The 57163-nt window shown below is 65.9% G+C and carries 49 protein-coding genes and 2 pseudogenes (1 of these 51 cut by a window edge); 36 read left to right on the forward strand and 15 right to left on the reverse strand.

Annotated elements, in window-relative coordinates; genetic code table 11:
* Positions 1-243, forward strand: a 243-nt coding sequence (locus F595_RS0111235) for an integrase core domain-containing protein (protein WP_022956973.1), incomplete at its 5' end; no start/stop codon positions are given.
* A gap of 46 nt (positions 244-289) precedes the next feature.
* Here F595_RS0111235 and F595_RS0111240 read toward each other — a convergent pair.
* On the reverse strand, positions 290-721 hold the full coding sequence (locus F595_RS0111240; RefSeq protein ID WP_022956974.1) for an MAPEG family protein: 432 nt from the start codon (positions 719-721) through the stop codon (positions 290-292).
* 90 nt (positions 722-811) lie between these two features.
* Entirely contained in the window at positions 812-1594 is a 783-nt protein-coding gene (locus F595_RS13900) for a PaaX family transcriptional regulator C-terminal domain-containing protein (protein WP_022956975.1), read from the reverse strand.
* A 69-nt stretch (positions 1595-1663) separates the two neighbouring features.
* Here F595_RS13900 and F595_RS13905 point away from each other — a divergent pair, with 69 nt between their 5' ends.
* From F595_RS13905 to F595_RS14305, 7 genes are all read left to right on the forward strand, one after another.
* Entirely contained in the window at positions 1664-2329 is a 666-nt protein-coding gene (locus F595_RS13905) for an enoyl-CoA hydratase/isomerase family protein (RefSeq protein ID WP_022956976.1), read from the forward strand.
* Between the two features lie 21 nt (positions 2330-2350).
* Entirely contained in the window at positions 2351-2767 is a 417-nt protein-coding gene (locus F595_RS0111255) for a YkvA family protein (RefSeq protein WP_084683044.1), read from the forward strand.
* Between the two features lie 31 nt (positions 2768-2798).
* Entirely contained in the window at positions 2799-4067 is a 1269-nt protein-coding gene (locus F595_RS0111260) for an FAD-dependent oxidoreductase (protein ID WP_022956977.1), read from the forward strand.
* A complete protein-coding gene (locus F595_RS0111265; protein WP_022956978.1) occupies positions 4064-4864 on the forward strand; it encodes a class I SAM-dependent methyltransferase in 801 nt (266 codons plus the stop codon). The genes F595_RS0111260 and F595_RS0111265 overlap by 4 nt, the downstream gene beginning before the upstream one ends.
* 80 nt (positions 4865-4944) lie before the next feature.
* The gene (locus F595_RS0111270; RefSeq protein ID WP_022956979.1) at positions 4945-5718 is read left to right on the forward strand and encodes a ferredoxin--NADP reductase; all 774 of its coding nucleotides are present in this window, start codon (positions 4945-4947) and stop codon (positions 5716-5718) included.
* Positions 5719-5753: 35 nt separating this feature from the next.
* Positions 5754-6167: a hypothetical protein gene (locus tag F595_RS0111275; RefSeq protein WP_022956980.1), complete on the forward strand. Its 414-nt coding sequence runs from the start codon at positions 5754-5756 to the stop codon at positions 6165-6167.
* Between the two features lie 71 nt (positions 6168-6238).
* Positions 6239-7849: a Na/Pi cotransporter family protein gene (locus F595_RS14305; RefSeq protein WP_022956981.1), complete on the forward strand. Its 1611-nt coding sequence runs from the start codon at positions 6239-6241 to the stop codon at positions 7847-7849.
* An 8-nt stretch (positions 7850-7857) separates the two neighbouring features.
* Here F595_RS14305 and F595_RS0111285 read toward each other — a convergent pair whose 3' ends face one another.
* Entirely contained in the window at positions 7858-8124 is a 267-nt protein-coding gene (locus tag F595_RS0111285) for a DUF2970 domain-containing protein (protein WP_022956982.1), read from the reverse strand.
* A 65-nt stretch (positions 8125-8189) separates the two neighbouring features.
* On the opposite strand from F595_RS0111285, the gene F595_RS13915 reads away from it, so the two are divergent.
* Positions 8190-8765, forward strand: coding sequence for a methylated-DNA--[protein]-cysteine S-methyltransferase (locus tag F595_RS13915; protein WP_022956983.1), 576 nt, complete (start codon positions 8190-8192; stop codon positions 8763-8765).
* A 51-nt stretch (positions 8766-8816) separates the two neighbouring features.
* On the opposite strand, the gene F595_RS0111295 is transcribed toward F595_RS13915, so the two are convergent.
* Positions 8817-9689 (reverse strand): metal-dependent hydrolase, encoded by an 873-nt coding sequence (locus tag F595_RS0111295; protein ID WP_022956984.1) that lies wholly within the window; start codon positions 9687-9689, stop codon positions 8817-8819.
* Positions 9690-9863: 174 nt separating this feature from the next.
* Here F595_RS0111295 and F595_RS13920 point away from each other — a divergent pair, with 174 nt between their 5' ends.
* On the forward strand, positions 9864-10883 hold the full coding sequence (locus F595_RS13920; protein WP_022956985.1) for an AraC family transcriptional regulator: 1020 nt from the start codon (positions 9864-9866) through the stop codon (positions 10881-10883).
* Positions 10884-10889: 6 nt separating this feature from the next.
* On the opposite strand, the gene F595_RS0111305 is transcribed toward F595_RS13920, so the two are convergent.
* A complete protein-coding gene (locus tag F595_RS0111305) occupies positions 10890-11714 on the reverse strand; it encodes a PPK2 family polyphosphate kinase (RefSeq protein WP_022956986.1) in 825 nt (274 codons plus the stop codon).
* A 153-nt stretch (positions 11715-11867) separates the two neighbouring features.
* Between F595_RS0111305 and F595_RS13925 the strand changes: the two genes are divergently transcribed.
* The 6 genes from F595_RS13925 to F595_RS14545 all read left to right on the forward strand — a co-directional run bounded on the left by F595_RS13925 (position 11868) and on the right by F595_RS14545 (position 25146).
* Complete coding sequence (locus F595_RS13925; protein ID WP_022956987.1) at positions 11868-12386, forward strand: YqiA/YcfP family alpha/beta fold hydrolase; 519 nt, start codon at positions 11868-11870, stop codon at positions 12384-12386.
* 52 nt (positions 12387-12438) lie between these two features.
* A complete protein-coding gene (gene recC / locus F595_RS0111315) occupies positions 12439-15942 on the forward strand; it encodes an exodeoxyribonuclease V subunit gamma (protein WP_022956988.1) in 3504 nt (1167 codons plus the stop codon).
* Positions 15935-19681 carry an exodeoxyribonuclease V subunit beta gene (recB, locus tag F595_RS0111320; RefSeq protein ID WP_022956989.1) on the forward strand — a complete coding sequence of 1249 codons (3747 nt, stop codon included), beginning with the start codon at positions 15935-15937 and terminating at the stop codon, positions 19679-19681. Before recC ends, recB begins: the two co-directional genes overlap by 8 nt.
* Complete coding sequence (recD, locus tag F595_RS13930; RefSeq protein WP_022956990.1) at positions 19678-21687, forward strand: exodeoxyribonuclease V subunit alpha; 2010 nt, start codon at positions 19678-19680, stop codon at positions 21685-21687. Before recB ends, recD begins: the two co-directional genes overlap by 4 nt.
* A 281-nt stretch (positions 21688-21968) precedes the next feature.
* Complete coding sequence (locus F595_RS0111330) at positions 21969-23570, forward strand: zinc metalloprotease (protein WP_022956991.1); 1602 nt, start codon at positions 21969-21971, stop codon at positions 23568-23570.
* Positions 23571-23763: 193 nt separating this feature from the next.
* Complete coding sequence (locus F595_RS14545) at positions 23764-25146, forward strand: WS/DGAT/MGAT family O-acyltransferase (protein WP_228126959.1); 1383 nt, start codon at positions 23764-23766, stop codon at positions 25144-25146.
* Positions 25147-25849: 703 nt separating this feature from the next.
* Here the strand turns inward: F595_RS14545 and F595_RS14895 are convergent.
* Positions 25850-26854: pseudogene (locus tag F595_RS14895) on the reverse strand (DEAD/DEAH box helicase); the annotation flags it as partial.
* A gap of 333 nt (positions 26855-27187) precedes the next feature.
* Here F595_RS14895 and F595_RS0111345 point away from each other — a divergent pair.
* A complete protein-coding gene (locus F595_RS0111345; protein WP_022956994.1) occupies positions 27188-27964 on the forward strand; it encodes an SDR family NAD(P)-dependent oxidoreductase in 777 nt (258 codons plus the stop codon).
* A gap of 25 nt (positions 27965-27989) precedes the next feature.
* Here F595_RS0111345 and F595_RS0111350 read toward each other — a convergent pair whose 3' ends face one another.
* Positions 27990-28901, reverse strand: a complete 912-nt coding sequence (locus tag F595_RS0111350) for a LysR family transcriptional regulator (RefSeq protein WP_022956995.1) — start codon at positions 28899-28901, stop codon at positions 27990-27992.
* A 118-nt stretch (positions 28902-29019) separates the two neighbouring features.
* On the opposite strand from F595_RS0111350, the gene F595_RS0111355 reads away from it, so the two are divergent.
* Positions 29020-29454, forward strand: coding sequence for a DoxX family protein (locus tag F595_RS0111355; protein ID WP_022956996.1), 435 nt, complete (start codon positions 29020-29022; stop codon positions 29452-29454).
* Positions 29455-29509: 55 nt separating this feature from the next.
* Positions 29510-30187 (forward strand): TetR/AcrR family transcriptional regulator, encoded by a 678-nt coding sequence (locus F595_RS13940; RefSeq protein ID WP_022956997.1) that lies wholly within the window; start codon positions 29510-29512, stop codon positions 30185-30187.
* A 52-nt stretch (positions 30188-30239) separates the two neighbouring features.
* Here F595_RS13940 and F595_RS15010 read toward each other — a convergent pair.
* The 3 genes and pseudogenes from F595_RS15010 to F595_RS0111370 form a co-directional block, all read right to left on the reverse strand.
* A pseudogene (locus F595_RS15010) lies at positions 30240-30386 on the reverse strand (GIY-YIG nuclease family protein); the annotation flags it as partial.
* 12 nt (positions 30387-30398) lie between these two features.
* On the reverse strand, positions 30399-30956 hold the full coding sequence (locus F595_RS0111365; protein ID WP_022956998.1) for a hypothetical protein: 558 nt from the start codon (positions 30954-30956) through the stop codon (positions 30399-30401).
* Between the two features lie 71 nt (positions 30957-31027).
* The gene (locus tag F595_RS0111370; RefSeq protein ID WP_022956999.1) at positions 31028-31777 is read right to left on the reverse strand and encodes an SDR family NAD(P)-dependent oxidoreductase; all 750 of its coding nucleotides are present in this window, start codon (positions 31775-31777) and stop codon (positions 31028-31030) included.
* A gap of 183 nt (positions 31778-31960) precedes the next feature.
* Between F595_RS0111370 and F595_RS13945 the strand changes: the two genes are divergently transcribed.
* Both F595_RS13945 and F595_RS14310 read left to right on the forward strand, forming a co-directional pair.
* Entirely contained in the window at positions 31961-32419 is a 459-nt protein-coding gene (locus tag F595_RS13945) for a hypothetical protein (RefSeq protein WP_040568669.1), read from the forward strand.
* Entirely contained in the window at positions 32416-32856 is a 441-nt protein-coding gene (locus F595_RS14310) for a DUF3429 domain-containing protein (protein WP_022957001.1), read from the forward strand. Before F595_RS13945 ends, F595_RS14310 begins: the two co-directional genes overlap by 4 nt.
* Before the next feature lie 11 nt (positions 32857-32867).
* On the opposite strand, the gene ybaL is transcribed toward F595_RS14310, so the two are convergent.
* Entirely contained in the window at positions 32868-34565 is a 1698-nt protein-coding gene (gene ybaL, locus F595_RS0111385; RefSeq protein ID WP_022957002.1) for a YbaL family putative K(+) efflux transporter, read from the reverse strand.
* A 143-nt stretch (positions 34566-34708) separates the two neighbouring features.
* On the opposite strand from ybaL, the gene F595_RS0111390 reads away from it, so the two are divergent.
* From F595_RS0111390 to F595_RS0111410, 5 genes are all read left to right on the forward strand, one after another.
* Positions 34709-35017: a high-potential iron-sulfur protein gene (locus F595_RS0111390; protein WP_022957003.1), complete on the forward strand. Its 309-nt coding sequence runs from the start codon at positions 34709-34711 to the stop codon at positions 35015-35017.
* A 201-nt stretch (positions 35018-35218) separates the two neighbouring features.
* Positions 35219-36823 (forward strand): GMC family oxidoreductase, encoded by a 1605-nt coding sequence (locus tag F595_RS0111395; RefSeq protein WP_022957004.1) that lies wholly within the window; start codon positions 35219-35221, stop codon positions 36821-36823.
* A 69-nt stretch (positions 36824-36892) separates the two neighbouring features.
* Complete coding sequence (locus F595_RS14315) at positions 36893-37453, forward strand: OmpA family protein (protein WP_022957005.1); 561 nt, start codon at positions 36893-36895, stop codon at positions 37451-37453.
* A gap of 2 nt (positions 37454-37455) precedes the next feature.
* Positions 37456-39414 carry an esterase/lipase family protein gene (locus F595_RS13960; protein WP_228126960.1) on the forward strand — a complete coding sequence of 653 codons (1959 nt, stop codon included), beginning with the start codon at positions 37456-37458 and terminating at the stop codon, positions 39412-39414.
* A complete protein-coding gene (locus F595_RS0111410; RefSeq protein WP_022957007.1) occupies positions 39411-40436 on the forward strand; it encodes an Lnb N-terminal periplasmic domain-containing protein in 1026 nt (341 codons plus the stop codon). Before F595_RS13960 ends, F595_RS0111410 begins: the two co-directional genes overlap by 4 nt.
* Before the next feature lie 61 nt (positions 40437-40497).
* Here the strand turns inward: F595_RS0111410 and F595_RS0111415 are convergent, their stop codons facing one another.
* The 3 genes from F595_RS0111415 to moaA form a co-directional block, all read right to left on the reverse strand.
* Positions 40498-40884 carry a DUF805 domain-containing protein gene (locus F595_RS0111415; protein WP_156873880.1) on the reverse strand — a complete coding sequence of 129 codons (387 nt, stop codon included), beginning with the start codon at positions 40882-40884 and terminating at the stop codon, positions 40498-40500.
* 443 nt (positions 40885-41327) lie between these two features.
* Positions 41328-41759 carry a DoxX family protein gene (locus F595_RS0111420; RefSeq protein ID WP_022957009.1) on the reverse strand — a complete coding sequence of 144 codons (432 nt, stop codon included), beginning with the start codon at positions 41757-41759 and terminating at the stop codon, positions 41328-41330.
* A 120-nt stretch (positions 41760-41879) separates the two neighbouring features.
* Entirely contained in the window at positions 41880-42896 is a 1017-nt protein-coding gene (gene moaA, locus F595_RS0111425; protein ID WP_040568677.1) for a GTP 3',8-cyclase MoaA, read from the reverse strand.
* A 315-nt stretch (positions 42897-43211) separates the two neighbouring features.
* On the opposite strand from moaA, the gene F595_RS0111430 reads away from it, so the two are divergent.
* The 10 genes from F595_RS0111430 (at position 43212) to F595_RS0111475 (ending at position 56939) form a co-directional block, all read left to right on the forward strand.
* On the forward strand, positions 43212-43880 hold the full coding sequence (locus F595_RS0111430) for an ANTAR domain-containing response regulator (protein WP_211213179.1): 669 nt from the start codon (positions 43212-43214) through the stop codon (positions 43878-43880).
* The gene (locus tag F595_RS13965; RefSeq protein WP_022957012.1) at positions 43873-44982 is read left to right on the forward strand and encodes a CmpA/NrtA family ABC transporter substrate-binding protein; all 1110 of its coding nucleotides are present in this window, start codon (positions 43873-43875) and stop codon (positions 44980-44982) included. Before F595_RS0111430 ends, F595_RS13965 begins: the two co-directional genes overlap by 8 nt.
* Before the next feature lie 266 nt (positions 44983-45248).
* Positions 45249-46607, forward strand: coding sequence for a CmpA/NrtA family ABC transporter substrate-binding protein (locus tag F595_RS0111440; protein WP_026913545.1), 1359 nt, complete (start codon positions 45249-45251; stop codon positions 46605-46607).
* 18 nt (positions 46608-46625) lie between these two features.
* A complete protein-coding gene (locus tag F595_RS0111445) occupies positions 46626-47603 on the forward strand; it encodes an ABC transporter permease (protein WP_040568651.1) in 978 nt (325 codons plus the stop codon).
* A 2-nt stretch (positions 47604-47605) separates the two neighbouring features.
* Complete coding sequence (locus F595_RS0111450) at positions 47606-48436, forward strand: ABC transporter ATP-binding protein (protein ID WP_022957015.1); 831 nt, start codon at positions 47606-47608, stop codon at positions 48434-48436.
* Between the two features lie 346 nt (positions 48437-48782).
* Positions 48783-49991, forward strand: coding sequence for an alginate export family protein (locus F595_RS0111455; protein ID WP_022957016.1), 1209 nt, complete (start codon positions 48783-48785; stop codon positions 49989-49991).
* A 171-nt stretch (positions 49992-50162) separates the two neighbouring features.
* Positions 50163-50762, forward strand: a complete 600-nt coding sequence (locus F595_RS0111460; protein ID WP_022957017.1) for an FMN-dependent NADH-azoreductase — start codon at positions 50163-50165, stop codon at positions 50760-50762.
* A 145-nt stretch (positions 50763-50907) separates the two neighbouring features.
* A complete protein-coding gene (locus tag F595_RS13970) occupies positions 50908-52764 on the forward strand; it encodes an alkaline phosphatase D family protein (protein WP_022957018.1) in 1857 nt (618 codons plus the stop codon).
* Positions 52761-55199 carry a metallophosphoesterase gene (locus F595_RS14810; protein WP_022957019.1) on the forward strand — a complete coding sequence of 813 codons (2439 nt, stop codon included), beginning with the start codon at positions 52761-52763 and terminating at the stop codon, positions 55197-55199. The genes F595_RS13970 and F595_RS14810 overlap by 4 nt, the downstream gene beginning before the upstream one ends.
* 93 nt (positions 55200-55292) lie before the next feature.
* Entirely contained in the window at positions 55293-56939 is a 1647-nt protein-coding gene (locus F595_RS0111475) for an acyl-CoA synthetase (RefSeq protein ID WP_022957020.1), read from the forward strand.
* 20 nt (positions 56940-56959) lie between these two features.
* Here the strand turns inward: F595_RS0111475 and F595_RS14320 are convergent, their stop codons facing one another.
* Positions 56960-57163, reverse strand: partial view of a helix-turn-helix domain-containing protein gene (locus F595_RS14320; protein WP_022957021.1) — the final stretch only. Its footprint extends 822 nt past the window's final position; 204 of the gene's 1026 nt are visible here — the last part of the coding sequence; its start codon lies beyond the right edge, outside the window; it ends in the stop codon at positions 56960-56962.

The following is a 57163-nucleotide window of genomic DNA, read 5'->3' on the forward strand; positions in this document are numbered from 1 at the left end:
TATCAGCAGCTGCATGAGCGTCATGGCATACGCTGTTCGATGACAGACGGCTATGACTGTTACCAAAATGCCCTGGCGGAGCGGGTCAACGGCATCTTGAAGTGCGAGCTGCTGTTGCAGCGTCCACATGACCTGCTGGAGGCAAGGAAAATGGTCATGGAGTCGGTGACCATCTACAACCAGGAGCGTCCGCATCTGGCGCTGAAATACAAAACGCCCGATGCAATGCACCGGGCGTTTTGAGAGAAACAGGTGTCAACCTATTTCAGGACTGGACACGGTCGTCGGCTCAGAGCATGTTGCAGAGTGCCAGCAGCCAGTATGCCAGGATACCTGTCTGTGCCAGCCACAGGTTGGCGCGCAGGAACACGAAGGCCGGCGCGATGCTGATCACGTGCACGCCACTCTGGGCCAGGCGCAGCCCCAGAAATACCATGGCGAGCGGATCGACGACGGCGAGCTGGCCGGTGGCAGCCGCTACCAGCACCACCACCGCGAACAGCGGCAGATTCTCGACACAGTTCAGGTGCGCGTGATGACAGCGGGTGACCCATGCCGGGTCGGCATGGGTGGCGGCTTCGCGGGTCCAGGCATTGGCGGGCGCTTTGAAGCTGAGTACCAGGGCTACCCGGTAGCTGACGTAGGCCAGCGCGAGGGCCAGTGTCAGCGCAGTGAAACAGAGCAGGGCACAGAGTGCCGGGGACAGGGTCATGTCGGTCATGGGCGTATCTCGCGAGTAGGGGTTGACTCTGACATTACGCAGAGAATTGCCAGCAAACAACCATTTGTCGGATATTGACGCTGAGCGTGCTCAGCCGTTGCGGTAGATCTGCGCCCAGATGCGGTGGCCGAGCTGGTCGTAGGCGCGCACCGTGTCGAGGAAGGTCTGGCGCGCCTGCGCGTCGACCAGCGGCTCCGGCAGCAGCGGGTCATAGACCACCGCGCGTATGGCCTTGCTGCCCATCAGGAAGCATTCGCGCGCGGCGACTTCCGGTTCCAGGCTGTCGGCATTGGCCATCCAGGTCGTGAGCTGTTCATGCAGCTGGCGATACTGCTGGTTCAGCTTCCGGCCATCCCAGAGAGTGTTCAGACGCGTCTGGTCTTCGCGGCTCCACTGGCTGCCGACGAACAGCGGGGCGGCATCGGCCATGCCCAGCACGGTCAGGCGATGGCGTATGGCGTCGAGGTCGGCGACCAGGTTGTCAGGGCGCACATAGAGGTCACGTTCCAGCTCGCGGAAACCCAGCATGCTCAGGGCACGCTCGCGGTAACGCAGGGCAGTGCGGTCGCTGCGACCGAGGTGTCCGGTGTGGATGACCAGGTAATTGCCGCTCCAGGCCCGCAGGCGCTGTTCCGCGGAGCGCCAGGTGGCGACGTCGCCGGCCAGTTCCATGGCGGCTGGCGCGAGCTGGTAGCTGCCCCGGCCGGCAGCGAGAATGAGCCCGTCCGCAGACAGGCGCACCAGCGCCACGCGCACGGAGTTCTCGCTGATCTCGAAGATGCGGCAGGCGGCGATGGCCTCGCGGGCGGTCAGGGGCTGTCCCTGGGCGGCCAGCAGCAGATCCAGGACAAGGTGTCGGGCATTGAGCTTCATGGTCAGCGACTGTAACAAAAAAGCCCTGTGCTGTGAGAACATGCCTGCAGACGTTTCAGGAGTATGCGCATGTCGGTGTTGAATCTGGTGCGGGAAGGCGCGGTCTGGGTACTGACCCTGACCGGTGGCGAGAGCCGTTTCAATGACACCTCTCTGGCGGCCTGGTTGCAGGCCCTGGACACGGTGGAGGCGGGCGAGGGCAATGCCGCCCTGGTCATCACCAGTGCCGATGCCAAGTTCTTCAGCACCGGCATTGATCTGGAAGGGGTGGTCGGCGAGTTCGGCCAGGACTACCTGATGCAGACCTTCGTGCCCAGGCTGGACGCGTTTCTGCTGCGTCTTGCGCGCTTCCCGATGCCGGTGGTGGTGGCCATGAACGGTCATGCCTACGGGCTGGGCGCGCTGGTCGCTGCCACCGCCGATGTGCGCCTGATGCGTGCCGATCGAGGCCGTTTCTGCTTCCCCGAGGTCGACATCAAGCTGCCGTTCACGCCGATCATGTCGGATGTGGTCAAGCTGCTGCCGAGTCCGGCGGCGGCCTGGCAGATGGCAGCCACCGGGGTGGCCTGGGGTGGTCAGGAGGCACAGGCGGCAGGTGTCATCGACCAGGCGCTGTCAGCCGAAGAGCTGCTGCCGACCGCGATTGCCATGGCCACGGCGCTTGCCGCCAAGGATCGCGCCACCTATGCCGTGATCAAGCGTCAGTGGCGAGACCGCTTCGATCGCCATCTCTGAGCCCTGCCAAGGAGATCCGACATGCACGACCATTCCGGGAACCCGCAGCATCCTGCCAGTGACACGACGCCGTTGACCGGGCTGCCGGCCGTCGGCGTTGCCGCACAGGCTGAGTCTGTCGAGCCGGTGACTGAAGACAGTCTCTGGCAGAAGATCACGCGCGCCGCCAAGCGTGCCGGCCGCGAAGTGGTCGAGAAGGCCCTGTGGCTGCACTACGCCGCCCAGCGCCCGGAGACGCCGGCATGGGCACGCACCATGATCTATGGCGCGCTGGCCTACTTCATCCTGCCGGTGGACATGATTCCCGACGTGGTTCCGCTGGCGGGCTATACCGATGATCTCGGCGTGCTCGCGGCCGCTGTCGCCACGTTGGCGGTCTACATCAACCAGGACGTCAAGGACCAGGCCGCGCGCAAGCTGCAGGACTGGTTCGGCTGAAGCCCTTCTCCCAGTGTGAGCACCCCGTGAAATGAGTACCCATGTTGCCGTGATCGGCAGTGGCATGGCCGGTCTGGCCGCTGCGCGCCTGTGTCGAGATGCCGGATGCCGCGTCACCGTGTTCGAGGCCCAGGCCCGGCGCGGCATGGATGCGCACAGCATTTCCCTGCAGGGCGGGCTGGTGGACGTGCCGCTGCGCGTCATGAGTCCGCTGGCCTGGCGTCATGTCATCGCGCTTGCCGAGCGTGTCGGCGTGCAGACCTATCCGGTCAATACCTACACCACCTGCAGCTGGCTGCCCGGCGACACCTGGTTTCGCAGCAGCCGCGTGCCGCTGCTGAACTGGCCCGTGGTCGGCTCCTGGCGCTACCTGAATCGCAGCAGCTGGCGCCTGCTCACGGGCTTCCGCACGCTCGGCAAGGCCCGCGAGGCCATGCGCCGCGATGGCCTCGGGCACATCACGCTGGCAGAGTTCCAGCAGCGCTATCCGCAGGATGCGCTGTTCTGGCGCGGCCTGGTGCTGCCCATCCTGACCACCATCTGCACCTGCAGCGAAGAGCATCTGATGGCCTGGCCGGCCGGCGACCTGCTCGATCTGCTGGCGACCATTGTCCAGGGGGACACGCTGCGCCGCCTGAAGGGTGGCACTCCGGCACTGGTCGACGGGCTGGCACGAGACCTGGAGTTTGTCAGCGGCAGCCCGTTGACCGAGGTCAAGGCTGTGGCCGGTGGCATGCAGGTACGCAATGCGCGTGGCGATGTGGCCCGGGTCGACACCGTCATCGTCGCCACCCAGGCCAACCAGATCGGCTTTCTCGATGCCGCCGACTGGCCGCGCGAGCACCAGTGCCTGAGTGCCATCCGCTTCGATCATGGCGAGCTGGTGGTGCATCGTGACACCCGCTTCATGCCTGCCGACCGCCGTGACTGGAGCGCCCTGCATTACCAGATGCGTCCGGATCTTTCCGAAGCCATGTTCACGGTCTGGGTGAATCCGGTCGAGAACAGCCTGGGCAATGACGATCCTCCCGTGTTCCAGACCTGGAATCCGCTGTTCGCGCCGGATCCGCAGAAAGTCATCGTGCGGGTGCCGCTGGCGCGGGCGGTGGTGCACGGCGGCACGGCATCGGCGCTGCAGGGTCTGTCAGACCTGCATGGCGAGCCTGGCCGGCAACTGTTCTTCTGCGGCTCCTGGGCCTATCCGGGCGTGCCGCTGCTGGAGTCGGCAGTGCGTTCCGCGATTGCCGTGGTGCAGCGCCTCGGCCTGCAGCCGGAGCCGCCGCTGTCGCTGTCGGCATGAGCGACCGCCGCAGCCCGTCGCTGGCCTGGACCAACCTCGGCGACTGGGCGGAGGGTGACGATTTTCGTGCCGCCTGCGCGCGTCTGGCACGGCGTCACGCCGAGGCGGTGAGTCTGCAGCCCTCGCATCGCGTGCTCGATCTGGCCTGTGGTCGCGGGGCCAGCCTGGCCCTGTGGTGGCAGCTGGGCGTGCGTGAGCTGACCGGGCTGGATGCCGATGCCGAAGCGCTGCGGTCAGCCCGCGAGGGCTTGGCTGGTCACGGCCTGGTGACCGACGGCGCTGCCGGCGTGACGCTGCTCTCCGGTCGACACGACCAGTGGCCGCCGGTTCCCGGTCTGCTGCCGGCCGCTCATGATGCTGTCGTCTGCATCGATGCCGCCTATCACGCGAGCAGCGCCGATGCCTTCCTGCGTACCGTGGCGCATGTGCTGGCGCCTGACGGCCGTGCCGCCTGGAGCACGCTGGTGCTGCGCAGTGAGCCGGGCTGGCGTCTGCGTCTGCTGCTGCGCGCTGCCGGCATCCCGTCCGCCAGCCTGTGCACGCTGGCCGACTGGCAGGCGAGGGCAGACCGGCACGGGCTGCTGCTGGAGCCGGTTGCCGCGCTTGACGCCGAGGTGCTCGACGGCTTTTCCACCTTTGCGCGCAGTGCCGTCACCGCGACGCCGGCACAGGCCGACGCGCAGGGCTGGTCTCATGTGCCGCGCTGGAAGCTGGCGCTGACCGGCCGTCTCTGCCTCAGCCTGACGGCCTCTGGTGAAATCGGTTATATGCTTATGAAAACTCGCCATAAGACCTGATGCCGACAGAACTGCGCAAATACCGTAAAATGCGCGCCCCAGCCTGCGGCTGATGCCATTTCCAGGAGTCGAGGAAGACCATGTCGGCGTTCAATGAAGAGAAAGTGCTCACTGTCCATCACTGGAATGACACTCTGTTCAGCTTCACCACCACCCGTGACCAGAGCCTGCGTTTCAAGACCGGCCAGTTCGTCATGATCGGCCTGGTGGTGAATGGCAAGCCGCTCATGCGCGCCTACTCGGTGGTCAGTGCCCACTACGAGGATCACCTCGAGTTCTACAGCATCAAGGTGCAGGATGGCCCGCTGACCTCTCGCCTGCAGCATCTGCAGCCCGGTGACACCCTGCTGGTGTCGCGCAAGCCCACCGGCTCCCTGATCATCGACAACCTCAAGCCGGGCAAGAACCTGTATCTGCTGTCGACCGGCACCGGTCTGGCACCGTTCATGAGCGTGATCCGCGACCCCGAGTTCTACGAGGCCTTCGACAAGATCATCCTCACCCATGGTGTGCGCTGGAAGAGCGAGCTTGGCTACTTCGAGCACATCACCGAGGAAATGCCGGAAGACGAGAACTTCGGCGAGCTGGTGCGCGAGAAGCTGATCTACTACCCGACCGTGACCCGCGAGGACTTCGAGCGTCAGGGCCGTCTGACCGACCTGATCGAGTCCGGCCAGCTCTTCGAGGACATCGGCCTGCCGCCGCTGAACCCGGAAACCGACCGCGTGATGATCTGCGGCAGCCCGAGCATGCTCAAGGATCTGGTCGAGATTCTCGAGAAGCGCGGTTTTGTCGAGGGCACCAGCCATGCCCCGGGCGACTACGTCATTGAACGTGCCTTCGTCGAGAAATAAGCGCGTCTCACGCCCTACATAATAGGAGGCTGTCCATGCCGGCCCTGTTGCTGCTCATCCTGCGCATCGTGGTGATGGCCATCCAGATCGCCGGCATGATGGCGTTCTTCAATACCGTGCTGGGCTGGGGACAGTTCGCCACCTTCCTGTCGTCGTTGCTGGTGGCGCTGTTCATGCCGCTGCTTGGCACCTTCCTAGGTGCCTACGGGGCCTGGCAGGTCTGGGACTGGTCCTGGTGGCTGGTGTTGCTGGTGTTCCTGCCGAGTCTGGCGCTGTCACTGATGACCCTGGTCGGCGTGGGTGCCGCCGGCCTGCTGTCGGCCCTGTTCCTGCGCAAGCGCCTGCAGGCCGGTTCCGGTCGCCCGGCAGATGCCGGCCAGGGCAGCACCATCGAGGGTGAGGTGCTCAGCTCGCGCGTCGACAGTGATCCGTCGGAGCGTCGTGACTGAGTGACTGCCATGGTCTGACCCGGCAATGCCGCGCATGCTAGCCTGAGCGTGATTGGCATGCGGAGTCGGACATGGAGAGCGCGTTCACGTTCCTCGGTGGTCTCGGGCTTTTTCTGCTCGGGATGACCCTGATGACGGATGGTCTCAAGCTCTCTGCCGGACAGCTGCTCGGCAAGCTGCTCGAGCATGCCACGCGTACCCGGCTCAAGGCCCTGTGCAGCGGATTCCTCATCACCACCCTGGTGCAATCCTCCAGCGCCGTCACCGTGGCCATCATCGGCCTGATCAATGCCGGCGTACTCAGTTTTCGCCAGGCGCTCTGGGTGATTTTCGGCACCAATGTCGGCACCACCATGACCGGCTGGATCGTGGCTCTTGTCGGCTTCAAGTTCAGGATCGAGACCTTCGCGTTGCCCATGATCGGTGCCGGGGTGCTGCTCTACCTGACCGGAAGTCAGACCCGGCGCGCCGGTCTGGGCCATGCCATCGCGGGTTTCGGCTTGCTCTTTCTCGGGCTGTCCTTTCTCCAGGAGGCCTTTGCCGGGCAGGCGCAAACGCTGCAGCTGCCGACGGGCGTGGGGCTTTCAGCGGTACTCATGCAGGTGCTTATCGGCATCCTGATGACCATTCTGATGCAGTCCTCGAGCGCGGCACTGGCCATTACCCTGACCGCTGCCAGTGGTGGCATGCTCACGATCGAGGGAGCGGCGGCCATGATCATCGGCTTGAACGTCGGCACCACGGTGACGGCATTGCTGGCGGCCATCAATGCCACCAGCAATGGCAAGCGTGCCGCCATGGCTCACCTGGCATTCAATCTGGTGACGGCGCTGGCTGCCCTGCTGATGCTGCCCTGGCTGTTGACGGTGCTGTTGCAGATGCAGCATCTGCTGCTGGACGCGCCGGGCATGGCGACGACGCTGGCCCTGTTCCACACCGCGTTCAATCTGCTCGGGGTCATGCTGATGTGGCCGATATCGGACCGTCTGGCGAACTGGCTGCTGGCACGCTTCCACAGCCACGATGATGATCTGGCACGTCCCCGCTTCATCGATGACAACATCGCAACCGTCACCAGCCTGGCCATTCCTGCCGCCGAACTGGAAATTCACCGGCTTGGCCGTCATGTCGTCAGGGCCTGGCTGGACACGCTGGATGCCGAGCATCTGCCTGCCTCTGGCAGCAGTCGCGGCAGCGCCGCGTGCCTGGCATTGAGCCAGCAGATCGCATCCTTCCTGATACGTACCAGCCGCCAGTCGCAGAGTGCTGCGGATGCCGACAGCCTGGCCCGGCTGCTGCAGATCAAGCGACGTTATGACGGCATGACCGGTCTGCTGGCCACGATGTCCGATTTCCAGCCGGGGCAGGCCGGCGAGTCTGCCCTGCTGGAGACGGCAAGACGTCTGCTTCAGCGCAGTCAGCCAGGTCAGGACGAGCGGCCACCGTTGCCGGAAGAGGTGCGCGAGTTCGATGTGCTCTATGCTGCCAGGCGTCTGGCATTGATGATGCAGGCTGCACGTGGCGAGGTCGATGTCCTTGCCATGGAGGATCTGCTCAATCACCTCAGCGCCCTGCATCAGGCGGTGCTGAAGGCAGCGGATGCCATCAGCCTGATGCGGGCGGACGAGGGCGAAGCTTCTTCTCTGACCATGCCCGTGGCAGCGGAGGATGCCGCGCGCTGAGCCCTGCGTCAGCTGCTCGCGGAGATGGCGGCATTCACCGCCATCATCACGACCACCACCATGACGATGACGAACACGATGCCGGCAATGATGAAGCTGCGCGGATTGCCGTGGGTGAAGTCGCGCACCCGGTTGGCCTCGTTCTGAACGCCGAACCAGGCCCGGAACACGCTCGCCAGCACGCCCAGCGGACCGACACTGCGTTCTGTCAGCGAGCCTGATGTGGCGTGCTGTTGGTCATCAGGGGCGGCGGGGGGCTGGCTGCCAGCGGACATGGCATGACTCCTGTCCAGGTCGTGTTATCGTCATCTGACCATGACGCATTTGCCCGGGTCTGTCCATGTCAGTCACCAAGCGCATTCCTTTCTACACGCTGCTGCAACTGCCCGACGCCATGGCGCTGCTGGCCTGCACGCCGGATGGCATCTGTGCGCTCTCGCTGGATGACAGCGCCGAACCGCTGGAACGTGGTCTTTTGCAGCGCTGGCCGACCGCACGCAAGGTGGCGGGCGAGCCCGGAAGCGCGTCATCGGGTCAGCACACCGAGGCTGGCGAGCGTCTGCTTGTTTCGTTGCTGCCGCGTGTGCAGGCGGCGCTGAACGGGGCAGCCGATCCGCAGGCGGGTCAGCCCTGGCCGCTGGATCTGCAGGGCACACCCTTTCAGCTGGCCGTCTGGCGCGCCTTGCGCGAGATTCCGGCTGGCAGCACGTGCAGCTATGCCGAATTGGCCACGCGCCTGGGCAGGCCGTCGGCGGCGCGGGCAGTTGCCGGAGCCTGTGCCGCCAATGCGGTGGCGGTGCTGGTGCCATGCCACCGCGTAGTGCGTGCTGACGGCAGCCTGTCCGGTTATCGCTGGGGCGTGGCTCGCAAGCAGGCCTTGCTGGCGGCCGAGGCGGCTGGCGCCAGCGGCGTCTGACGCGTCAGTCTCCGGCAGGCAGCATGCGGCTGTGCTGCCTGCCCAGCCTGCTCAGGCTGCGGCGGCGGCGCCGGCAGCGGTCGCGGCTGCCGCTTCCGCCGGGCGCAGTTCGTGCGATGCCAGCGTTCGCACATGGCCGGCGATCAGGTGCCGGTTGTCATGCTGCCAGGGGTGGAAGTCCGGACGGTAGTAGTCCAGGTACTGCGGAATGATGCGGGTCAGGAAGCCCGGCTTGACCAGCATGAATTTCGCGAAGCCCAGCGCGGCGCGCCAGTCGCCGAGCTTGCCATCGTGCTTGAGCAGGCTGTGTTGCATGCGCAGTGTCACCAGCAGGAAGAAGAAGGTGGCCAGCGCCATCGAGCGTACGCGCAGCCAGTAGTCGCCATCCACCGCTTGGTAGACGTCGAAGGCCACGGCCTTGTGCTCGGTCTCCTCGACCGCGTGCCAGAGGAACATGTCCGAGTACACCCCGGCGATGTCCGCGATCACCTCCTCGCGCTCCAGCAGCAGATTGGCGAGGATGGCGGTGAAATGCTCGAAGCCGGCGGTCATCGCCAGCTGTTCGCGCGGTGACCACTTCTTCTTTGCCCAGGCCAGGGCGCCCTTCATGAACTTCAGCTTGTTCTCCAGCGGCAGCCCGTGCTGGTCGATCAGGGCCTGGTTGAAGGCCTCATGCTCCTTGCCGTGATTGGCTTCCTGGCCGATGAAGGCGCGGATCTGCTCACGCAGCAGCGGGTCCTGGATCTGCGATTCGAAATGGCGCACGGAGTGGATGAAGAAGCGCTCGCCATCCGGGAAGGTGGTCGACAGCGCATTCAGGAAGTGGGTGATCCAGGCGTTGTCCTTGTACCAGTAGCGGCGCAAGCCGCTCATGTCGTAGTCCATGCGGCGTACGCGGATGCGCAGGGGAGTCTTGCTGGTCATGGCCGGGTCCTCAGTCTGTTCATGGGGTGCGCGTGCGAGCGCGACCGGGTGCAAGGGCAGGGAAGATGCCCATGAGCTGACTGTGACTTGCCAGTCGCCTTGTCTGAAGGGTAATGTCTGCCGAAAATCGGTCATTGACGGCCACTTCTGGGGTGGTCAGGGCAAGGAGCAGGCATGACTACGGCGCGGCGCGGTGGCGAGGAGACCCTGTCCGGACATTACCTGGCCATGGCCTGCCGTCATGCCCGTCAGCGCGGCCTGCCGGTGGACGCGGTGCTGGCCGGCACCGGCCTTGACGAGGGTGGACTGGAGCAGCCCGGTTGCCAGGTGCCGTTGCCGGTCTGTCTGCGCCTGTTTGGCAACCTGCTGTGTCTGGATCGCGATCCCGGCATCGGTCTGGCTCTGGGGCGCCAGCTCGACATACGCAGCCACGGCTTCCTGGGCTATGCCATCCTCTCCAGCCGCAGCATCGGCGAGGCGCTGGACCTGTGCATACGCTATTTCCGCACCCGTACCAGCCTGTTCGAGATACGCCTGTTCCGCGAGGACGACATGGCGGTGGTGCAGCTCGACGAACGGGTGCCGCTGGGGCCGCTCGGCCCGGTCCTGCTCGATGCTCTGATCACCCTGATGGCGATGGGTGGCGCGCAGCTGACCGGTCGCGACTTCCAGGGCGTGGTGCGACTCACCCAGTCACGCCAGCCGCATCATGACAACTGGCCCGAGCTGGCGCGTGCAACGCTGCTGTTCGAGGCTGCCTTCAACCAGTTCCGTTTTCCGCGTATCGGTCTGCAGCTGCCGGTCAGCCATCCTGATCCGCAGCTGCTGCAGATGGCTACTGCGCAATGCGAGGAGGAGCTCAAGCGCCTGCATGACAGCGGCGGCCTGCTTGCCGAGGTGCGTCGTCTGGCTCGGCAGCATCTGGCCGGAGACGCCTCGCTGGAGCGCATCGCGGCCGATCTCGGGTTGAGCGAGCGCACGCTGCGTCGCCGGCTCGCCGAGCTCGGTACCAGCTACCAGATGCTGATCGAGCAGCTGCGCCGGGGCCGGGCGGTGGAGTTGCTGCTGCACAGCGCGCTCAGCGTGGAGCAGATCGCGTCCGAGCTGGGCTACGAGGATCCGTCCAACTTCGGCCGCGCCTTCCGGCGCTGGACCGGGAAGTCGCCGAGGGCGTACCGGGCGGCGCGGGGGTGAGCGGTCTCAGCCCTTCCGAAGCAGCCTGCGGTATTCCTCGGTGACCTTCTCGTCGAAGGCCGGATAGGCCGGCGCCAGCTGCTCCAGCGCGCTGACCAGCAGCTGGGCGACGGCGCGCCGGGCCAGGCCCTTGTCGTCGTTGGGAATCAGGTGCCAGGGCGCCTCGACGCAGTGCGTGTCGCGTATGGCTTCCTCCATGGCCTTGAGGTAGCTGCTGCGCTGCTTGAAGGTGGCGATGTCGGAGGGGTCGAACTTCCAGCGCTTGCGCGGTTCGTCCAGGCGCTTGAGCAGGCGGCTGCGCTGTTCTTCCTCGCTGGTGTGCAGCCAGACCTTGATGATGCGCGTGCCGCTGTCGCTCAGGTGCTGCTCCCATTCCCGGATCAGGCGCGCACGCGCGCTCCAGAATGCGGTGCTCTTGGGGGCATCGGGCAGGAAGCGCTCGGCGAGCAGGGCCTCGTAGTGGCTGCGATTGAAGAAGGCAACCTCACCCTTGGCGGGCAGCCGGCGCACGATGCGCCAGAGAAAGTCGTGCGCGGCCTCTTCCGGTGACGGCTTGCCGAATGACCAGGCATGGAAACCGGCCGGGTCCAGACCCTCGGAGAGTTCGCGGATCAGGCTGTCCTTGCCGCTGGCATCGAGGCCTTGCAGTATCAGCAGCACGGCATGGCGACGATTGGCCCAGAGCTTGCGCTGGGCTTCCTCCATGGCCAGCAGCAGGGTCTTGAGCTCACCCAGGCTGACGCGCTCCTCCTCGCTCATGACGGTGGCCAGACTGGTCAGCCGGGGGCGGCCGCCTTTCCAGCGCCAGCGGTTCTCCGGGGCATCGGGCATGGGGCAGGGTCTCCGTGGGGCAGGTCGCAGGGGGGTATCCGGCTACTTTGCCGTGTTCATGGCGGAGCCACAAACATTTCACGCTGCCGGTGTCGCGGGGGCCGTGCTTTAATCGGCGTTTGGCCGGCGCAAGACAACCACAAGGAGCTGGGTGTGACGACAGTGTTCTTTCTGCATGGCATGGAAAGCGGTCCGGACGGGTTCAAGATCCAGGCCATGCGGCGCACGGTCGAGGCGCTGGGGTTGCGCAGCGAGGCACCGGACTTCCGTTTCAGCCGCGATCCCGAGGCGCGCGCGGCGCATCTGCTGAGCCTGTTGCCGGTCGGCGAGGCGGTGCTGCTGGTCGGTTCCAGCCTGGGCGGCTTTGTCGCCGCACGCGTTGCCGGACAGGCGGAGGCAGCGGGGCGCGAGGTGGCTGGTCTGTTCCTGCTCTGTCCGGCCTTCGATCTGCCGGGCTATCCGCTGGACCGTCCCGGGCAGCCGCTGCGCGGGGCTGCCGTGGAGTTCGTCCATGGCCGTCATGACGACGTGGTGCCGCTGGACAATTCGCTGCGCGCGGCGGCGGCCTGGCAGGCCGTGGTCACCGTGGTGGACGACGATCATCCCCTGCATGCCAGCATCGATCTGATCTGCGAGCGTTTGCAGGGATTCGTGCGCAGGCTCACGGCATGAGCCTGCCCTCTGCCAGCCTGTTCGTCATCATCCTGCGGATTCTGCCCTGTTCATGACCGACCACGAGATTCGTCCAGGCTTCATCGTTCTGCACAGCCATCGCCTCGAGCACCTGCGCGATGTCCTGGTGCACTGGCTGCGCGCCTACCCGCTGGGCCCGCTGGAGAACGAGGTGGTGCTGGTGCAGAGCAATGGCATGGCGCAGTGGCTGAAGGCCGCGCTGGCCGCCGATGCCGAGCCTGCCCGTGCCGGGCAGCCGGCAGGCCTGGGCATCTGCGCGGCACTGGAGGTGGTGTTTCCGGCGCGCTTCCTGTGGCGTGCCTACCGTGACGTGCTCGGGCACGAGGCAGTGCCCGCGACCTCGCCGCTGGACAAGCAGCCGCTGCTCTGGCGCCTGCTGCGCGAGCTGCCGGCCTGGCTGGACGAGCCCGTGCATGCTCCCTTGCGTCGCTTCCTGCAGGACGATGCGGATGGCCGCAAGGCCTGGCAGCTGGCGCAGCAGATTGCCGACCTGTTCGACCAGTACCAGGTCTACCGGCCGGACTGGCTGGCCGACTGGGCGGCTGGCGATGACCGTCTGCGTGGTGATCCGGCGCGTGCGGTCAGCGAGCCGCAGCCGGTACCCGGACGCGAGCGCTGGCAACCGGCGCTGTGGCGCGCGCTGCTCGACAGCCTGGCCCGTGACGGTCTCGCGACCGATGGTCACCGGGCAGCCTTGCACCAGCAGTTCCTGGCCGCGCTGGCGGCTGCCGACCGGCGACCCCGGCAGCTGCCCCGGCGCGTGATCGTCTGGGGTTTGTCGGCGCTGCCGCGTCATGTGCTGGAGGCCCTGGCCGCACTGGGTCGGCACTGCCAGGTCATCGTCGCCATGGTCAATCCCTGCCAGTTCTACTGGACCGATCTGCTGCAGCCCCGGCCACGCCGGCACGCTCTCAGGCCCGGTCTGCCGCCGGTACTGGCCGAGCACAGTCTGCGTGATCACGCCAATCCGCTGCTGCTGGCCTGGGGCCAGCAAGGTCGTGACACGCTGGCCATGCTGGCCGACTACGATGATGCCGACAGCTACCGGGCGCGTTTTCAGGGCCTGGGCCAGCGCATCGACCTGTTCGACGCCGAGCCTGCCGACACGCTGCTGACCCAGCTCCAGGCCGCCGTGCGCGAGCTGCAGCCGCTGCCATCCACGCCGGCCGGACGTCTTCCGGTGGCGGCCGGTGATGACAGCCTGCATTGCCATGTCGCGCACAGCCGCCTGCGCGAAGTCGAGGCCCTGCATGACTACCTGCTGCGGCGTTTCGATGCCGCCCGCGAGGCCGGCCAGCCCCTGCACCCGCAGGACGTGGCGGTGATGGTGCCGGACATCCGCGATTACGCGCCGCTGGTGCAGGCCGTGTTCGGTGCCGACCCGGACACGCGCCTGCCGTTCGCCCTGCTGGACAGGCCGGTCAGCGATCAGGCGCCGATGCTGCGTGCGCTGACCTGGCTGCTGGGTCTGCCTGATGCACGCTGCACCCTGCTCGAGCTCTGGGCGGTGCTCGATGTGCCTGCCATTCATGCCCGCTTCGGTCTGGCTGCCAGCGATCTGCCACTGCTGCGGCGCTGGTTCGAGCAGGCCGGTGCGCGCTGGGGGCTGGATCCGGCACATCGCCGGGCCTGGGGCATGCGCGAGTCGCTGACCGCGAACACCTGGGCCTTCGCGCTCGATCGTCTGCTGCTGGGCTATGCCGCCGGGGATGCCGACGCGTTTTCCGGTGTCTGGCCGGAGGCGGATTTCTCGCCGCTGGATGCCGCCTTGCTGGGACCGATGGCGCAGTTTCTGCAAAAGCTCAGCGACATGGCCGCGCAGCTGCAGGCGGAGCGCCCGGTGGCGGAATGGGCGGTGATCTTCCGCGCGTTGCTGGACGATTTCCTCGCCCCGGACACGCCCGAGGATCTGCGTCTCCTGGCGCGTCTGCAGGAAGAGCTGGCGAACTGGCAGACGCTGGCCGGTGCGGAGTTGCGGCTGTCGCGCAGCGTGGCGGTCGACGCCTGGCTGGAACGGCTGGAGGAGGGCGGCATGAGCCAGCGCTTCCTCACCGGCTGCATTCATGTGGCTACCCTGATGCCGATGCGGGCCATCCCGTTCCGTGTCGTCTGTCTGCTCGGGCTCAATGATGGCGAGTTTCCGCGTCAGCGGCCGCCGGTCGATTTCGACCTGATGGCGCTGGCGCCACGGGCCGGTGACCGTTCCCGACGCCAGGATGACCGCTACCTGTTCCTCGAGGCCCTGCTGTCGGCACGTGACCATGTCCTGCTGAGCTGGGTCGGCCGCAGCGCGCGCAACAACCAGGAGCAGCCCCCCTCGCTGCTGGTCGGGCAGTGGCGTGACTACGTGCTGCAGGCCTGGCGCTGCGCCGATACTGATCCTGACGATGACAGCCCCGCTGCGCAGAAACGGCTCTGGCAGCAGCTGCATACCGAGCTGCCCCTGCAGCCCTTCAGTGCGCGTTATTTCCTGCCCGGCACGTCACTGCAGACCTTTTCCCGCAGCTGGCGCGACGCACTCGACCCGCTGCCTGCCGAGGTGCCGGCGGTGTCCGAGCGGCGTCTGCCCGAGATGCCGGTGACCGCCCCGGAGCTGTTGCGCTGGTGGCGCGATCCGGTGGCCAGCTTCTGGCATCACCGGCTTGATGTGCGCTGGCCCCGTGCCGATGAGCAGGCGCCCGAGCACGAGCCCTTCGTGCTTGACGGGCTGCCTCGCTACAGCATCCAGGACGAGTTGCTGCAGGCCTTGCTGCTGCCGGATCCCGAGCCGGTCTGGCAGCAGATCCTGCAACGTCGCGCCGGCAGCGGGCAATGGCCGCTGAGCGGTTTCGGCGAGCTGGCCAGCCAGGCGCTGGATGAGCAGGCAGCACGGCTCTGGCAGGCGGCCGAGACACTGCGCCAGTCCGAGCCGGTGGTGCAGCGCACCCGCCAGGTGACGCTTGCGGTCGCTGACTGCCCGGTGACCATTGAGCTTCCGCCGCCGCTGATCCGGCGCGGGCCGGATGGCGAGCTGACGCTGTGGGGCCTGACCGGCTCGCGCGTGCATGACAGCAAGGGCGGGGTGACGAAGTTTGCCGCGCTGATGCCGTTCTGGCTGGACCAGGTGTTGCTGGCGCAGAGCGGCCAGTCGCTGCCCTGTGCCGTGCTCAGCGGCAGCGGCCTGCTGCGCTGGCCAGCATTGCCGTCGCCGCTGGCCAACCAGTGGTGCCGGGACTTCGTGGCGGCCTGGCTGGCCGGGCAGGCCGAGCCGCTGCCCTTGCCGCGCGATGCCGCCTTGGCCTTTGCCCGCAAGGCCATGCCTTCGGCCCGGTCACGCGGCGAGGCAGCCGTTGATGTCGAAAAGGCCATGGCTGCTGCCGCCACCGTCTATGACGGCGAGGACCGCGCAGCGCGGCCGCCGGCGCCTCCGATGATCTGGGCCTATCCCGATTTTGCCGCCGTGTCGGCCTGCGGACGCTTCCAGCAGGTCGCCGAGCAGCTGTATCTGCCCATGGTGAACTGGATCCTGTCTGCGCAGGGAGACAGCGATGACTGAGTTCGTGCAGCAGACCCTGCAGCCGCTGAGCTTTCCCTTGCACGGGCTGCGCCTGGTCGAGGCCAGTGCCGGCACCGGCAAGACCTGGACCATCGCCGCCCTGTATGTGCGGCTGGTGCTGGGGCATGCGCCCCGGGGCGAGCACGGCGAGCCGGCCCGGCTGCCGCCCGAGATTCTCGTGCTGACCTTCACCGAGGCCGCTGCCCTCGAGTTGCGCGACCGCATCCGGGCGCGTCTGGTCGAGGCCGCGCTGGCATTCCGGCGCGGCAGCAGCGAGGAGCGCTTCCTGCACGATCTGATGCAGGATTATCCGGAGACCGCGCTGCGCGAGCAGGCCGCGCTGGTGCTTGAGCGCAGCGCCGACTGGCTCGACGAGGCTGCCATCAGCACCATCCACGCCTGGTGCCTGCGCGTGCTGCAGCAGCATGCCTTCGACAGTGGCAGCCTGTTCCGGCTGATCCTGCTGCAGGATCTCGGCGTCTGTCGCGAGCAGGCGGTGCAGGATGCCTGGCGCCAGCTCTTCTACGGCCTTGAGCGCGAGCGCGCGGCCGTGGTGGCGCGTCTGCTGGGCAGTCCGGAGGCACTGGCGCAGCGTCTGCGCCCGCTGCTCGACAATGCCGATGCCGCGCTGACCCTGGCCGGTGTGCCGGCAAGCGCCGAGGTTGATCTGGCCTGGCAGCACTGGCAGACCCGGGACAGGCGGCGTCGCCAGGCCCTGCAGGAACTCAGGCAGACCTGGGTGACGGCGCGGGAGGCGGTGCTCGCCAGTCTGCAGGCGGCCGATGACGGCAGCTGGCTGAATCGCAAGAGTTTTCCGGCCGGGCTGGCGCCACGGCTGGATGCCGCCATGGCCGCCTGGAATGACGAGGAGGCAGTGCCGGAGGCGGTACTCAAGTATCTGCCGGAGCGACTGCAGAAGGCGGCACGCAAGGGTCAGCCGGTGCCCGAGCATCCCTGGCTGGCGCGTCTGGCGGATTGCCAGCAGCTGGCCGATGACCTCAGGGATGGCGAGCATGACCTGCTGGCAAGCCTGCTGCTGGTGCTGCGTGACACGGTCGCCAGCCAGCTGCAGCGGCAGTTGCAGCGGTTGTCGGCGATGGGCTTTGATGACCTGCTCAGGCGAGTCGAGCGGGCACTGCATCAGCCCGGCGGTGAACGCCTGGCGGAGACGCTGCGGCGACGCTATCCGGTGGCCCTGATCGACGAGTTCCAGGACACTGACACCCTGCAGTTCCGCATCTTCCAGCGCCTGTATGGCGACGCCGGACAGCCCGCCGCCGCGGCGCGCTGCCTGCTGCTGATCGGTGATCCCAAGCAGGCCATCTACAGCTTTCGCGGTGCGGATCTGCCGACCTATTGGCAGGCCAAGGCGCTGGCAAGCACGCCGCATTTTGCCCTCGGCCGCAATTTCCGCTCGACGGAACCGCTGGTGGATGCCGTCAATGCCTTCTGGGGGCATGCCGAGCGCAGCCTGACGGGAGGCAGCTTTGCCCGCGACGGCAGTGCCGAGGGCCTGCGCTATCACCCGGTTGTCCCCAATGGTCGGCACGAACGTCTGCTGCAGCGCGGCCCGGCGGGCTGGGTCGAGGTGCCTGCCATGCAGCTTGCCTGCGATCCGGATGCCGAGGTGCTGTCAGCCGGCCGTGCCCGTGACGTGCTGGCCCTGGCCTGTGCCGCGACCATTGCCGGCTGGCTGGCACAGGCGCGTGCCGGTGACCTGGGCTTCAGTGCGGATCCCGGTCCCGACAGCACCGGGCTGCGCCCCCTGCAGCCGGGTGACATCGCGGTGCTGGTGCGCAGTCGCCACGAGGCTGCCAGCGTGCGTCGCGCCCTGCATGCCCTGGCGCTGCCCAGCGTCTACGGCTCCGATCGCGACTCGGTCTGGGCCGGTGACGAGGCACTGCAGCTGCAATGCTGGCTGGAAGCGCTGGCCTCGCCCGAGGATGAGCCGCGCCTGCGTCTGGCGCTGGCGACTCCGGCGCTGGGGCGCAGCTGGCAGGCGCTCGAGCGCTTGCGTCATGACGAGCGTGCCTGGGAAGACGAGGTCTCCGCCTGTCGCGAGCTGCAGCAGGTCTGGCGCCAGCAGGGCGTGCTGGCCGTGTTGCGTGCCTGGCTGTTCCGCCACCAGGTGCCGGCCCGCCTGCTGTCAGCGCAGCAGGTCGATGGCGAACGCCAGCTCACCAACTTCCTGCATCTGGCCGAGTTGCTGGCACAGGCTGAAACGCAGGTGCAGGGCGAGCAGGGTCTGGTGCGGCATGTGCGTAGCTGCCGCGAGGCGGCAGTGCAAGGTGCGCAGGATGACACCGTGCTGCGTCTGGAAAGCGATGCCGAGCGCATACGCATCGTCACCCTGCACCAGTCCAAGGGCCTGGAATATCCCGTCACCTGTCTGCCTTTCCTGGGCCTGCCCGGCGCATCGGTGCGTGACTGGCTGCGCTATCACGATGCCGATGACCGCCGCGTGCTGGACCTGCAGCCGCAGGTGAAATCATTGCGGCCGGGCGCCGTCGACGCTGCGGAGCGCCATCAGCGCGAGCAGTTGCAGGAGGACCTGCGCCTGGCCTATGTCGGCATGACGCGGCCGCAATCACTGCTCTGGCTGGCCCTGCTGCCAGCCGCCGAGGGCACGAGCAAGTCGCAGGTGCTGCAGCGCAGTCCCTGGGCCTACTGGCTGGCCGGTGCCGCCAGCGTCAAGGCCGAGGAACTGCCCGCTTTGCTGACGGCGCTGCAGGCTGAGGTGCCGGGGCTGGTGTCGGTCCCCTGGCCTCTGCAGGGTGAGCCGGCGCCGGCCTGGCACGCCGAGGCCGGTCCGGCGCTGCGTCCGGCCAGCCGCTTCGGCGGTCTGTCGGGGCGTGGCTGGCGCATTGCCAGCTACAGTGCCCTGCGCTTCATGGCGCTGACCGGGCATGGCCATGGTCTGGCCGAGGGCGTTACCGATGTCGCTTCGGTGCAGACCGCTGCCGACGACCGCTTTGCCGAGCAGGTTCTGGCCGAGCTGGCCGGATTGCCGCGCGGTGCCGAGATCGGCACGTTCTGGCATGACCTGCTGGAGTGGGCGGCCGGGCAGGGCTTTGCCCGGGCAGCGGCAGACCCGGCCGGTATCGCCGACGAGGTGCGCCGGCGCTGCCAGCAGCGTGGCTGGGACGAGCAGACACGCCCCTTGACCGCCAGCCTTCAGCACTGGCTGGCCGCCGACATGGCCTTGCCGGGCGGTGGCCGGGTGGCCTTGCGCGATCTGGCCAGCTACCAGGCTGAACTGGAGTTCTGGTTTGCCGTGCAGGACAGCCGGGCCGAGGCCCTGGATGCGGTGGTGCGTGCGCAGGTGCTGCCGGGGCTGCCGCGTCCGGTGCTGGAGGCACAGTCGCTCAACGGCCTTTTCAAGGGCTTCATGGACCTGGTGTTCCTGCATGACGGGCGCTACTACGTGGCTGACTACAAATCCAATCACCTCGGCGACAGTCCCTCCGACTACGCGTCCGAGCATTTGCGTGATGCCATCCTGACGCATCGCTACGAGCTGCAGTACAGCCTGTATCTGCTGGCCCTGCACCGGCATCTGCAAGTACGTCTGCCGGACTATGACTATGACCGCCATGTCGGCGGCGCGGTCTATCTGTTCCTGCGCGGCTGGGGCGAGGCGGGACAGGGCGTCTTTGTCGACAGGCCGTCACGCCAGGTGATCGAGGCGCTGGATGCCTGCGTTCGCGGCAATGCCGCTCCGGCGGGAGCACAGGCATGAGCGACGTACGCCAGCAGGACCTGTTTCCGGCACCGGCACTCGCGCTGGATGATGACCTGCCCATGCCGTTGCCGCCGTGGCCGGCGCTGGCAGCCGGCCTGCTGCAGACAGGCGAACTGCGTCCGCTGGATGTCGCCCTGGTCGACAGCCTGTGCCGGCATGCGCGCGGCGTTTCGGTGCTGGCCTGTCTGTTGACGGCACTGACCAGCCGGCAACTGGGGCAGGGCCATGTCCGTCTCGCGCTGGAGCAGCTGCTGCAGGAGCCGCACCGGCAGCTCATGCATGCCGGCGCACTGGCCGTGCTGGATGATGCCCGTCGCCGGCGTGGCGGCGGCAGCTGGTCTGACCTGCTGCAGGACTGTGCCTGGCTGACCGCCAGTCCGCGGCGCGACACGTCGGCGCCGCTGGTATTGCAGGATAGTCATCTCTACCTGCGGCGCAGCTGGCAGGACGAAACGGCCGTGGCTGCCGCGTTGCGCCAGCGCCTGCAGCCGGTTCTGCCGTTGCCGGCATCGGCAGCCCTGGCTGCCTGGCTGGACGAGCTGTTTCCCCGCAAGTCTCAGCCAGCGGATGCGGCCACGCCGGCACCGGACTGGCAGAAGCTGGCCTGTGCCCTGGCCGTGCGCCAGCGTTTCACGGTGATCACGGGCGGGCCCGGTACCGGCAAGACCACCACCGTGCTCAAGCTGCTGGCGCTGCTGCAGCGCCAGGCCCTGGCGGCCGGCGGCGAGCCGCTGCGCATCCGTCTGGCGGCCCCGACCGGCAAGGCCGCTGCACGCCTCAACGAGACCCTGACCGGTGCAGTGGCCGCCTTGCCCGTTGCCGATGCCATCAAGGCGGTGATTCCGGTCGACGTGGCCACGGTGCATCGGCTGCTTGGTGCCCAGGGCGAGTCCCGGCGTTTTCGTCATCACGCCGGCAACCGGCTCGCGCTGGATGTGCTGGTCATTGACGAAGCCTCCATGCTGGATCTGGCCATGATGGCGGCGGTGCTGGCTGCACTGCCGGAATCGGCACGTCTGATCCTGCTCGGTGACAAGGATCAGCTGGCCTCGGTCGAGGCCGGTGCCGTGATGGGCGATCTCTGCGCCGGCGCCGTCGATGGCCGTTATGACCCGGCGCTGGCGAGCTGGCTGGGCGAAGTCAGCGGCGAGGATGTCTCGCCCTGGCAACGGTCCCCGGGCGCATCCGTCGAGGCGCTGGATCAGCACGTCATCATGCTGCGTCACAGCTATCGCTTTGCTGCCGATCGCGGCATCGGGCGACTTGCGGCGGCCATGCAGGCGGGTGCGGCAGCCAGCCCCGGACAGCTGCAGGCGGCAGCGCCCGAGGTGGGCGAGTGCCTGCCCGACCAGCTGGCGCAGCCTTACGACGTCTATCGCCGCTGCCTGGCCGAGCGGCCGGACTCCGGCGATGAGGCCGCTCAGGCAGCCTGGCTGGAACGACTGTTCTCCGCCTTCGAGCGCTATCGCATCCTGGCTCCGTTCCGTCAGGGCGCGGATGGCGTCGCGGCGCTCAACGAGGCGCTCGACAGGCGCTGGGGGGGCGAGCATGCCGGCAGCTGGTATGCCGGTCGCCCGGTCATGGTGACCCGCAACGATGCGCGTCTGGGTCTGATGAACGGTGATGTCGGCCTGACCCTGTGGTCGTTGCCTCGCGATGGCGAGGAGCCACGCCTGCGCGTGGTCTTCCGGGATGCTGCCCGGCATGGGTGCTGGCGCTGGCTGCTGCCGGCGCGTCTGCCGGCGGTGGAGACGGTCTATGCCATGACCGTGCACAAGTCGCAGGGTTCGGAGTTCGAGCAGGTCACGCTGGTGCTGCCGGCCATCGGTCATGAGCGCCTGACGCGCGAGCTGGTGTATACCGCGCTGACGCGGGCGCGTCGGCGCTTTGATCTCTGTCCGGCCAATGAGGCCGTCTGGCTGACAGCACAGGCTCAAGTTACAGAGCGGGCTTCGGGTCTGGCACAATCGCTACGCGACGTAACACAAGACACGAGGTCTTGACCAAGCTGCGACGGAATGCGTAACCCGGCATAACAAAGGTCCGGCACGTTTGTCCTACCATGCCCTGACGCAAGGCATGGCAGGCTGATCGACGTGACTCGGCCATGCCCGCAACAGGGCAGGGGAAAACAATGCACGCATTCCGGACAACACCATGGGACCGTATCGGTCGAGTCACGCTGCTCAGCTTGCTGCTGGCTGCCTGTGGTGGTGGCGGAGGCGGCGGTGGTGGGGGCGGCGGTGCCAGCTCAAGCTCAGCGCCAAGCACACCGGCCAGTCCGGTGAGCAGCAACAGCTTCAGCGTGACGGTGGCACCGGATGGCCAGTCCCGTGTCATCAATGCGCCCTGCGCCATCACCCAGAATCTCGGTGACGCCCGCAATGACGGCCTGCGCGTTGCCAAGGTCAGCTGGCTGCAGGTGGTCGAGCAGGATGCCTCCGCGCCGGATACGCGCCTCACCGGTGGCAAGCCGCTTCGCGTGCGTGTCGATGTGCTGGCCAGCAAGTCAGGTGTCAGCCAGCCTGCCACGCGACAGCTTCAGGTGTTCAATCCGGCTACCAGCAGCTGCACCACCATTACCCTGAATGCCCCTGCCACGGTACCGACCTCGGCCAACCAGGAAAACCTGAGCACGGCCTATGTCGCTGACATCGACGGCAGCCTGGTCAAGTCCGGCATGAGCATCGCCGTGGTCGTCGATGACAGCAGCGGACGCTCGGCGACCGAGGCCGATCGCACCTTCGCGGTTTTCACCCCGCGCGTGACCACGGCCACCACCCAGAACGTGCGCATCATTCCGCTCACCTTCCAGGGCCAGACCGCCAGTGTGCCGTCATCGGAGATCGTCAACGACCTGCTCGAGCGCATGTTCCCGATCACCACCGTGAATACGGTCGTCGGTGCTCCGGTGGCAATCGACAATCTCGCCACCAGCGTCGGCGGCCTGCTCTGCGCCGTGGGCAGCATCACCAGCAGCCTGGGCATCAATCTGCTGCCGAGCTGCAGCCCGGCGGTTGGCAGCGTCGACCTGTTCCGTGACGTGCTGGATCGCGTCAACGACGTCTGTCTGTCGGTGAATGCCGGCAACAGCAATGCCCGAACCGCCACCAAGTGCATCGGCCTGCTGCCTGACAACATCATCTTCAAGGAGTCGCTGGACCAGAACGGCACCTATGTCGGGCTGGCCTTTGTCGGCGGCATCACGCTGATCGCGCGTGACTTCACCACTGTCGATGTGTCCGCCTCCGGCCCGTACAACGCCTCGCACTGGATGACCGACGATGCCGTCACCGTGGCACACGAGTTCGGCCACCTGATGGACCTCGATCATGCCAACTGCGGTGGTGCCCCGGGCCTGGATCCCCGCCTGTACACCGACGGCCGTCTCGGCGGGGTCGCGGGCTATGACAACATTCGCGGCTTCTATTTCTCCGGTGCCTACCGCAACTTCGCGAACCAGCTCCTGTTCGCCGACGTCATGTCCTACTGCACCAAGGAATGGACGTCGGATCGCGGCTACCTGTCCATGCTCAACTACCTGGTGCCGGCAGCCGAAGTGCAGACCGCCAGTGCTGCCCGCGTCAGCGGCGGCGATGCCTCGCCGCGCTGGGTCAAGGCCTCCCGCCGCAACAACCAGTGGCAGCTGACGCCGGTGCCGTTCGTGCCCTCGACCCTGAGCGCCTCGGCACTGAGCGCCGAGCTGCAAACCGCGAACGGTACGGTCACCGTGCCGCTGCTCGCGCCCGAGCTGTCGCTGCCGCTGCCAGCCGCCGTCACGGACCGGGGGCCCTACTTCTTCAACCTCGCCGACCACGATGTCAGCAGCATTCGTCTGCTGCGCAACGGCAGCCTGCTGCAAGACGGCCTGACGCTTGCACCCTGAGCGTCTCCTGCAGGGCAGGGCTGCTGTGCCGGGTCGGACAGCAGCCGCCGAGCGCGGCAGTCAGTGCGCCCTCAGCCCTTGTCTTGCCTTGTCCGCTTGCAAAAGAGGGATGCCAATTTTCCGGCAACACGCTAGCCTAGGCCGATAAAGAACTGTCCATACAGGTCGGGTTCGCGTCACAGCCGGGGTTGCCATGTCCTTGAAGCCACTTTCTCCTGCGGATCAACTGTTTCTCTGGCTGGAAAAGCGGCAGCAACCCATGCATGTCGCCGGCCTGCAGCTGTTCACCTTTCCCGAGGATGCCGGTCCGCGCTACATCCGTGACCTGGTCGAGGAGATGCGCAGCTTCAACACGCCGCAATCGCCCTTCAACAAGCGCCTGGTCAGCCGTTTCGGCCAGTACTTCTGGGAGGAGGATGACCAGTTCGATCTCGAACACCACTTCCGTCATCGCGCCCTGCCCAAGCCCGGTCGCATCCGTGAGCTGCTGTCCTACGTGTCGTCGGCACACAGCAACCTCATGCACCGCGAACGCCCGCTCTGGGAAGTGCATCTGATCGAGGGCGTGCAGGGGCGCCGCTTCGCACTCTACAGCAAGGTGCATCACGCCATGTTCGATGGCATCGCCGCCATGCGCATGGGCAGTCGTGCCCTGACCACCGATCCGGACGAGCGCAACCTGCCGCCGATCTGGGCCATGCCGCCACGTCGTCGTCCGGCCGGTCTGCAGATTCCCAATCCGGTTGAAGTGGCCACCGGACTGGCACGCTTCACCGCCGGCATGAGCAAGCAGGTCGCGACCATGCCGGCCGTGCTCGGCGAAATTGCCAAGGTGGCGCGCAAGTCACGCCGTGATCCGAACTTCGTGTCCTTCTTCCAGGCGCCGCCCAGCCTGCTCAACAGCAAGATCACCGGCTCGCGACGCTTCGCGGCGCAAAGCTGGCCGATGGCGCGTTTCAAGGCGGTGGCCAAGGCCTTCGACTGCACGCTCAACGATGTGGTTCTGGCGGTTTGCGGCAGCGCCCTGCGCAACTATCTGATCAGCCAGCAGGCATTGCCCGACAAGCCCCTGATTGCCATGGTGCCGGTGTCGCTGCGTCGTGATGACAGTTCGGAAGGCAACCAGATCGCGATGATCCTGGCCAATCTGGGCACGGAAGTGGCCGATCCGGCCTTGCGTCTGAAGCGGGTGAAGGATTCGGTGCAGGAAGCGAAGAGCCGCTACAAGGCCATGAGCCCGGCGGAGATTCTGAATTACACGGCGCTCATGATGGCACCGGCGGCGATCCAGCTGATGACCGGGCTGGCGCCCGGCCTGCAGCCGTTCAACGTGATCATTTCCAATGTGCCGGGCCCCAAGGAGCCGCTGTACTGGAACGGGGCGCGCCTGACCGGCATGTATCCGGTATCGATTCCTGTCGATCAGGTCGCGCTCAACATCACGCTTACCAGTTACGTGGACCACCTGGAGTTCGGTTTGACGGCCTGCCGTCGAACCCTTCCCTCGATGCAGCGCCTTCTCGATTACCTCGAGCAAGGCCTTCGCGACCTCGAGGTTGCTGGCGATCTGCGCTGAAGCTGTCGCCACGCGGCGCCGGACGCGGGCCACCTTCGGTCCACGGACGCGTGTCGCGCGGGGCGGCATCGCTGCGCTGACGGAAGTCCTGCTGCGGGCGACGATCGGCGCCCGGGCCGCCGCGACGGAAAGCCGGACGGTCACCCATCAGGGTCTTGCGGTCAAAGGCGCTGCGCTCGTGGGTGGCGACGCCGGCACGGTTGCCGATGGACTCGTCACTGCTGGGAGCGTTGTCCCACTGGCGTGATTCGCTGGCGCCGTAGTCACGGCGCGGGGCGCGATCTTCACGCGGAGCCGACACGCTGAAACGGTCGCCGCGCGGGGCGAAGCGGTCAGCACGGCGCTGTTCGCGACGGCTGTCATCCTGACCCTGGCCGTAAGCGGCACGCGGGGCATCGTCACGGCGCGGGTAACCGCCGTCGCGCTGGCCCTGGTAGCCGCCGTCACGGCGACCTTCCGGACGATTCTCGCCGAAGCCCTGGCCACGACGTTCGCTGAAGCCACGGCCGCTGCCGCCGCCATCGCGACGCGGACCACGGCTGGCGCCGTCACGGTCCTTGTACTTGGGTGCCGGGCGCGGTTCCATGCCGGGGATGGTCAGTTCCGGAATGCTGTTGCCGGTGTAGGCGGCGAGGCGCTGCAGCTTGCCGCGGTCACGACGGTTGACCAGGCTGATGGCGGTGCCGTCACGACCGGCGCGGCCGGTGCGGCCGATGCGGTGCACGTAGTCTTCCAGCACCATCGGCAGGTCGAAGTTGAACACGTGGCTGATGCCGGCGACATCGATGCCGCGAGCGGCCACGTCGGTGGCGACCAGGCACTTGACCTGACCATCCTTGAGTGCGCGCAGGGTGCGGTTGCGCGCCGGCTGCTTCATGTCGCCGTGCAGGGCGGCGGTTTGCACGCCGAAGCCGCTCAGCTCCATGGACAGCTCTTCCGCGTCACGGCGGGTGGCGGTGAACACCACCGACTGGTTGACTTCGGGCGCCGCCAGCAGCTTGAGCAGGATGGCCTTCTTGTGCTCGATGTCGTCACAGAAGTACAGGCTCTGGGTGATGTTCTCGTGCTTGGTCTTCTGCGAGGTGACGGAAATCCGTTCCGGATTGTTCATCACGTTCTCGGCCAGGGTGGCAATGCGATCTTCCAGGGTCGCCGAGAACAGCAGGGTCTGACGGTCTTCCGGCGCGCGCGAGGCGATCAGCTCGACGTCCTCGATGAAGCCGAGGTCGAGCATGCGGTCGGCTTCGTCGAGCACCAGCACCTCGACGCGCTCCAGGCTGATCTGGCCGCGGTTCATCAGGTCGAGCAGGCGACCCGGGGTGGCCACCATGACGTCCACCGGACGCTGCAGCGTGCGCTGCTGCTGCTGGTAGTTCATGCCACCGAGGATGCTGGTGGTGTAGATGCGCAGGCGCTTGCCATAGTTGCGGGCAGCGGTTTCGACCTGGCGGGCGAGTTCGCGCGTCGGGGTCAGAACCAGGATGCGCGGGCCCTTGCCCTTGCCGCCCGGCGTCTGGGTGATGCGATGAAGGCTGGGCAGCAGGAAGGCTGCGGTCTTGCCGGTGCCGGTCTGGGCCGAGGCCATCACGTCACGGCCGGTCAGGGCAACAGGGATGGCCTGGGCCTGGATGGCGCTGGGTTCGGTGTAGCCGGCTTCGTTGAGGGCGGCCAAAAGGGCATCATGCAGCTTGAGGTCTGCAAAAGTCATGGACACAAGTCTATCCTCGCGGGTCTGCCCGCGGATGTGAGTAGTAAACAGCTGACCGACGGATTCGGTGTGGGCTGACGGTAATATCGTCGCCAACCAACCAGAGAGACTGCGAGGAGGTCTTGAGAGTGACCAGGGCAGTACTTAAAAAGGCAGGCACGATGGGCCGCTAGCTGCGGCGGGGCGAAGTATAGAGATCTGCTGCCTGAAAAGCGAGCGTTGTTTTCAGTGCGGTGGCCATCCGATGAACGGTCATTGCGAATTCGATCAAAAATGGTACATTAGTACCACATTAAAACGACACATCATCTGTCACGGCACGAGGGGAAAGGCATGAGTACGGCATTGATCACCGGAGCGTCCAATGGCATCGGTCTGGAGCTGGCGCGTCGACTGGCGCGTGATGGCCATGACGTGATCCTGGTGGCGCGCAGCGTCGGCAAGCTGCAGGCGCTGGCAGACGAGCTCGCGGGCCAGTACGGCATCCAGGCCGGCGTCATCGGCCAGGACCTCGGCTACGAAGGGGCGGCGCAGGAGCTGGTCGACAAGCTTGGCGACCGTCGTGTCGACATGCTCATCAACAACGCCGGCTTTGGCGAGTTCGGCACCTTCATCGAGGCCGACATCGCGCGTCTGAACCAGATGATCCAGCTCAATGTCGCGACGCTGACCGCGCTGGCGCATGCCTTCGGCCGCCGCATGGCAGCCCAGGGCGGTGGCCAGATTCTCAACGTGGCGTCCATCGCCGGCTTCATGCCGGGGCCGGGGGCGGCGGTCTACTATGCCTCCAAGGCCTACGTGCTGAGCTTCTCCGACGCCCTCAATTACGAGCTGCGCCACAAGAATGTCACCGTCACCACCCTGTGCCCGGGCCCGACCGACACCGGCTTTGCCAGTGCCGCCAACGCCGAGGCTTCCGCCGCCTTCAAGTGGCCGATGCTGTCGACGCTGGACAGCCTGGCCGATTACGCCTACGAGTCGCTGAAGGCCCGACGCGGCATCGCCGTTCACCGCTGGCTGATGAAGATCATGGCGTTCAGCGTGCGACTGGCGCCACGCTTCCTCGCCAACGCGATCTCGGCGCACAGCATCGGTTTCAAGCGACGCTGAGACAGGGGCGTCTGCCTGTTCGTGCTCAGGTGGTGAACCACGGGTGCTGCTGCACCCGTGCCACCAGATGATCCATGAAGGCGCGCAGGGCGGTGGACATGTGCTGGCGACTGGGTGTCATTGCCCACAGCTCGCCGTTGCGCACGACATGCCCGGAGAGCAGCGGCACCAGCCTGCCGGCAGCCACCTCGGTGTCGGTGAGAAAGGCTGGCAGCATGGCAATGCCCAGACCGGCGCGCACCGCATCCATCTGCAGCACGGCATTGTTGGTGCTGAAGCGACCATGCACGGTGACGCGTCGCGGGTGAACGCGGCCGCTGGCATCCGTGTCGTCCACCATCAGGATGTTTTCGTGCGGCTGCCGGAACAGGACCAGCTGGTGCCGCTCGAGCTCGTCCAGGCTGGCCGGCGTGCCATGGCGTGCCAGGTAGTCGGGGCTGGCGTAGAAGCGCCCGCAGAGCATGCCCAGGCGGCGCCCGATCAGGTTGGCGTCGTTGAACTGGCCAATGCGCAGACCCAGGTCAACGCCTTCCTCGACCAGGTCGACCATGCGTCCGGAGAGATCGGCCTCCAGCGTGACATCGGGGTGGCTGGCAAGAAATTCGCCCACCACGTCGCCCATGAAGCGCATGCCCAGCTCGACCGGCATGGTGATGCGCAGATGCCCGCGCGGGCTGCTCTGCCAGGCACTGAGTTCGCGGCAGGCATCGTCGACGGCATCCAGGCTGTGCCGTATGCGGTCGTAGAAGCGCCGGCCGGCATCGGTGAGGTGCAGGCTGCGGGTGGTGCGTTGCAGAAGGCGCACGCCGAGGTCCTGCTCCAGACGAGTCAGCGTTCGGCTGACGGATGATTTGGGCAGCCCCAGGCGTTCCGCGGCGGCCGTGAAGCTGCCGTCCTCGACGATGCGGATGAAAACTGCCAGATCATTCAGTTGCATGGAGGATTTGCCCGGCGCGGTGGTCTGTGGCAACACTAGAGCCAGGCTTGCCGGTCGGCAAGTGCCGTTTCGGGATGGCAGGGGATTTGCTGCCGTTCGCATGCCATGGAGACACCGGATGTCACTCAATCGCACCATGATCACCACGCTGGATGGCCTGGCACGCCGTCCGCGAGTCGATGCCGCGCTGGCCTTGTCGGCGCGCGCCTTGCTGTCGTTCATCTTCATCGCCGCCGGTTACGGCAAGCTGGCGGGCTACCACGACACCATGGCCTGGATGGAGTCCATGTCCGTGCCGGGAGGCTTGCTGCCGCTGGTCATCCTGGTCGAGCTGGGTGGCGGCCTGGCCTTGCTGCTGGGGTGGCAGACGCGCCTGGCGGCGGCTGCCCTGGCGGTTTTCTGCGTGCTCAGCGGCGTGCTCTTTCATGCCGGTCAGGCGGACGATCTGCAGCAGATCCTGTTCATGAAGAATCTGGCCATGGCCGGAGGGTTGCTGGCGGTCGTGCGTACCGGTGCCGGCTGTCCGTCCGTCGACAAGACGATGATTTCATAAAAATCGGAAGTGAATTTGTGCAAAAATTCAAACTGGTGTTGTTTTTGAGAGAGACATGGAAGCCCCCAACCGACTTCGCAAGCCTTCCCAGGCGCGTACCCTTGAGCGCGTCAATCGAGCCATCGCAACGGCCGAGCGGCTGATTCTGGAGCGCGGCCCTGAAGAGGTCTCGATTCCGGACATTGCCGAGGCATCCGGTGTGCCGCGCGCCAGTCTTTACCAGTTCTACGCCAACAAGCACCAGCTCTTTGCCGCCATCACCGAACGCCAGCTCGCGCGTGTGCTGGAGTACATGCAGACGGGTGCCAAGGCGCTGGCGGGATATCACTGGCGTGACACCATTCCGCTGCTGATCCGTGGCGTGTCCGGGCATTTCAACCAGAATCCGGTGGCCAGCATCCTGATCCTGGGCTGGCCGGTGAGTCGGGCCACCTTCCAGGCCCAGGGCGTGACCGTGGACAACATCGGCGCTGCCGTGCATGACATGCTGCTGACCACGACGCCCCGGATTGATCTCAGCCGGCATCCCTCGGCCACCACGGTCGTGGTTGAAATCAGCTTTGCCTGTCTCAAATACGGCTATTACCGCGAAGGGGTCATCTCGGAGGCCATTCAGGAGCAGGCGGTGCTGGCGGCCACGGGCTACATGGAGCAGTTGCTGCCTGTCGAGCTGCGTCACCCAGCTGCCAGCTACGTATCACCGACTGCTTTGCACGCACCGGCATCTGCTTGATCTGCCACTCCAGCTGCCGGGCAATGCGCTGACTCGGACAGGGTGTGCTTGCCACCAGCGCCAGGGGCGGAAAACTGCGGGTGAAGCGTGCGCCTCGTCCCTGCACATGGGCTTCATAGCGGCTGCCGACGTCGGTCGTGATCCCGGTGTAGAGACGCTCTCCGTTGCAGTTCAGCACATAGACCCACCACAGCTTCATGGCTGGGAGTGCTCACTGCGGAAGACGCTGGCTGATCTCGTCCAGTCGCAGGCGCGTGGTCTGCAGATACACCTCGCCAATGCTGTAGGCAGTCAGGTTGCCCTCCGGGCTCTGGTCATGGCTGCGCCGTATCAGTTCCTTGCGTGTGGCCAGCCAGTGCTGCTGCTCGCGCAGGGCCGCCGGAACCTCTTCTTGCGGCAGGTTGGCCAGATACTCGATGAAGGTCAGATAGAGCTGGGTATCGTAGAGCGTGTTCAGGTTTGCCAGGGTGGCATTGAGCTCGCCCGGTGGCAGGTCGGTGATGAGAATTTCCTCGAGCTGATCGATGGCGTCGTCGATGTTCGGTTGCCAGTCGGCAATGGCCGAGCGCGTTGCCTTGTGCTCGGCGCTGGCCTCGTCCAGCGGCAGGGCGGGAGCTGTTGCTTCCTCGACCTCGGCCGGTGCCACCAGCACGGCATCCGCATCGGTCTGCGATCGACTCATCAGCTGCTGCACCCCCAGGTAGGCCAGCGCCGTCACCAGATAGGCGCAGGTGCCCCAGAGGACGGGTTTCAACAACGGTGACGCCATGACACGCTCCAGACCGGGGATGAGCTATCCACATCACTATCATACGTCAGCAGGGAGCCTTGGTCAGGCCATCAGTCGCGCGGCAGGGGATGAATGCGAGCATGACCGCCATCGACGCCGATCTGCTGGCCAGTGATCCAGCCGGCATCCGGTGACAGCAGAAAGGCGATCAGGGCGGCGATGTCGTCAGGCTGTCCCAGGCGCTGCATGGGGTTGACCTTGGCCTGGCGGGCGGCGCTTTCCGGCGTGCCGGTCAGTCGTGCCGTGAGTGGCGACACCGTCAGGCCGGGGTGCACGCAATTCACCCGTATGCCCTTGTCGGCATAGCTGGCGGCCGTGGACAGCGCCAGGGCCGCAACTGCTGCCTTGGCGGCGGCAATGCCCTCGTGGTTGGGAAAGCCGGCCTCGGCAACCAGCGAACCGATCAGCACGGCGGACCCGGGCCGGCGCTGGCTGCGCACGTGCTGCACAAAGGCGCGCAAGGCACAGGCAGCGGAAAAGTAGTTGACCTGCATGAGGCTGACCAGGTCGTCATCACGGGTCAGGTGCAGGGGGCGGATCAGCGTGCTGCCGACAGCGTGCGCGAAGCCGTCAAGCGGACCCAGGGCATCACTCGCCTGTGTCAGCTGGGCATCGGCGACGCCGGGCAGCGAGAGGTCCCCGGTGAGCAGCACATGCGGCACGCTCAGCTCACTGGCCAGCGACGCCAGGGCGTCCTGGTTGCGACCGCTGAGGGCCAGTGCGTGGCCCTGCTGCGCCAGACGCCGGGCGAGGGCGCCGCCAATGGCGCCGCTGGCGCCGGTGATCCAGATGGTGGCCATGCTGTTTCTGCTCCCTAACGTTTTGCCGAGTCTGACCTCGGCGTGGCGATTGGCCAGTGGACAGGACGGAACAGCGGACAGCCTGGCGGCGAATCAGGCGCGGGGATTGTCCGGTCGCCATCCCGGTCCGGAAACGCTATGTTCATGATCATTCAGAAAGACGCGAGTTGCCCGATGCCCGACATGTCCTCCCGTCTCAGCGAGCTTTCGCTGGGCAGCCTGCAGACCCTGTTTGAAACCTTGCATCCGCCATCGTTTGCCCTTTGTCACGGCAATTTCCGCGCAGACTTCATCGGTCCGGCCTGGCTGCGCATGACCGCGCCACCCGCCATTGCCGCCAGCGGCCTGCGCGGCTGGCGTGGCAAGTGCTTCCTTGAGGCCGGGCAGGCCGTCAACCGCGTGATGCGGGGTGGTCGCGAAGAGCAGGTGCTGCCGATGACGGCAGCGATACGACCTTCGTTGCGCGATGACACGCCGGTCCTGGCGTTGACCTACGGCGCCAGCTCCCCGCTGCCCTGGCGATTTGTCTGCGACGAGGTGCGCCAGCTCGATGAGGATCACCTGTTGGCCATGACCGTCATCGACCTGCCGGGCCTGCGTCGCCTGGGCTTTCCTTTCCTGCTGACCCGCGAACGGCCATGAGCCCTGTCTGGCATGCCCGCTGCGTGACCTGGCTGCCTCGCGCCGGCGTGCTGCCGTTTCTGCTGGCGCTGTCCGCACTGGCACTGGGGCAGCAGGCGCTGCCGGTGCTGGGGCCGGTGCTGCCTATCGTGCTCGGGTATGGCGTGGTGATCGCCGCGTTCATGAGCGGAGCCCTCTGGGGGCAGGTCGTGATGGAGCCGGCGGCGGCCATCTGGCTGCTGTTCAGCAACCTGCTGGCATTGGTGACATGGGCAGCGGCAGTATGGCTGTCGCCGCAGGCGGCACTGCCGGTGCTTACCGTGGTGTTCGTGGCGCTGTGGCTGGCTGACCGCCAACGCTGGCGCGCCGGTCGCGTGTCATCACGCTACTGGCGCATACGCTGCGAGGTGACCGCGCTGGTGGTGCCGGCCGTGCTGGGGTGTGCGGCACTGGCGTGATGCCCTGAGGCTCACTTGCCGAAGCGTTGCGCGATATGCCCTGACATGCTCTGTGCCAGAGCCGTTTCGGCGACAAACACCTCGCCCAGGCCTTCCTCCTCCAGCAGTCTGGCCTCGGTGCCGTTGTTGGCGCGCACCACCACGGCGATCTTCGGATTGAGCTGACGCGCGATGTCGACCATGGTGCGCACGTGCAGGGTGTCCGGCAGGGCGATGACCAGCATGGCGGCACGATGCACATGGGCCTGGATCAGCACGTCCGGGGTCGAGGCGTCACCCGTGACGGCGGGAATGTCATCGCGGCGCAGATCGTCGATGTGTTCGCGATTCTGGTCGGCGACCACGAAGGGAATGCCGCGTTCGCGCAGCGAGCGGGCGATGCGGCGACCGACACGGCCATAGCCGACCAGCACCACCTGACCGGTGAGCAGTTCCTCGTCGGTGGTCATGGGCAGCTGGGCCAGCGGGTCGTTGCTGCGCTCCAGACGCCGGGCCAGGCTGGAGTGCGAGCGCACCCAGCGCTGCACCGGCTCGATGGCGGCGAACATCAGCGAGTTCAGCGCGATCGAGATCAGCGCGGCGGCCAGCACCAGGCTCTGGCCTTCCACCGGCAGCAGCTTGAGGTAAACGCCGAGGCCGGCCACGATGAAGGCGAATTCGCCGATCTGGGCCAAGCTGGCGCCGACCGTGAGTGCGGTGTTCAGCGGATAGCGGAACAGCAGCACCAGCGCGATGGCTGCCAGCGTCTTGCCGAACACGATGATGGCTACCACGGCCAGCAGATGCAGCGGCTCCTCCCAGATCACGCTGGGCTCGAACAGCATGCCCACCGAGACGAAGAACAGCACCGCAAAGGCGTCACGCAGCGGCAGCGATTCATCGGCAGCGCGGTGGCTGAACTCCGACTCGCGCATCATCATGCCGGCGAAGAAGGCACCCAGCGCAAACGAGACATCGAACAGCTTTGCCGAACCGAAGGCGACGCCCAGTGCCACCGCGATCACCGTCAGCGTGAACAGTTCGCGCGACCCGGTGCGCGATACCCACCACAGCATGCGCGGCAGCAGACGCTTGCCGATCACCAGCATGAACACGACGAAGGCGGCGACCTTGGCCAGGGTGATGCCCAGGGTCAGCAGCAGGTCGCTGGTGGCGTGGTCGCTGTCACCCGCGGCGTTTGCAGTGAGCAGGGTAGCCAGTGCCGGCATCATCACCAGCACCAGCACCATGGCCAGATCCTCGACGATGAGCCAGCCAACCGCGATCTGGCCATTGATGGATTTCAGCAGTCCCTTGCTCTCCAGGGCACGCAGCAGCACCACGGTGCTGGCCGTGGACAGGCAGAGACCGAACACCAGACCCTCGACCCAGCTCCAGCCCCAGCTCATGGAGACGGCCATGCCGAGCAGGGCGGCGACACTGATCTGCACAATGGCGCCGGGCACGGCGATGCGCTTGACGGCCATCAGGTCGGCGAGCGAGAAGTGCAGGCCGACACCGAACATCAGCAGCATGACGCCGATCTCGGCAAGCTGGGCAGCGAGACTGAGGTCGGCGACAAAGCCGGGCGTGGCCGGTCCGATCACGATGCCGGCGACCAGGTAGCCTACCAGCGGCGGCATGCGCAGGCGGTGCGCGAAATAGCCGAAGACCATGGCCAGCCCGAAGCCGATGGCGAGGATGGCGATCAGGGAAACGTCATGGGGCATGCAAGGGGTATCCTGGTCAGGGTGTCGTGATTGTATCGGCTGCAGCCGGCCTGTGGACAAAACGCGCGACAGCGGGCATTTGTTCACTGACCCGGCGGATGAAATGCCCACACGATATGCAGGTCATCCACAGGAGTTCTGACATGACCGATCGTCGCACATTCCTCAAGCTGGTACCCGCCGCCTGCGTGGGCATGGCTGTCTCCCCGGCTGCTTTTGCCAACTCGCCCAAGCTCAAGGATACCGATCCGCAAGCCATCGCGATGGGCTACAAGACCAATGCGGCACAGGTCGACAAGGCCAAGTCGCCACGCTATGCCGCCGGCCAGAAGTGCGCCAACTGCGTGCTGTTCCAGGCCAAGCCGGGTGATGCCTGGGGCCAGTGCGGCATCTTTGCCGGCAAGCTCGTGGCTGCCGGTGCCTGGTGCAACGCCTACGCCAGGAAGGGCTGATCGCGACGCACGCCGCACGAAGACGTGCTGGAGCCCGGCTTTTGCCGGGCTTTTTTTATGGCAGATTCCCGGCTGCCCGCTATTTTCCGTCTTTCGTCGGATTTTGTCTCGGTGTCGCCGGGTGCCTTGTAATATCCCGCCTCGGATGCTTTGCTTGCGAACGCCGCAGACATGGCCAACAACACAACAAGAGCGGGCCTCATGAGCAACAATGTCTTTGATTACATCGTGGTGGGTGCCGGTTCAGCCGGCTGCGTGGTGGCCTCGCGCCTGACCGAGGACGCCAATGTTCGCGTTCTGCTGCTCGAGGCGGGCGGCCCGGACACCAGCGTGCTCATCCATGCGCCGGCGGGGGTGGTCGGCATGGTGCCGACCAAGCTCAACGTCGCCGGTTACGAGACGGTGCCGCAACCCGGTCTCAACAACCGTCGCGGCTACCAGCCGCGCGGCAAGGTCATGGGGGGCAGCTCGTCGGTCAATGCCATGTGCTACGTGCGTGGCAATGCCTGGGACTATGACCACTGGGCCGTGCTCGGCAACCCGGGCTGGTCATTCAAGGACGTGCTGCCGTATTTCCGCAAGTCCGAAGACAACGACACCTTCGATGACGAGTTCCATGGCAAGGGGGGGCCGCAGGGCGTGACGCTGCCCAGCGATGCCAGCGACCTCAACCAGACCTTCCTGCAGGCCTGTGCCAACCAGGGCATTCCGACCATTGCCGACTGCAACGGGGCCGACCAGTTCGGCGCCTTCATGTACCAGCGCACCATCAAGGACGGTGAGCGTGTCAGCACCGCCAAGGCCTTCATCACCCCGCACCTCGGCCGCCCCAACCTGACCGTGCTGACGCATGCCCTGACCGAACGCATCCTCGTCGAGAACGGGACTGCCATCGGTGTCAGGGTGCGTCTGAAGGACGGTGTGCAGGACTTCATCGCCACCGCCGAAGTCATCGTCAGTGCCGGCGCCTTCGGCTCGCCGCAGCTGCTCATGCTGTCCGGCATCGGCCCGGCCGCGCACCTGCAGCAGAAGGGAATCGCCGTCGTTCATGACCTGCCCGGCGTGGGTCGCAACCTGCAGGATCACATCGATTACGTGATGACCTACCGCATCCCCAGCGACACCGAAAGCTTCGGCTTGTCTCTGCGCGGTGCCGTGGCGGTGACCAAGGGCATCCTGCAGTGGCGCAACGAGCGGCGCGGCATCATCACCAGCAATTTCGCCGAGTCCGGTGCCTTCTTCATGAGCAAGCCCGGCCTTGATGTGCCGGACATGCAGCTGATCTTCATCCCGGCCATCGTCGATGACCATGCCCGCAAGTTCCATCTCGGTCATGGCTACAGCTGCCACCTGACGCTGCTGCGTCCGCGCAGCCGCGGCTCGGTGACCCTGGTCGACAGCAACCCGGCGACGGCTCCTGCCATCGATCCCGGCTTCCTTGTCGAACCCGAGGACCTGGAAGATCTGGCGCGGGCCGGCCAGATGATGCGACGCATTCTCGAGGACAGCGCCTTCGATGCCATTCGCGGCAAGCTGCTCTACGACGTCAAGGCCGATGACCTCGAGGACATGAAGCGCGACATCCGCAACCGTGCAGATACCCAGTACCACCCGGTAGGCACCTGCAAGATGGGGCCGGCCAGCGACGGCATGGCCGTGGTCGACCACGCGTTGCGCGTACATGGTTTGCGCAATCTGCGTGTTGCCGACGGCTCCATCATGCCCCGTCTGGTTGGCGGCAACACCAATGCTCCCATCATCATGATCGGCGAGAAGCTGGCCGACATGCTGCGTCGGGAACATTGACCGGCGTCTGTGCCTGTGCGGGCAACAGTGCTACCCTCGAATGAGGTTGGGGATGTCTGGGTATTCAAGATGCGCAAACCGCTCGCACATGGCGTGATCCTGATGGTGTCTGTTCTGCTGGGCGGCTGCCTGGGCGGAATTGACACCAGCTCCCAGTCGTCGGTGCCGGCCGTGACGCAGGAAAAGAAGCGCCACAGTGCGCTGGCCGTGGCGCGTGCCCTGACCCGGGTGCTGGGCCCGAACGGCATCGAGGTGCGACACATCGGCCCGAGTCATCAGGTTTTGGTGGTCATGAACGGGGTGCAGGGGTTCCCGCTCGGGCAGACCACCCTGACGTCGGTCATGCAGGCATCGCTGGACAAGATCGCACGCGTGCTCAACCAGGTGGAGTACAGCCAGGTGCTGATCACCGGTCATACCGATGACATCGGCAGCCAGAGCTACAATGCCGAGCTTTCGCGCGATCGCGCCCGCATGATGCTGGATTACCTGAGCCAGCGCGGTCTGCCGCGCAGTCACATGCTGGCCATCGGCAACGGCAAGCTGTTCCCGGTGGCGGACAACGCGACCGAGGCCGGGCGAGCCGCCAATCGCCGCATGGAAATCAGCATTCAGCTCGTGCCGCGTTGATCGTGCCCGTCGCCGCCCGGCGCCAGCAGCACGCAGCGGGTTTCAACATCCTCGCGCGCCTGTTTTCCGTAGCCGGACTCCTGCTTGCACTGGGGCAGCTGTCGGGCTGTGCCGGGGTCAAGGTCAAGGCCGTTGACGGCACCGACTACCTGACCCAGCGCCGCGGCGACGTGCTCACCACCGGCAAGCTCAGCGCGGACACGCGCACCGCCCTGCAGGTTGTCGGCATTGTCGAGAAGACCTGCCTGCAGGCGCTGGTCAGCTGTCGGGAGGCCCTGCAGCAAAGCACGGGTCTGGATGCCGAGCGCCGTCATGCCGCACTTTCCGAACTCTGGCTGCAGCAGGCGCAGCGCGGCGGTCTGGCGCTCAACGATGGGCGCCGCGTCGATGCCTATCTGCAGTCGGCGCGTCATGCCTATGTCTACCTGTTCCACAGCGAGCGGGCAGCCAGTGTGAGGGCTTTCGAGGACCGCCAGACCCAGGTTCGCGACTACTACAACTTTGCCTTGCAGCAGGTGCTCACGGCCCTGTTCGAGAAACCGTTGCCGACCTGGACCGAGCAGGCGGCACGCAGCGGGCGATTCGAGTTCGAGTATGCCGGCTGGCGCATCGCCGGCAGCCTCAGCGACGTGCGTCTGGCGCGAGGTCGTCTGCTGCCCGCCAGTCTGCTGCCGGCGGCCTCGCTGTCATTTGCCGGACTGCGCAACCAGTACCGGCGTGACGGTCTGGGTGCCGAGATGGTGGCGGTGACCGGACAGCGCGTGGTCGAGAGCAATGGCCGTGACCGCACCTTGTCCTGGCATGAGACGCCGTTTCCTGCGCTGACCGCGATTGCCCGCTTCGAGGGGGACGATGCCGACGCCATCCTGTCGAGTCAGCGCGTCGAGATCTCCGGCTACGATCCTTATCGCCAGGCACGCGTGAGCGTTGCCGGCCAGCCGGTGCCGCTGGCGGCCAACTTCACCTCGGGCTACGGACTCTGGCTGGCGCGCTCCGGGTTTGCCAGGCAGTCGCTGCTGACCCTGTTCGGGCGCGGTGACGTGCTTGATTCTCCGCAGATCTACCTGCTGCAGCCCTTCGATCCGAATCGTCGCATTGTCATCATGCTGCATGGTCTGGCCAGCAGTCCGGAAGCCTGGATCAATGTCGCTAACGAGGTGCTGGGTGACGAGACCCTGCGTCAGCGCTACCAGATCTGGCATCTGTACTATCCGACCAATCTGCCGGTGCCGTTCAACCACAAGGCCATTCGCGACGTCATCGTGCAGGCCCTGCAGCACTTCGATCCGGCCGGACAGTCGGCGGCCAGTCGTGACATGGTGCTGGTCGGGCACAGCATGGGCGGGGTGTTGTCGCGCTTGCTGGTCAGTCGTGCCGACGAGGGTGACTGGGAGATCTTCCGGCAGCATCTGCCGCAGGGCAGCCAGCGTCAGCTGCCGCGCAAGCTCAAGCCGTATCTGACCTTTGCGCCACTGCCCATGGTCAGTCGCGCCATCTTCGTGGCGGCGCCGCATCGCGGCACGGCCTATGCCGATCGGGGCATTCCCCGTGCCCTGGCCAGTCTCGTGCGATTGCCGGTGTCCAGTGTCGCCCGCCTCAAGGAAATCGGCCAGATACTGGTGGATCCCGCCGGTACCAGCAGCGTCAGCCTGAGCCGGCCATTGAACAGCATAGACAACCTCAGTGATCGTGACCCGTACATCCAGTGGGCCGCGCAGTTGCCGGTCAGTCCCGGCGTGATCTATCACAGCATCATGGGCAACGACACGCCAGACCAGCCGCTGCAGGACTCCAGCGACGGGGTGGTGCCGTATCGCAGTGCGCATCTGCCGGGAGCTGCATCCGAGCTGGTGCTGCCTTCCTGGCACAGCGTGCAGGAGACACCGCAGGCGATTGTCGAGATTCGTCGCATCCTGCAGGCCCATCTCGAGGGGCGCGTGGCCCGGGCTGACGCGCAGTGAGGCGCTGGCTGCGCTGGTTTCTGCAAGGGCTGATCTGTCTGCTGCTGCTGGCGCTGACGGCTTGGTCCGTGCTGGCGGTGCATTTCCGTCTGGCCCTGGATTCGCCCTGGCTGCAGCTGGCCATGGTGCTGGTCGGCCTGTCCGGCGTGGCGGCCTGCACGGGCGTCTGCTGGTCGCGCCGGCGCCGTGTCCTGCTGGGCGGCGGGCTTCTGGTTCTGTCCGTGACCGGTCTCTGGTGGCAGACGGTGCAGCCCTCCAACCAGCGTGACTGGATGGATGAAGTGGCGCATACCCTGACCGGGGAGGTGCGTGGTGATGAGCTGCTGCTGCACAACGTGCGCAATTTTCACTGGCGCAGCGAAACCGACTACGACATCCGCTGGGAGACGCGGCGTCATGACCTGCGCCAGCTGCAGTCCGCCGACCTGACAGTGACCACCTGGGGCATGCCGGCGATTGCCCACATCATGGTGTCGTTCGGCTTTGCCGATGGCCGTTTTCTGGCGTTCTCGGTGGAAACGCGCAAGCAGCGTGGCGAGGTCTATGACGAGCTGGCCGGTTTCTTCAAGGAATACGAGCTGAGTGTGCTGGGGGCTGACGAGCGGGATGTCATTCGTCTGCGCACCAATGTCCGTCATGAGCAGGTCTCGCTCTACCGGCTGGCCCTGAGTCCGCAGCAGCAGCGTGCCTTGCTGCTGGAATACGTGGCGACCGCCAATGCGCTGGCGCGCACGCCACGCTTCTATCATGCCCTGACGGCGAACTGCACGACCGTGGTGTTTGCCATGGCACGGCAGATTCTCGGTGATCTGCCGGCGGACTACCGGATTCTGCTGACCGGATACCTGCCCGGTTACGTCCAGGAGATCGGCGGCTTGATGCCGGGCTACACGCTGTCCGAGCTGTCCCGGCGCGGAGCGATCAACGACCGGGCTCTGGCTGCGGATCGATCAACGGATTTTTCACGCCTGATCCGGGTTGGGGTTCCAGGCTGGGAGCCTCTGACTTCGTCACCCCATTGACCGGCTGATGCGGTACGGCGCCCCAGCGATTGCGTCTGGTCTGACCACGCCGCAGGGTCAGCTACACGCCGATGTGCAGCACATTGAGACCAGGCACCAGCAGCAGCAGCGCCCAGACGCCGGATTGGCCGATGTCATGATGACGTCTGATGGCGAGACCGGCGATGTAGGACAGCCAGAGCAGCATGCTGTAAACGAACAGCGGCCATTCCAGATCCAGCGACACGCCCAGTGCCAGGAACAGCTTCGATGCCAGCAGGCCGTAGCCGAGCACAAGGATCACCAACGAGAAGCTGAGCCGGACCAGGTAGTCGATGCGGCTGAGGCGTCCCCGGCCATGCAGCAGCGGCAGCAAGCGCCAGAGCAGCAGCGACAGCAGCACCCCGAGCAGCAGCCATTCCAGCGGATGTTGCGAAACACTTTCTGCGAGACCGAGTGCGTGTTGCATGAGCACCACCTTGGTTGTAGGGAATTTCCTACAAGAGCTGTAGTCATATCCTGAATATGGCCGCGGATCAAGCTGACGAAACTGGATAGTCACTTTTCAAGTGACTGTTATGAATGAATTAATTTTTTGATCGTAAGCAAGTTTTCCAGCGTGATGCATTTCGGTGAGGTTGTGTTGCGTTTCTGCAACCGTAAAATGGAACCCATGCCAAGGAGGCAGATCGCAGGAAGCGGTCACGCAGCAGGACGCTGCAGACAGGGAAGAGGGCCGGAGTGCCCATGCTCAGGGATGGAGCATCAAGGACGATTCCTCGCCAAGGATGGCGATGAAAATGAAAAAAGGACCGTAAGGTCCTTTTTTTATGCTCGCGATTCAGATCCTGATGTTGCCGGACCTGACAGCGGTTCGGCAGCGGATACCGAAGTACCCGCTGCCGGTCAGCGTCAGCGCGTTTCGCCGTCGAGGCTGAGGCGACCACCACCGAACACGGTGAAGGCAAGCAGACCACCGGCCATGGCCAGGTTCTTCATGAACATGATCTGCTGCATCTGGTCGGCACCGCCGTGGAAGATCACGCCGGAGACGATGCTGAACACGGCCAGCGCGAGTGCAGCCAGACGGGTCTGGAAGCCGGCCACCAGGGCCAGGCCGCCACCGATCTCGAGCAGGATGACCAGCGGCAGCAAGGCGCCGGGCAGGCCCATGGATTCCATGTAGCCGGCGGTGCCGGCATAGCCGTCACCGAGCTTGCTGACGCCGGCGCTGATGAAGATGGCAGCCATCAGGATGCGGGCGGCGAGAATCAGGACGCTGTTGAGGGCGGGCTGGGCAACCACATCGGCAACAGTCTGGTTGATCTGACGGAAAAGATTCATGGTGTTACTCCTGGCGATTCGGGGGTGTGGGGGCGTTGTCCCTGAAGCAAATCCTATGGGGAGTGATGAGGGAGCACTAGTCCATCTTTTCGGGACAGATTGTTGCTTTCAAGAAACCAATCAGCCCCCCGTGACATTCATGAAGCGCACCAGCTGCACCTGATCAGTCTCGAATTCGTGGCGTGCCGGCTTGCTCTGCAGCGCCGTGTGCAGCGCGTGCAGCAGCGGCTGGTCATCCTGGGGATGCTCACGCAGCAGGGCACGCATATCCAGTCCCTGCTCGTGACCGAGGCAGAGCAGCAGGCGGCCGTCTGCCGTCATGCGCAGGCGGTTGCAGCTGCCGCAGAAATTCTGCGAATGCGGCGATATGAAGCCCACGCGAGTGCCCGGGTGGTCGCTCAGGCGCACATAGCGTGCCGGCCCGCCACTGCGGTGATCGCTGTCTTCGAGACGGAAGTGCCGCTCCAGCTGCCGGCGTATGTCGGCACTGGCCATGAAGTTCTCGCCACGGGCGCGACCGACCTCGCCCAGCGGCATCTCCTCGATGAAGCTGATGTCAAAACCCTGTGTGATGGCATAGCGCACCAGGGGGACGATTTCGTCGTCGTTGCGTCCGGCCATGAGCACCGTGTTCAGCTTGATGCCGGCAAAGCCGGCATGGCGCGCGGCGTCGAGACCGGCCAGAACGCGCTCCAGGCGACCGTGTCGTGTCAGTTGCCGAAAACGTTCCGGCTGCAGGCTGTCGAGACTGACATTGATGCGGCTGACGCCAGCGGCGGCCAGGGGGGAGGCGAGCTGCTCCAGCTGCGACCCGTTGCTGGTCAGCACCAGCTCGTGCAGGCCGGGCAGGGCGGAAATGCGCTGGCAGAGCGTGACGATGTCAGGACGGATCAGCGGTTCGCCGCCGGTGAGACGGATCTTGCGGATGCCGGCACGCACGAACAGTGCGGCGGTCCGGTACAGCTCATCCGCGCTCAGCAGTGCCTGCCGGGGCATGAAGGTCATGTCGTCGGCCATGCAGTAGATGCAGCGGAAATCGCAGCGGTCGGTCACCGACAGACGCAGATAGTCGATGTGGCGGCCCAGTCCGTCGACCAGGGCAGGTTCCGGGTGGCTCGGCAGATGCCGCGAGGTCATGTCGGTCAGACTCCTGATGGTCGGCATGACACGGTACAGGCCCATGTGCCGCTGGCAGCGGGGCACGACGCACGCTGCCGGTTCGCCTGCAGAGCAGGAAGCGTGCCAGTGTGGTCAGGCAGGCGAAATGCCGACAAGGCCTGCATCCGTGCTGTCAGGCGCGGATGTCTTCACAGTATGCCTGCTCCGGTGCAGGGCAGGCGAGCGCTAGCTGCGCCGTGCTGGTGCGATGCACGATGCGCCCGGGCGGGGGCGCAGGTGTCAGGACGATGGCATGTCCCTTGCTTGGCATTGACGGATCCAAGGAGTGACTCCGTGCGCAAAGCGTTCGTCCCGCCCGCATCCCGACCCGTGTCCGCCGAATCCCGGTCGGCACGGACACCGGTGGCGACTGCGCTGGCGGTCATGCTGGTTGATGATCAGGCCCCTCGTGCGGCCCTGCTGGAGCAGGCGCTGACTGACCAGGGCTTCGTCGTGGTTGCCCGCCTGAGCAGTGCCCAGGGGCTGGTGGAGGCCGTCGGCCGGCATCAGCCCGATGTCATCATCATAGATGTGGACTCGCCGGATCGCGACACGCTGGACACCATGGCCGTGCTGCACCGGGACGCGCCACGCCCGGTGGTCATGTTCACTGCGGATGGCGACAGCGCCACCATCCATCGCGCCGTGTCGGCAGGTGTCAGCGCCTATGTCGCCGATGGCCTGCAGACGGCACGCGTGCGCCCCATCATCGACGTTGCCATTGCCCGTTTTCGCGAATACCAGGCCTTGCGCAACGAGCTCGAGGCCACGCGCACCCAGCTGGTCGAGCGCAAGCGCATCGACCAGGCCAAGGCCGTTCTGATCAAGACCCGTGGCATGAGCGAGGAGCAGGCCTATCACGCCATGCGTCGCATGGCCATGGATCGCGGTCAGCGCCTGGGCGAGGTGGCGGCCAACATCCTCGCGGTCATGAATCTGCTGGAAGGGGAACGCCATGGTTGAGAAGTGCCGCCTGCGCCTGGGCTACATGCCGCTGACCGACTGTCTGCCACTGGTGGCGGCCAGTGCCTGGGGGCTGTTTGCCGACGAGGGACTGGAGGTGACCTTGCAGCGCGAGACCTCCTGGGCCGCCTTGCGTGACCGGGTCATGGTGGGTCAGCTCGATGCGGCACATATGCTGGCCCCCATGGTGCTGGCCGGCAGTCTCGGACTCGGTGGCTTGAAGGTGCCGCTGCTGACGGCCTATGCCCTGGGCCGGAACGGCAATGCCATCACCGTGTCGCAGGGCGTGTTCGACAGCGTGCGCGAGGCTGCCGAGGCTGACACGGCCGAGGGCTGCGCGCAGGCGCTGGCGCGCGTGGTGGCAACGCGACAGCGCAACGGACAGCCGCGTCTGGTATTTGCCGTGGTGTTTGCATTTTCCTCCCATGCCTATCTGTTGCGGCACTGGCTGGCTGCGGGCGGGCTGCACCCGGACCGTGACGTTGATCTGGTGGTGCTGCCGCCATCCCAGATGGCGGAGCACCTGCGACTCGGACACATCGACGGCTTCTGTGCCGGCGAGCCCTGGAACAGCCTCGCGTTGCAGACCGGAGCGGGCAGGGTGCTGCTCAGCGGTCACCAGATCTGGCCGAACGCACCCGAGAAGGTTCTCGGCGTGACTGCCGAGTGGGCGCAGCAGCATCCCGACAGCCATGCCGCCCTGGTGCGCGCCCTGCATCATGCCGGTCAGCGCATCCGTGCCGATCTGCCGAGCGCGCTGGCCTTGCTGACGGCTGAGGATCATGTGCCGGTGGCGCCGGATTGCCTGGCGCTGGCGCCATCCGGGAGGCTGCCTGGCGGCCTGGCGCAGCTGCCGCTGCCGGCGGAGCACTTCCATGTCTTCTCCGGCGGACCGACCAATGTGCCCTGGCCATCGCATGCACGCTGGTTTCTGGCGCAGATGCAGCGCTGGCGTCAGCTGCCTGACGGCGTGGGTGACCGGGTGGTGCAGGAGTGCTGGCGCAGTGATCTGTATCACCGGTTTCTTGCCGGTTTCTGCGACCCCGCGCTGATCGAGGATGCGAGCGCGGCCGGCAGCGCGGCAATGGCATCGGCGCGCTGAACCAAATCGGCGCGAACAGGTGCGCATTTGGTGCGGTGAGCTTCCGGAGAGGGCTGGAGGTTTGCGTGACTATCATCCATCTACATGATTTTGAACTGATTTAAATGTTGGCACGATATCTGCCTTGATTCATCTGCCACACGGTCAACGGTGATCGTGGAGCACACAGATTGGCAGAGCAAAGGCGCTCGCAGTTCGGACCACGGTCCCGGCTGCGGGCGCTTTTTTTTGGGTCTTCTTTTCATGTTTCAAGGAGCACTGGGATGATGCGTAAATCGATACTGCCAGCTGCGCTGGCGCTGATGAGCGTGCTGCCGATGACGGCGCTGGCGAAAGTGGGCCAGGCGGAAAAGTCGGAGCTGACGTTCGGGTTCATCAAGCTCACCGACATGGTGCCGCTGGCGGTGGCCTACGAGAACGGCTATTTCGAGGACGAGGGCCTGTTTGTCCGTCTCGAGGCCCAGGCGAACTGGAAAGTGCTGCTTGACCGGGTGATCTCCGGCGAGCTGGATGGCGCTCACATGCTGGCCGGTCAGCCGCTCGGCGCGACCATGGGCTACGGCACCAAGGCGCACATCATTTCCGCCTTCACCATGGACCTCAACGGCAATGCCTGCACGGTTTCCAATGCGGTCTGGGCCGACATGAAGAAACATGTGCCGATGCAGAACGGCAAGCCGGTGCATCCGATCAAGGCCAGCGCCCTGAAGCCGGTGGTGGATGCCTATCGCGCAGAGGGCAAGCCGCTCAAGTTCGGCATGGTGTTCCCGGTCTCCACGCACAATTACGAGCTGCGCTACTGGCTGGCGGCGGGCGGGGTGCACCCCGGTTTCTACGCGCCGCAGCGTGGTGACACGGCCGGCACCCTGAAGGCGGACGTGCCGATCTCGGTGACGCCGCCGCCGCAGATGCCGGCCACGCTCGAGGCCGGCACCATCAATGGCTACTGCGTGGGCGAACCCTGGAACCAGCAGGCCGTGTTCCGCGGCATTGGCGTTCCGGTGGTGGCCGACATGGCGATCAACAGCAACCTGGCCGAGAAGGTCTTCGGTGTCAGCAATGAATGGGCCAGCAAGAACCCCAACACCCATGTCCGCGTGGTGAAGGCGCTGATCCGTGCCGGCAAGTGGCTGGACGAGAACAACAATGCCAACCGCAAGGCGGCGGCGAAGATGATCAGCAAGCCGAACTATGTCGGTGCCGATTACAGCGTCATCGACAACAGCATGACCGGTGTCTTCGAGTACGAGAAGGGAGATGTGCGGCCGGCTCCGGACTTCAACGTGTTCTTCCGCTACCACGCCACCTACCCGTACTACTCGGATGCCATCTGGTACCTGACCCAGATGCGTCGCTGGGGCCAGATTCCGGAAGCAAAGCCGGACAGCTGGTACATGGACATGGCGAAGAAAGTGTTCCGTCCGGACATCTATCGCCAGGCCGCTGCCGAGCTGATTGCCGATGGTCACATGAAGGCAGGGGAGTTTCCGGACTTCGCCAAGGAGACCGGCTTCCGCTCGGTCAAGGCCAGCCGCTTCATTGACGGCAGAAGCTTCGATGCGCGCAAGCCCAATGCCTACATCGACAGCTTTGCCATCGGCCTCAAGGGCAAGCAGACCCCGTAACACGCAGGAGATTCCGTGATGACTCGTCCCGTCCTTTCGATGGCCCTGGCCGGCGGCTTCTGCCGCCGGCTCCACCCGACGGCACTGCTGCGCCTGCTGTGGGCGCCGGTGCTTGGCTTGGTCGTGTTCCTGGCCAGCTGGCAAGCGGTGTCGCAGCAGGTGGTGACATCGCTGGGCAGTTTCCCGGGGCCGCTGCAGGTGGTCGAACAGGCTGGCAACCTGGTGGCCGAGCACCAGGCCCAGCGTGAACGCGAACGTGCCTTCCTGGCCAGGCAGGAGGAGCGCATAGCCGCCCGCCTGGCCGAGGAGCCGGACTGGCAGCCGGAGCGTCGCGCCTACACCGGTACGCCGACCTTCGTCGACCAGATCCTGACCAGCCTGAAGACGGTGCTTGCCGGCTTCGTGCTGGCCTCGCTGGTGGCGATTCCCCTGGGCATCGTGATGGGGCTGAGCCGGATCGTGCATGACGCGATCAATCCGGTGGTGCAGATCTTCCGCCCGGTGTCGCCACTGGCCTGGCTGCCGCTGGTGACCCTGGTGGTGGCGTCGGTCTACGACAGCGAGGATCCGATGTTCGCGCGCTCGTTCGTGGTGTCGATGATCACGGTGACGCTGTGCTGCCTGTGGCCGACCCTGCTCAACACGGCCGTGGGGGTTACCACGGTCAGTGCCGACCTCAACAACGTCAGCCGGGTGCTGCGTCTGGGCTGGTTCACGCATGTTCGCCGCATCGTGCTGCCCTCGGCCATTCCGATGATGTTTGCCGGTCTGCGGGTGTCGCTAGGAATTGCCTGGATGGTGCTGATTGCCGCCGAGATGCTGGCGCAGAACCCGGGCCTGGGCAAGTTCGTCTGGGACGAGTTCCAGAACGGCAGTTCGGAGTCGCTGAGCCGGATCATGACGGCCGTGCTGGTGATCGGTCTCATCGGTTTCATTCTCGACCGCGTCATGCTGCTGCTGCAGCGCCGTGTCGACTGGCAGAAGACAGGAGTCTGACCATGAAAACCCTGCTGGAAATTTCCGCCCTGGACATGAGTTTCGAAACCCCCAAGGGCCGCTTTGATGCACTCAGCGATGTCAGTCTGAAGATCGGCGAAGGCGAGTTCGTGTCACTGATCGGGCACTCCGGCTGTGGCAAGTCGACCGTGCTCAATCTGGTCGGCGGGCTGCTGCAGGCGACCCGGGGCGGCATCATCCTTGACGGTCGCGAGGTCCGCGAGCCCGGTCCGGAGCGTGCCATCGTGTTCCAGAACCACTCGCTGCTGCCCTGGCTGACGGTCTGGGAGAATGTCGAGCTGGCCGTGAAGACCGTGTTTCGCGGCCTCAAGAGCCGAGCCGAGATGCATGACTGGATTGCTCACAACCTGGCCCTGGTGCAGATGACGCATGCCCTGCACAAGCGCCCTGGCGAGATCTCCGGGGGCATGAAGCAGCGTGTCGGCATCGCGCGTGCGCTGGCCATGCAGCCGCGCGTCCTGCTCATGGACGAGCCCTTTGGCGCGCTTGATGCGCTGACGCGAGCCCACCTGCAGGACACGCTGATGGACATCCAGCGCGAGCTCAACAACACCGTGATCATGATCACCCACGATGTCGACGAGGCCGTGCTGCTGTCGGACCGCATCGTGATGATGACCAACGGGCCGGCGGCCACGGTCGGCGAGATCCTCGACATTGACCTGCCGCGTCCGCGTGATCGTCTGGCGCTGGCTGACAACCCGCGCTACGTGCAGCTGCGTCATGCCGTGCTCGAGTTTCTCTACGAGAAGCAGCGCAAGGTCGAACCGGCCTCTGCGGAACGGCGACCGGTGCTGGCGGCGGCAGGTTGAGCACCAGCGGGCCTGTGCGCGTCGCAGGCCCGCTGGCAGTGCACGCTGGCACTGCCGCAGAGCATTTTGTACACTTGATTTCGGCATGTTGTTGATTTTGAAGATTTAAAATTATGGCATGACACTTGCTGTATGTGTTGTGTGCGCAGCCCGACGAGGGGCTGCCGAAACAATCCGATGACAGGGCAATGGCGCTCACCACATGGATCACACCATGTCGTGGGCGCTTTTTTTTCAGGGCCGGATGCCGGCCGGAGAGGTGAGTGTGCTGCAACCCCTGATGCCGATGGCAGTTGACGTGAGTTCTGTTGTTTCCACCCCCAGTGAACGTTCGAGGATGACCCCCATGAAGCGATTGACCCCTGTCGTTCTGCCGCTGTGTGCCGGCCTGCTGGCGCCAGCCACGGCCCTTGCCGGAGACAGCCTGGTGTCGGCCATTGCCGACGGCAAGACCACCCTTAACCTGCGTCTGCGTCACGAGCAGGTTGATGATGACAAGTTCGACAAAACTGCCCAGGCCAGCACCCTGCGTGCCCGCCTCGGCTACCTGAGCAAGGACTGGCATGGCATCGGCTTCGGCGTCGAGCTGGATCATGTCCAGCATCTCGGTGGCCAGCGCTTCAATGACACGCGCAACAAGGAAGTCGAGTTTCCCATGGTGGTTGACCCGGATGGCACCGACCTCAACCAGGCCTTCCTGACCTACAAGGTCGCCAAGTCGACGCTGACCGCAGGGCGCCAGCGCCTGAACATGGGCAACCAGCGCTGGGTCGGTGGCGTGGCCTGGCGCCAGAACGAGCAGACCTTTGATGCCCTGCGTCTGCAAAGCAAGGCCATCGACACGGTCGACATCGACTACGCCTATGTCGGCAAGACACGGCGTGTATTCGGGCCGCAGGACGGTGTGCCGCCAGCCGATCTCGACAGCGACCACCACCTGGTTACCGTGAACTGGCAGCCGCTGAAGGCGGTGACCCTGGGCAGCTATGCCTATCTGCTCGATTTCGATGAGATGCCCGAGATGTCCTCGCGCACCGTCGGCGCGCTGGCCACCGGTGCCGTGGCGCTGAAGCCGGTGACTCTGGATTACCGTGTCGAGGCGGCTCGTCAGGATGACTATGGTGACAACGCCAAGGACTTCGAGGCCAGCTACCACCACGTCGTGCTTGGCGCCAAGGTCGCCGGTGTGCGTGCCTTCGTGGCCGAGGAGCGCCTGGGAGCCGACAAGGATGCGGGTGTTGCCCTGCAAACGCCGCTGGCAACCCTGCACGCCTTCCAGGGCTGGGCGGACAAGCTGATGACAACCCCCAAGAGCGGTCTGCGTGATCGCTATGTCGGTGCCAGCACCACGCTCAAGGGCACCGCGCTGACGGCGGTCTGGCATGACTACGAGGCCGATGCCGGCTCTGCCGAGCTGGGCAGCGAATGGAATCTGCAGGCCAGCCACACCTTTGCCAAGCGCTACACGCTGACCGCGAAGTACGCGGACTACCGTGCCGAGACCTTTGCCAAGGATACGCAGAAGGTCTGGCTGATGGCGGAGGCCACGTTCTGAGCGTGATGAAGCGGAGTCTGCTCCGAGCGTAATGACCGTGCCGGCACCTGGTGACAGGTGACCGGCATTGTTGTTTTTGGGGAACAGATCGGTGCTTTTTTCGGTATTTATGAGTTCAATGCCGAAAAATACACTGGCCCTGTACTCACCAAGACCCGCAGGTGCCTCACCATGAAGATTCTCCAGATCAATGCCAGTGCCCGCCGTGACGGCGCCAACTCCACCCGCGTCGCCAATCGTGTGGTCGAGCGTCTGCAGGCGGCACATGCCGATGCCGTCGTGACCCGTCGCGACTTTGCCAGCAACCCGCATCCGGTGCTTGACGAGGCCGCCCTGGGCGCGCTGTTCACGCCCGCCGATCAGCGCACGGCAGAGCAGCAGGCCCGCGTCGCGCTTGACGATGCCCTGATCGCCGAGGTGCAGGCCCACGACGTGATCGTGCTCGGCGTGCCCATGTACAACTTCGGCGTGCCGGTGCAGCTCAAGGCCTGGATTGACGCGATTGCGCGTGTCGGCGTGACCTTCCGTTACACCGAGACCGGCCCGGTCGGCCTGTTGCAGGGCAAGACCGTCTATGTCGCGCTGGCGCGTGGCGGCATCTACCGCGACACGCCGAACGACTCCCAGGTGCCCTACCTGAAGGCGGTGCTGGGCTTCCTCGGTCTCACTGACGTGCGTTTCATCTACGCCGAAGGCCTGAACATGGGGCCGGAAGCGGCCGAGCGCGGTTTTGCCCAGGCCGAGGCGGATCTGGAGGCGGTGCTGGGCTGAGGTCAGGTCGGTCTGCCCCGGGCGGCATCGCGTCGCTCGGGGAGGGCAGCTGCTGACGGATGTCGGGTTTCACGCAACCGTCATCCGGCTGTCATGACATCTGACTAGAGTCGCGGTCACTTCGCGACGCGAGCCGGATGCCTCCATGAAACGACGTGACTTTGTTCGTGACAGCCTGCTGCTCAGCCTGTCATTGCCCACCCTCGTGGCCTGCACCGACGAGCAGGCCGGCGACCGCCTCGGCGCCAGCGCGCAAGGCGTGGTCTCCACCCGACAGCTGCAGCCCGGGCAGGTCAATCCGCTGCTCGCCAGCCAGGCCTTTCCCTACGGGGTTGCCAGCGGTGATCCCACGGCTGCCAGCGTGATCCTGTGGACAGCGGTGGCGCCGCGTGACACCGACGTGGCCGCCATTCCGGTCAGCCTCGAGTACGTGGTCAGTCCTCTGCGCCTGGCGTCCGAGACGGCGTGGACTGATCTCTTTGCCACGCAGCCGGTGCGCCGTCTGGGCGCCTTCATGGCGCTCAAGGAACGCGACTGGACCATCAAGATCGACCTCGGTGACGTCGACCTGTATCGCGACATCCGCTTTGCCGAGGGCAGCATGGCCGCACTGCCGGCCGCCAGCTTCATCTACTACCGTTTCCGGGCCGGTGACCAGGTCTCGCGCACAGGCCGTGCCCGCACCCAGCCCGCCGGTCGTGCCGAGCTCGCGCGCTTTGCCGTGGCCAGCTGTTCCAACCTGCCGGAAGGCTTTTTCAGTGTCTATGACCTGATCAGCCAGGATGACGCCCTGGACTTCGTGGTTCACCTCGGCGACTACCTCTACGAATACGGCGAGGGCGAATACGGTACCGGTGCCGATCTGGTGCGGGATGGCGAAAGCCGCGTGCCGCAGCCGGCCACCGAGATGATCACTGCCGCCGATTACGTGCAGCGCCATGCCCAGTACAAGCGCGATCGCGAGCTGCAGCGTCTGCACGCACAGTTTCCGGTGATTGCCATCTGGGATGATCACGAGATCACCAACGACAGCAACCGTGATGGTGCCGAAAACCATACCGAGGGCGAGGAGGGCAGCTATGCCGAGCGCAAGGCTGCCGCCATCCGTGCCTACTTCAACTGGATGCCCCTGCGCGAGCAGTTCCCGCGTGATGTCGGCACCCTGGCCCCGGATGCCCGCGAGGTCATCTACCGGCGTCTGCGTGTCGGCGACCTGATGGACCTGATTCTGCTCGACACCCGCATCGTCGGGCGTGACCCGCAGCCGGCCGTGCCGGCCATTGATCCGTCCCGTCACGACCCGCAACGCTCCCTGCTCGGTCCGGCACAGCGCCAGTGGCTGCAGCTGCAGCTGCTGCTGGCGCGCAACGAAGGCGCGCACTGGACCTTCCTGGGGCAGCAGGTCATGTTCGGCCAGCTCAACCTGGTCGAGTTGCCGCAGATCCGTGCCATGGACCAGAAGCTGCTGGGCAATCTGGTGGCCGTGAACATGGACCAGTGGGACGGTTACACCGCCGAGCGCGACCGGGTGCGTGACTTCGTCAAGGCCATCGGCCTGCAGAACCTGGTGGTGCTGACCGGCGACATCCACACCAGCTGGGCCATCGAGCTCTACGAAAATCCCTTCGTGCTGGCGGGCGGCGTGCTCGAGAAGCCCTTCGGTGTCGAGCTGGTGGCACCGTCCGTGACCTCGCCAGGCTTCCCGGACGGGGTGGCCGAGCTGGTGTCGGCAGTGATTCCGGCTGCCAACCCGCACATCCGCTACAGCGAGCTCAAGACCCGTGGTTATGTCCAGGTCGAGGTCACCCGCGAGCAGCTGCGTGCCACCTGGCGCTATGTCAGCGACATTCGTGATCCGGCACGCATCGGCGAGGAGGATGTCGGCAAGCGCCGCGTCTTCGAGGTGCGTTCCGGCAGCAACCGCCTGAACGAGATCTCGGGCGCCCCGAGCACGCCGCTGAGCGGCGAATTCATTCCCGGCCAGGTGGAGACACGCGCATGAAGCCGCTCAAGATTGCCTTATCGGCCGTGACGATGGCCCTGCTGCTGAGCGCCTGCGCCGATGACGAACGTCGCGTGCAGGGTGATGGCATGGGCGGCGTCGGCAACGAGGTCATCACCGACCCCGACGACACGGCGGGTGGTGGCAGCCCCTCGCCGGACATCGATGCCGGCAATGGCAGCGGCCCGGGTGCCGGGAGCGGCAATCCGCCCAGCGGGCATGTCCCGACCACGTCCGGCGTGTCCCCGGACATCGTGCGCTTCCTGGTGATGGGCGACAGCGGCTCCGGCTCGGATGGCCAGATGGCCACGGGTGCCGCCATGGCCGACGTCTGCGAGGCCAAGGGCCGCGAGACGGCCGTGCGCGCGCTCAGCCGCGAGCAGGCGATACGCCAGGGCTGCCAGTTCGTGCTCGGTCTCGGCGACAACATCTACGAGTCCGGTACCACCACGGCCCGCGATCCGCAGTTCTTCGACAAGTTCGAGAAGGCCTACCTGACCTTCCCGGCCGAGCTGCCGTTCTACATGGTCTCCGGCAATCACGACAACACCGCGCTGTTCGGCGGCGACGGTGCCGGCAACGCGCGTGGCGAGACCCAGGTGCAATACACCTATCAGTCCGTCGACGGCACCGGCAGCGATGCCGCCAACCCGCGCAAGACCCCGCGCTGGCGCATGCCTGCCCGCTACTACGATGTCAGTGCCGGCGGCACCCGCAGCGAGCCGCTGGTGCACCTGTTCGCCATCGATTCCAACCAGATTGCCGGTGGCTTCCCGGATGCCTCGGCCGACTACCGCTACAGCACCTACGGCCTGCGTCAGCTCGACTGGCTCAAGCGCGGTCTGCGCGAGAGCCGCGCACGCTTCAAGATCGCCTTTGCCCATCATCCCTACCTGTCCAACGGAGATCATGGCAACGCCGGCAACTACGACGACCTGATTGCCGCCGAAGCGGGTGTCGCCACGGCATCGCCCGCGGCACCGTCGCTGCAGGCAGCACTGCTGCCGGTGCTGGCCGGCCAGCGCTACAAGGACTTCCTCGAGGAGGCCATGTGCGACGTCACCGACCTCTACGTCAACGGCCATGACCACGACCTGCAGTGGCTGACGGCAGTACCGTCCTGTGGTCGTACCGAGTTCGTGGTTTCCGGTGCGGCCGGCAAGATGCGCTCGGTGGGGGATGCCCAGCGCAATCTGGCCCGCCTGCAGCGCTATGACCGCTACGGCTTCTTCTGGATGGAAGTGCGGCTGGACCGTGTCAGCAACCGGCCGGAGCTGGTCAGCGAGCTCTACACGGTGACGCCCGGCAGCGACGGCGCCAGTGCGTCCGATGCCGCGACACGCAGCGGCAGCGTGACTCTGAAGCGCATCGACGGCAGCGTCGAGCGCACGCTGGCCTATCGCTACCGCCGCGAATCGGAGCCGGCACCGGTCGCCGGCACGGCCCTGCATGACTACCTGAGCCGTTTCGGGGAGCAGAACACCCTGTTCAGGCTGCGTCAGCGCCCGCAGGCAGGCCTGCCGCCCTCGTCCGCGTTTTCGGCGCAGTCGCCATTCAATCAGTGCAACGGCGCGGCACCTGTCACGGCCGCTCTGCGCCGCGAATCGGCGGTGACGCCGGCAGCCGGTCCCCTGGATCCGCTGCAGGCTGTTTTGCAGCCCGGTCTGCAGGCAGCTATCTCGGCACAGCCCACGGCAGAGGGGCAGCAGCTGCTGAGCGTTCTGGCGGATGCCAGCCTGGCCGGTCTGGACATGGCGGATGTCCTGCTGCAGGCGGCCATCGACAGCGCCTCCAGCCCGGATCAGGCGGCTGCCTTGCAGCAGGCCGCCGCACGTGACGTGCTGCGCCGCATGAGTGCCCTGGGCAGCAGCCTGCAGGCCGGGTTGCCGGCGTCGAGCAGCCTGCCGGAACCGTTGCGCAGCCTGCCGCAGATGGTCAGTCGCTACCAGGGCGAGGTGGCGGCCGCCGAGGCGGACAGTGCCTGCCCGTCCGGCGATCTGGGGGCGGTGGTTGCCCCGCTGGTGCGGTTGTCGCGCAACCTCGCCAATGTCGCGGAAGGCGCCGAGCGTGCCTCGGCCGAGGTGCCGGTGCTTGGCGGTGCCACGCGCCTGCTCGCCGGGGTGCTGGGCAATGTCTCCTCATTGGTCGTGGCAACGGGAAGCACCCGTACCTCGGCCATCAACGACACCCTGCTGGGCACGGCGGATCGCCTGCTCAGGGACGTGGCGCTGGACGTGGTGCCGCTGCGCACCTTCGCACCGGCCCCGGTCGTGGATGGCGTGACGGCCGTTCCCGTCGCGCTCTCCGGTGCCGTCCTGCTGGTCTCGCGAGAAATCACCTATCGCCTTGATCAGCTGCTGCAGCCGGCGCTGTCACCCCTCGCTGCGCTGGTCGATACCCTGCTTGCCACGCTGGGGGTGCGCCTGGACGACTGACGCCGGTTGTCACAACAGCCTCTACGACCTTCCGCCTATGGCAAGTCGCGCGCAAAGCGCGTCAAGTAGAGGCTTTCCCCGGAGAGCCTCGTCATGACCTCGATCTATGACCGCGACCTGCCGCGCTGCGCGGCCAATCACGATGCCATGACCCCGCTGGCGTTCATCGAGCGCACGGCGGCGGTGTATCCGCAGCGACTGGCCATCGTCCACGGAGCCCGCCGGCTGACCTGGTCCGACACGTATGCGCGTTGCCGTCGCCTGGCCTCGGCGCTGGCAGCGCACGGCATCGCGCGTGGCGACACGGTGGCTGCCATGCTGCCCAATGTTCCCGCCATGATCGAAGCCCACTTCGGCGTGCCCATGGCCGGTGCCGTGCTCAATGCCCTCAACACCCGCCTCGATGCCGCCAGCATCGCCTTCATGCTGGATCATGGCGAGGCGAGGGCGGTGCTGGTCGACCCCGAGTTCAGTGCGGTGCTGCAGGAGGCGCTGAGCCTGCGCCAGGTGCAGCGTCCGGTGCTGGTGATTGACGTTGACGACGCGCTTCACGTGGGACCGGGTGGCCGCATCGGCAGCATCGAGTACGAGGCGTTTCTGGCCGGTGGCGATCCGGCCTGGGTCTGGCAGGGCCCGCAGGACGAATGGGATGCCATCAGCCTGAACTACACCTCGGGCACCACCGGCAACCCCAAGGGCGTGGTCTACCACCACCGTGGCGCGGCCATGAACGCCATCTCCAACATCCTGGAATGGGACATGCCCAGGCATGCCGTCTATCTGTGGACGCTGCCCCTGTTCCACTGCAACGGCTGGTGCTTCCCGTGGACGCTGGCGGCCCGTGCCGGCGTCAATGTCTGTCTGCGCAAGGTCGATGCCCAGCTCATCTTCGACCTGATTCGCGCCGAAGGCGTCACCCACTACTGCGGCGCTCCCATCGTGCACAACCTGCTGGTCAATGCGCCATCCGCGATGAAGGCGGAAATAAGCCACCCGGTCAAGGCCATGGTCGCCGGAGCCGCGCCCCCTGCCGCCATGATCGAGGGCATGGAGGAGATGGGCTTCGACATCACCCACACCTATGGCCTGACCGAGGTCTACGGACCGGCGGCAGTCTGCGTCAAGCAGGCTGACTGGGATGCGCTGCCGGTGGGCGAGCGCGCGGCCCTGAATGCCCGCCAGGGCGTGGCCTATCACCTGCAGCGCGGCATGACCGTGATGGACCCCGAGACCATGACGCCGGTGCCGGCCGACGGCGAAACCATGGGCGAGATCATGTTCCGCGGCAACATCACCATGAAGGGCTACCTGAAGAACCCGGCCGCCACCGAGGCCGCCTTTGCCGGCGGCTGGTTCCACAGCGGCGATCTTGCCGTCATTCACCCCGACGGCTACGTCAAGATCAAGGACCGCAGCAAGGACATCATCATCTCCGGTGGCGAGAACATCTCGTCGATCGAGGTCGAGGATGCCCTCTATCGGCACCCGGCCGTGCTTGCCGCTGCCGTGGTCGCCCGTCCCGATGCGCAGTGGGGCGAGACGCCCTGCGCCTTCATCGAGCTCAAGGCCGGTGCCAGCGTCAGCGCCGAGGACATCGTCGCGCATTGCCGCCAGCACCTGGCCCGCTTCAAGGTGCCGCGCGCCGTGGTCTTCGGCGAGCTGCCCAAGACCGCCACCGGCAAGATCCAGAAGTTCGAGCTGCGCAAGCAGGCGGGCTCGGCGACCGCGATCGACGTCTGAGTGCGTCATTTCCGGGAGTTTCAGGATTCCTTTCTGAACTCACTGGGTGTTTTTCCTGTCCAGCGCTTGAAGGCCCGGACAAAATTGGCCTGATCGCTGTAGCCCAGTTCGGCGGCAATTTCCCCGATCGACACCGTCTCGTGACGGAGCTTGAAAGTCGCACGGCTTCTGCGCGTCTCATCCATGAGCGTCTTGAAGTGCATACCCTGCTCCTGCAGCCGGCG

The sequence above is a fragment of the Perlucidibaca piscinae DSM 21586 genome, from assembly GCF_000420045.1.
GTDB classification, from domain to species: Bacteria; Pseudomonadota; Gammaproteobacteria; order Pseudomonadales; family Moraxellaceae; genus Perlucidibaca; species Perlucidibaca piscinae.

What these genes read in the sequence shown, in the direction of transcription:
- F595_RS14315 (WP_022957005.1), top strand. Translation starts at nt 36,893, where the DNA reads ATGCGCAAACCGCTCGCACATGGCGTGATCCTGATGGTGTCTGTTCTG.
- F595_RS13905 (WP_022956976.1), top strand. Translation starts at nt 1,664, where the DNA reads ATGTCGGTGTTGAATCTGGTGCGGGAAGGCGCGGTCTGGGTACTGACC.
- recD (WP_022956990.1), top strand. Translation starts at nt 19,678, where the DNA reads ATGAGCGACGTACGCCAGCAGGACCTGTTTCCGGCACCGGCACTCGCG.
- F595_RS0111240 (WP_022956974.1), bottom strand. Translation starts at nt 721, where the DNA reads ATGACCGACATGACCCTGTCCCCGGCACTCTGTGCCCTGCTCTGTTTC.
- ybaL (WP_022957002.1), bottom strand. Translation starts at nt 34,565, where the DNA reads ATGCCCCATGACGTTTCCCTGATCGCCATCCTCGCCATCGGCTTCGGG.
- F595_RS0111275 (WP_022956980.1), top strand. Translation starts at nt 5,754, where the DNA reads ATGCCGGCCCTGTTGCTGCTCATCCTGCGCATCGTGGTGATGGCCATC.
- F595_RS13900 (WP_022956975.1), bottom strand. Translation starts at nt 1,594, where the DNA reads ATGAAGCTCAATGCCCGACACCTTGTCCTGGATCTGCTGCTGGCCGCC.
- F595_RS13945 (WP_040568669.1), top strand. Translation starts at nt 31,961, where the DNA reads ATGTCCTCCCGTCTCAGCGAGCTTTCGCTGGGCAGCCTGCAGACCCTG.
- F595_RS0111460 (WP_022957017.1), top strand. Translation starts at nt 50,163, where the DNA reads ATGAAGATTCTCCAGATCAATGCCAGTGCCCGCCGTGACGGCGCCAAC.
- F595_RS0111255 (WP_084683044.1), top strand. Translation starts at nt 2,351, where the DNA reads ATGCACGACCATTCCGGGAACCCGCAGCATCCTGCCAGTGACACGACG.
- F595_RS13920 (WP_022956985.1), top strand. Translation starts at nt 9,864, where the DNA reads ATGACTACGGCGCGGCGCGGTGGCGAGGAGACCCTGTCCGGACATTAC.
- F595_RS13940 (WP_022956997.1), top strand. Translation starts at nt 29,510, where the DNA reads ATGGAAGCCCCCAACCGACTTCGCAAGCCTTCCCAGGCGCGTACCCTT.
- F595_RS14810 (WP_022957019.1), top strand. Translation starts at nt 52,761, where the DNA reads ATGAAGCCGCTCAAGATTGCCTTATCGGCCGTGACGATGGCCCTGCTG.
- F595_RS0111475 (WP_022957020.1), top strand. Translation starts at nt 55,293, where the DNA reads ATGACCTCGATCTATGACCGCGACCTGCCGCGCTGCGCGGCCAATCAC.
- moaA (WP_040568677.1), bottom strand. Translation starts at nt 42,896, where the DNA reads ATGACCTCGCGGCATCTGCCGAGCCACCCGGAACCTGCCCTGGTCGAC.
- F595_RS0111345 (WP_022956994.1), top strand. Translation starts at nt 27,188, where the DNA reads ATGAGTACGGCATTGATCACCGGAGCGTCCAATGGCATCGGTCTGGAG.
- F595_RS13915 (WP_022956983.1), top strand. Translation starts at nt 8,190, where the DNA reads ATGTCAGTCACCAAGCGCATTCCTTTCTACACGCTGCTGCAACTGCCC.
- F595_RS0111450 (WP_022957015.1), top strand. Translation starts at nt 47,606, where the DNA reads ATGAAAACCCTGCTGGAAATTTCCGCCCTGGACATGAGTTTCGAAACC.
- F595_RS13970 (WP_022957018.1), top strand. Translation starts at nt 50,908, where the DNA reads ATGAAACGACGTGACTTTGTTCGTGACAGCCTGCTGCTCAGCCTGTCA.
- F595_RS0111365 (WP_022956998.1), bottom strand. Translation starts at nt 30,956, where the DNA reads ATGGCGTCACCGTTGTTGAAACCCGTCCTCTGGGGCACCTGCGCCTAT.
- F595_RS14310 (WP_022957001.1), top strand. Translation starts at nt 32,416, where the DNA reads ATGAGCCCTGTCTGGCATGCCCGCTGCGTGACCTGGCTGCCTCGCGCC.
- F595_RS0111265 (WP_022956978.1), top strand. Translation starts at nt 4,064, where the DNA reads ATGAGCGACCGCCGCAGCCCGTCGCTGGCCTGGACCAACCTCGGCGAC.
- F595_RS0111305 (WP_022956986.1), bottom strand. Translation starts at nt 11,714, where the DNA reads ATGCCCGATGCCCCGGAGAACCGCTGGCGCTGGAAAGGCGGCCGCCCC.
- F595_RS13965 (WP_022957012.1), top strand. Translation starts at nt 43,873, where the DNA reads ATGGTTGAGAAGTGCCGCCTGCGCCTGGGCTACATGCCGCTGACCGAC.
- F595_RS0111455 (WP_022957016.1), top strand. Translation starts at nt 48,783, where the DNA reads ATGAAGCGATTGACCCCTGTCGTTCTGCCGCTGTGTGCCGGCCTGCTG.
- F595_RS0111370 (WP_022956999.1), bottom strand. Translation starts at nt 31,777, where the DNA reads ATGGCCACCATCTGGATCACCGGCGCCAGCGGCGCCATTGGCGGCGCC.
- F595_RS0111270 (WP_022956979.1), top strand. Translation starts at nt 4,945, where the DNA reads ATGTCGGCGTTCAATGAAGAGAAAGTGCTCACTGTCCATCACTGGAAT.
- F595_RS14305 (WP_022956981.1), top strand. Translation starts at nt 6,239, where the DNA reads ATGGAGAGCGCGTTCACGTTCCTCGGTGGTCTCGGGCTTTTTCTGCTC.
- F595_RS0111350 (WP_022956995.1), bottom strand. Translation starts at nt 28,901, where the DNA reads ATGCAACTGAATGATCTGGCAGTTTTCATCCGCATCGTCGAGGACGGC.
- F595_RS0111445 (WP_040568651.1), top strand. Translation starts at nt 46,626, where the DNA reads ATGACTCGTCCCGTCCTTTCGATGGCCCTGGCCGGCGGCTTCTGCCGC.
- recC (WP_022956988.1), top strand. Translation starts at nt 12,439, where the DNA reads ATGACCGACCACGAGATTCGTCCAGGCTTCATCGTTCTGCACAGCCAT.
- F595_RS0111415 (WP_156873880.1), bottom strand. Translation starts at nt 40,884, where the DNA reads ATGCAACACGCACTCGGTCTCGCAGAAAGTGTTTCGCAACATCCGCTG.
- F595_RS14545 (WP_228126959.1), top strand. Translation starts at nt 23,764, where the DNA reads ATGTCCTTGAAGCCACTTTCTCCTGCGGATCAACTGTTTCTCTGGCTG.
- F595_RS0111355 (WP_022956996.1), top strand. Translation starts at nt 29,020, where the DNA reads ATGTCACTCAATCGCACCATGATCACCACGCTGGATGGCCTGGCACGC.
- F595_RS0111440 (WP_026913545.1), top strand. Translation starts at nt 45,249, where the DNA reads ATGCGTAAATCGATACTGCCAGCTGCGCTGGCGCTGATGAGCGTGCTG.
- F595_RS0111285 (WP_022956982.1), bottom strand. Translation starts at nt 8,124, where the DNA reads ATGTCCGCTGGCAGCCAGCCCCCCGCCGCCCCTGATGACCAACAGCAC.
- F595_RS0111390 (WP_022957003.1), top strand. Translation starts at nt 34,709, where the DNA reads ATGACCGATCGTCGCACATTCCTCAAGCTGGTACCCGCCGCCTGCGTG.
- F595_RS0111395 (WP_022957004.1), top strand. Translation starts at nt 35,219, where the DNA reads ATGAGCAACAATGTCTTTGATTACATCGTGGTGGGTGCCGGTTCAGCC.
- F595_RS0111260 (WP_022956977.1), top strand. Translation starts at nt 2,799, where the DNA reads ATGAGTACCCATGTTGCCGTGATCGGCAGTGGCATGGCCGGTCTGGCC.
- recB (WP_022956989.1), top strand. Translation starts at nt 15,935, where the DNA reads ATGACTGAGTTCGTGCAGCAGACCCTGCAGCCGCTGAGCTTTCCCTTG.
- F595_RS0111295 (WP_022956984.1), bottom strand. Translation starts at nt 9,689, where the DNA reads ATGACCAGCAAGACTCCCCTGCGCATCCGCGTACGCCGCATGGACTAC.
- F595_RS0111420 (WP_022957009.1), bottom strand. Translation starts at nt 41,759, where the DNA reads ATGAATCTTTTCCGTCAGATCAACCAGACTGTTGCCGATGTGGTTGCC.